The 56,745-nt window shown below is 70.4% G+C and carries 52 protein-coding genes, 3 tRNA genes and 1 pseudogene (1 of these 56 cut by a window edge); 29 read left to right on the forward strand and 27 right to left on the reverse strand.

The window, feature by feature from the left end; translation table 11 throughout:
* The coding region (locus QR77_RS48490; protein WP_040021172.1) for an SHOCT domain-containing protein at nt 1–183 on the forward strand (183 nt) is incomplete at its 5' end.
* A 68-nt stretch (nt 184–251) separates the two neighbouring features.
* Here QR77_RS48490 and QR77_RS10480 read toward each other — a convergent pair.
* Both QR77_RS10480 and QR77_RS10485 read right to left on the reverse strand, forming a co-directional pair.
* Nucleotides 252–455: a ferredoxin gene (locus QR77_RS10480; RefSeq protein WP_040021173.1), complete on the reverse strand. Its 204-nt coding sequence runs from the start codon at nt 453–455 to the stop codon at nt 252–254.
* A gap of 8 nt (nt 456–463) precedes the next feature.
* Nucleotides 464–1,666: a cytochrome P450 gene (locus QR77_RS10485; protein WP_040021174.1), complete on the reverse strand. Its 1,203-nt coding sequence runs from the start codon at nt 1,664–1,666 to the stop codon at nt 464–466.
* Nucleotides 1,667–1,806: 140 nt separating this feature from the next.
* On the opposite strand from QR77_RS10485, the gene QR77_RS10490 reads away from it, so the two are divergent.
* On the forward strand, nt 1,807–2,475 hold the full coding sequence (locus QR77_RS10490; RefSeq protein WP_040021175.1) for a TetR/AcrR family transcriptional regulator: 669 nt from the start codon (nt 1,807–1,809) through the stop codon (nt 2,473–2,475).
* A 114-nt stretch (nt 2,476–2,589) separates the two neighbouring features.
* Here QR77_RS10490 and QR77_RS10495 read toward each other — a convergent pair whose 3' ends face one another.
* On the reverse strand, nt 2,590–3,609 hold the full coding sequence (locus QR77_RS10495) for an aldo/keto reductase (RefSeq protein WP_040021176.1): 1,020 nt from the start codon (nt 3,607–3,609) through the stop codon (nt 2,590–2,592).
* Nucleotides 3,610–3,614: 5 nt separating this feature from the next.
* Complete coding sequence (locus QR77_RS10500) at nt 3,615–4,079, reverse strand: MerR family transcriptional regulator (RefSeq protein WP_040027661.1); 465 nt, start codon at nt 4,077–4,079, stop codon at nt 3,615–3,617.
* An 87-nt stretch (nt 4,080–4,166) separates the two neighbouring features.
* On the opposite strand from QR77_RS10500, the gene QR77_RS10505 reads away from it, so the two are divergent.
* Nucleotides 4,167–4,679 (forward strand): GNAT family N-acetyltransferase, encoded by a 513-nt coding sequence (locus QR77_RS10505; RefSeq protein WP_040021177.1) that lies wholly within the window; start codon nt 4,167–4,169, stop codon nt 4,677–4,679.
* Nucleotides 4,680–4,688: 9 nt separating this feature from the next.
* Nucleotides 4,689–5,507, forward strand: coding sequence for a serine hydrolase domain-containing protein (locus QR77_RS10510; RefSeq protein ID WP_040021178.1), 819 nt, complete (start codon nt 4,689–4,691; stop codon nt 5,505–5,507).
* On the opposite strand, the gene QR77_RS10515 is transcribed toward QR77_RS10510, so the two are convergent.
* Complete coding sequence (locus QR77_RS10515) at nt 5,499–6,215, reverse strand: pirin family protein (RefSeq protein ID WP_236710598.1); 717 nt, start codon at nt 6,213–6,215, stop codon at nt 5,499–5,501. The genes QR77_RS10510 and QR77_RS10515 overlap by 9 nt on opposite strands.
* A 58-nt stretch (nt 6,216–6,273) precedes the next feature.
* Here QR77_RS10515 and QR77_RS10520 point away from each other — a divergent pair, with 58 nt between their 5' ends.
* The 6 genes from QR77_RS10520 to QR77_RS10545 all read left to right on the forward strand — a co-directional run bounded on the left by QR77_RS10520 (nt 6,274) and on the right by QR77_RS10545 (nt 13,021).
* Nucleotides 6,274–7,455 carry a helix-turn-helix domain-containing protein gene (locus QR77_RS10520; protein ID WP_040021179.1) on the forward strand — a complete coding sequence of 394 codons (1,182 nt, stop codon included), beginning with the start codon at nt 6,274–6,276 and terminating at the stop codon, nt 7,453–7,455.
* An 89-nt stretch (nt 7,456–7,544) separates the two neighbouring features.
* Entirely contained in the window at nt 7,545–8,486 is a 942-nt protein-coding gene (locus tag QR77_RS10525; protein ID WP_040021180.1) for an ACP S-malonyltransferase, read from the forward strand.
* Between the two features lie 13 nt (nt 8,487–8,499).
* Nucleotides 8,500–9,501 carry a ketoacyl-ACP synthase III gene (locus QR77_RS10530; RefSeq protein WP_040021181.1) on the forward strand — a complete coding sequence of 334 codons (1,002 nt, stop codon included), beginning with the start codon at nt 8,500–8,502 and terminating at the stop codon, nt 9,499–9,501.
* A 102-nt stretch (nt 9,502–9,603) separates the two neighbouring features.
* On the forward strand, nt 9,604–9,852 hold the full coding sequence (locus QR77_RS10535; RefSeq protein WP_040021182.1) for an acyl carrier protein: 249 nt from the start codon (nt 9,604–9,606) through the stop codon (nt 9,850–9,852).
* 95 nt (nt 9,853–9,947) lie between these two features.
* On the forward strand, nt 9,948–11,210 hold the full coding sequence (locus tag QR77_RS10540) for a beta-ketoacyl-[acyl-carrier-protein] synthase family protein (RefSeq protein ID WP_040021183.1): 1,263 nt from the start codon (nt 9,948–9,950) through the stop codon (nt 11,208–11,210).
* Nucleotides 11,211–11,338: 128 nt separating this feature from the next.
* Nucleotides 11,339–13,021, forward strand: coding sequence for an alpha/beta fold hydrolase (locus QR77_RS10545; RefSeq protein WP_078876595.1), 1,683 nt, complete (start codon nt 11,339–11,341; stop codon nt 13,019–13,021).
* A gap of 41 nt (nt 13,022–13,062) precedes the next feature.
* On the opposite strand, the gene QR77_RS10550 is transcribed toward QR77_RS10545, so the two are convergent.
* Together QR77_RS10550 and QR77_RS10555 are read right to left on the reverse strand one after the other, a co-directional pair.
* Nucleotides 13,063–13,941, reverse strand: a complete 879-nt coding sequence (locus QR77_RS10550) for an NAD(P)-dependent oxidoreductase (RefSeq protein WP_040021185.1) — start codon at nt 13,939–13,941, stop codon at nt 13,063–13,065.
* A gap of 74 nt (nt 13,942–14,015) precedes the next feature.
* Nucleotides 14,016–14,510 carry a DUF3145 domain-containing protein gene (locus QR77_RS10555; RefSeq protein WP_040021187.1) on the reverse strand — a complete coding sequence of 165 codons (495 nt, stop codon included), beginning with the start codon at nt 14,508–14,510 and terminating at the stop codon, nt 14,016–14,018.
* A gap of 278 nt (nt 14,511–14,788) precedes the next feature.
* Here QR77_RS10555 and QR77_RS10560 point away from each other — a divergent pair, with 278 nt between their 5' ends.
* Nucleotides 14,789–15,691 carry an SGNH/GDSL hydrolase family protein gene (locus tag QR77_RS10560; RefSeq protein WP_040021189.1) on the forward strand — a complete coding sequence of 301 codons (903 nt, stop codon included), beginning with the start codon at nt 14,789–14,791 and terminating at the stop codon, nt 15,689–15,691.
* Nucleotides 15,692–15,711: 20 nt separating this feature from the next.
* Nucleotides 15,712–16,704, forward strand: a complete 993-nt coding sequence (locus QR77_RS10565; RefSeq protein WP_040021191.1) for an aldose epimerase family protein — start codon at nt 15,712–15,714, stop codon at nt 16,702–16,704.
* 55 nt (nt 16,705–16,759) lie between these two features.
* Here QR77_RS10565 and QR77_RS10570 read toward each other — a convergent pair whose 3' ends face one another.
* Nucleotides 16,760–17,575, reverse strand: coding sequence for a glucose 1-dehydrogenase (locus QR77_RS10570; RefSeq protein ID WP_040021193.1), 816 nt, complete (start codon nt 17,573–17,575; stop codon nt 16,760–16,762).
* An 86-nt stretch (nt 17,576–17,661) separates the two neighbouring features.
* On the opposite strand from QR77_RS10570, the gene QR77_RS10575 reads away from it, so the two are divergent.
* Nucleotides 17,662–18,507, forward strand: a complete 846-nt coding sequence (locus QR77_RS10575) for a helix-turn-helix transcriptional regulator (RefSeq protein ID WP_040021195.1) — start codon at nt 17,662–17,664, stop codon at nt 18,505–18,507.
* A 99-nt stretch (nt 18,508–18,606) separates the two neighbouring features.
* Here QR77_RS10575 and QR77_RS10580 read toward each other — a convergent pair whose 3' ends face one another.
* Nucleotides 18,607–21,102: a glycoside hydrolase family 3 C-terminal domain-containing protein gene (locus tag QR77_RS10580; protein ID WP_040021197.1), complete on the reverse strand. Its 2,496-nt coding sequence runs from the start codon at nt 21,100–21,102 to the stop codon at nt 18,607–18,609.
* A 182-nt stretch (nt 21,103–21,284) separates the two neighbouring features.
* On the opposite strand from QR77_RS10580, the gene QR77_RS10585 reads away from it, so the two are divergent.
* Nucleotides 21,285–21,872, forward strand: a complete 588-nt coding sequence (locus QR77_RS10585) for a TetR/AcrR family transcriptional regulator (protein ID WP_040021199.1) — start codon at nt 21,285–21,287, stop codon at nt 21,870–21,872.
* Between the two features lie 16 nt (nt 21,873–21,888).
* On the opposite strand, the gene QR77_RS10590 is transcribed toward QR77_RS10585, so the two are convergent.
* Entirely contained in the window at nt 21,889–22,677 is a 789-nt protein-coding gene (locus tag QR77_RS10590; protein ID WP_052488660.1) for an EI24 domain-containing protein, read from the reverse strand.
* A 201-nt stretch (nt 22,678–22,878) separates the two neighbouring features.
* Here QR77_RS10590 and thrS point away from each other — a divergent pair, with 201 nt between their 5' ends.
* Complete coding sequence (thrS, locus tag QR77_RS10595; protein ID WP_269084328.1) at nt 22,879–24,144, forward strand: threonine--tRNA ligase; 1,266 nt, start codon at nt 22,879–22,881, stop codon at nt 24,142–24,144.
* A gap of 117 nt (nt 24,145–24,261) precedes the next feature.
* On the opposite strand, the gene QR77_RS10600 is transcribed toward thrS, so the two are convergent.
* Nucleotides 24,262–24,690 (reverse strand): organic hydroperoxide resistance protein, encoded by a 429-nt coding sequence (locus tag QR77_RS10600; RefSeq protein ID WP_040021204.1) that lies wholly within the window; start codon nt 24,688–24,690, stop codon nt 24,262–24,264.
* 68 nt (nt 24,691–24,758) lie between these two features.
* On the reverse strand, nt 24,759–25,778 hold the full coding sequence (locus QR77_RS10605) for an NADP-dependent oxidoreductase (RefSeq protein WP_040021205.1): 1,020 nt from the start codon (nt 25,776–25,778) through the stop codon (nt 24,759–24,761).
* A gap of 127 nt (nt 25,779–25,905) precedes the next feature.
* Here QR77_RS10605 and QR77_RS10610 point away from each other — a divergent pair, with 127 nt between their 5' ends.
* On the forward strand, nt 25,906–26,358 hold the full coding sequence (locus QR77_RS10610) for a MarR family transcriptional regulator (protein WP_040027667.1): 453 nt from the start codon (nt 25,906–25,908) through the stop codon (nt 26,356–26,358).
* 33 nt (nt 26,359–26,391) lie between these two features.
* On the opposite strand, the gene QR77_RS10615 is transcribed toward QR77_RS10610, so the two are convergent.
* Entirely contained in the window at nt 26,392–27,126 is a 735-nt protein-coding gene (locus QR77_RS10615; RefSeq protein WP_040021206.1) for a hypothetical protein, read from the reverse strand.
* Nucleotides 27,127–27,430: 304 nt separating this feature from the next.
* On the opposite strand from QR77_RS10615, the gene QR77_RS10620 reads away from it, so the two are divergent.
* The 3 genes from QR77_RS10620 to QR77_RS10630 all read left to right on the forward strand — a co-directional run bounded on the left by QR77_RS10620 (nt 27,431) and on the right by QR77_RS10630 (nt 30,992).
* Nucleotides 27,431–28,021, forward strand: a complete 591-nt coding sequence (locus QR77_RS10620) for a hypothetical protein (RefSeq protein ID WP_040021208.1) — start codon at nt 27,431–27,433, stop codon at nt 28,019–28,021.
* A gap of 182 nt (nt 28,022–28,203) precedes the next feature.
* Nucleotides 28,204–29,247, forward strand: coding sequence for a rod shape-determining protein (locus QR77_RS10625; RefSeq protein ID WP_040021210.1), 1,044 nt, complete (start codon nt 28,204–28,206; stop codon nt 29,245–29,247).
* A gap of 206 nt (nt 29,248–29,453) precedes the next feature.
* On the forward strand, nt 29,454–30,992 hold the full coding sequence (locus QR77_RS10630; RefSeq protein ID WP_063798165.1) for a GAF domain-containing protein: 1,539 nt from the start codon (nt 29,454–29,456) through the stop codon (nt 30,990–30,992).
* A 135-nt stretch (nt 30,993–31,127) separates the two neighbouring features.
* Here QR77_RS10630 and QR77_RS10635 read toward each other — a convergent pair.
* Nucleotides 31,128–32,282, reverse strand: a pseudogene (locus QR77_RS10635) (ThuA domain-containing protein); the annotation flags it as partial.
* A gap of 68 nt (nt 32,283–32,350) precedes the next feature.
* Entirely contained in the window at nt 32,351–34,837 is a 2,487-nt protein-coding gene (locus QR77_RS10640) for a PQQ-dependent sugar dehydrogenase (protein WP_040021211.1), read from the reverse strand.
* 412 nt (nt 34,838–35,249) lie between these two features.
* Between QR77_RS10640 and QR77_RS10645 the strand changes: the two genes are divergently transcribed.
* Nucleotides 35,250–35,750 (forward strand): hypothetical protein, encoded by a 501-nt coding sequence (locus QR77_RS10645; protein WP_040021212.1) that lies wholly within the window; start codon nt 35,250–35,252, stop codon nt 35,748–35,750.
* Nucleotides 35,751–35,793: 43 nt separating this feature from the next.
* On the opposite strand, the gene QR77_RS10650 is transcribed toward QR77_RS10645, so the two are convergent.
* The gene (locus QR77_RS10650) at nt 35,794–36,642 is read right to left on the reverse strand and encodes a hypothetical protein (protein ID WP_052488662.1); all 849 of its coding nucleotides are present in this window, start codon (nt 36,640–36,642) and stop codon (nt 35,794–35,796) included.
* 239 nt (nt 36,643–36,881) lie between these two features.
* Here QR77_RS10650 and QR77_RS10655 point away from each other — a divergent pair, with 239 nt between their 5' ends.
* From QR77_RS10655 to QR77_RS10675, 5 genes are all read left to right on the forward strand, one after another.
* Nucleotides 36,882–37,868: a hypothetical protein gene (locus QR77_RS10655; protein WP_063798020.1), complete on the forward strand. Its 987-nt coding sequence runs from the start codon at nt 36,882–36,884 to the stop codon at nt 37,866–37,868.
* Nucleotides 37,869–38,109: 241 nt separating this feature from the next.
* Nucleotides 38,110–39,597, forward strand: coding sequence for an alkaline phosphatase family protein (locus QR77_RS10660; protein WP_052488663.1), 1,488 nt, complete (start codon nt 38,110–38,112; stop codon nt 39,595–39,597).
* A gap of 212 nt (nt 39,598–39,809) precedes the next feature.
* Nucleotides 39,810–40,406: a sulfite oxidase-like oxidoreductase gene (locus QR77_RS10665; protein ID WP_040021215.1), complete on the forward strand. Its 597-nt coding sequence runs from the start codon at nt 39,810–39,812 to the stop codon at nt 40,404–40,406.
* A gap of 37 nt (nt 40,407–40,443) precedes the next feature.
* Nucleotides 40,444–41,145: a ferredoxin reductase gene (locus QR77_RS10670; RefSeq protein WP_107068916.1), complete on the forward strand. Its 702-nt coding sequence runs from the start codon at nt 40,444–40,446 to the stop codon at nt 41,143–41,145.
* A gap of 1 nt (nt 41,146) precedes the next feature.
* Complete coding sequence (locus tag QR77_RS10675; RefSeq protein ID WP_236710600.1) at nt 41,147–41,488, forward strand: DUF6510 family protein; 342 nt, start codon at nt 41,147–41,149, stop codon at nt 41,486–41,488.
* Between the two features lie 18 nt (nt 41,489–41,506).
* On the opposite strand, the gene QR77_RS10680 is transcribed toward QR77_RS10675, so the two are convergent.
* The 8 genes from QR77_RS10680 to QR77_RS10715 all read right to left on the reverse strand — a co-directional run bounded on the left by QR77_RS10680 (nt 41,507) and on the right by QR77_RS10715 (nt 46,537).
* A complete protein-coding gene (locus tag QR77_RS10680) occupies nt 41,507–42,079 on the reverse strand; it encodes a YbhB/YbcL family Raf kinase inhibitor-like protein (protein WP_040021217.1) in 573 nt (190 codons plus the stop codon).
* Complete coding sequence (locus QR77_RS10685) at nt 42,076–42,642, reverse strand: isochorismatase family protein (protein ID WP_040021219.1); 567 nt, start codon at nt 42,640–42,642, stop codon at nt 42,076–42,078. The genes QR77_RS10680 and QR77_RS10685 overlap by 4 nt, the downstream gene beginning before the upstream one ends.
* Nucleotides 42,643–42,738: 96 nt before the next feature.
* Nucleotides 42,739–44,466, reverse strand: coding sequence for an MFS transporter (locus tag QR77_RS10690; RefSeq protein WP_040021221.1), 1,728 nt, complete (start codon nt 44,464–44,466; stop codon nt 42,739–42,741).
* Between the two features lie 43 nt (nt 44,467–44,509).
* Nucleotides 44,510–44,950, reverse strand: coding sequence for a MarR family transcriptional regulator (locus tag QR77_RS10695; RefSeq protein WP_040021223.1), 441 nt, complete (start codon nt 44,948–44,950; stop codon nt 44,510–44,512).
* Between the two features lie 167 nt (nt 44,951–45,117).
* On the reverse strand, nt 45,118–45,495 hold the full coding sequence (locus QR77_RS10700; RefSeq protein WP_150130367.1) for a hypothetical protein: 378 nt from the start codon (nt 45,493–45,495) through the stop codon (nt 45,118–45,120).
* Nucleotides 45,496–46,146: 651 nt separating this feature from the next.
* Nucleotides 46,147–46,220 (reverse strand) — tRNA-Ile (locus QR77_RS10705).
* Between the two features lie 166 nt (nt 46,221–46,386).
* Nucleotides 46,387–46,459 (reverse strand) — tRNA-Asn (locus QR77_RS10710).
* Between the two features lie 5 nt (nt 46,460–46,464).
* Nucleotides 46,465–46,537, reverse strand: a tRNA-Asn gene (locus QR77_RS10715).
* A 196-nt stretch (nt 46,538–46,733) separates the two neighbouring features.
* Here QR77_RS10715 and QR77_RS10720 point away from each other — a divergent pair.
* The 4 genes from QR77_RS10720 (at nt 46,734) to QR77_RS10735 (ending at nt 52,430) form a co-directional block, all read left to right on the forward strand.
* Entirely contained in the window at nt 46,734–47,045 is a 312-nt protein-coding gene (locus QR77_RS10720; protein ID WP_040021227.1) for a hypothetical protein, read from the forward strand.
* A gap of 93 nt (nt 47,046–47,138) precedes the next feature.
* Nucleotides 47,139–48,647 (forward strand): FGGY family carbohydrate kinase, encoded by a 1,509-nt coding sequence (locus tag QR77_RS10725; protein WP_078876597.1) that lies wholly within the window; start codon nt 47,139–47,141, stop codon nt 48,645–48,647.
* 121 nt (nt 48,648–48,768) lie between these two features.
* A complete protein-coding gene (locus QR77_RS10730) occupies nt 48,769–50,502 on the forward strand; it encodes an ABC transporter ATP-binding protein (RefSeq protein ID WP_040027676.1) in 1,734 nt (577 codons plus the stop codon).
* Nucleotides 50,502–52,430 (forward strand): ABC transporter ATP-binding protein, encoded by a 1,929-nt coding sequence (locus tag QR77_RS10735; RefSeq protein WP_040021229.1) that lies wholly within the window; start codon nt 50,502–50,504, stop codon nt 52,428–52,430. Before QR77_RS10730 ends, QR77_RS10735 begins: the two co-directional genes overlap by 1 nt.
* A gap of 76 nt (nt 52,431–52,506) precedes the next feature.
* Here the strand turns inward: QR77_RS10735 and QR77_RS10740 are convergent, their stop codons facing one another.
* The 3 genes from QR77_RS10740 to QR77_RS10750 form a co-directional block, all read right to left on the reverse strand.
* The gene (locus QR77_RS10740) at nt 52,507–53,601 is read right to left on the reverse strand and encodes an RNA polymerase sigma factor (protein ID WP_040027677.1); all 1,095 of its coding nucleotides are present in this window, start codon (nt 53,599–53,601) and stop codon (nt 52,507–52,509) included.
* Nucleotides 53,602–53,823: 222 nt separating this feature from the next.
* Nucleotides 53,824–55,737 carry a DNA primase gene (gene dnaG / locus QR77_RS10745; protein ID WP_040021231.1) on the reverse strand — a complete coding sequence of 638 codons (1,914 nt, stop codon included), beginning with the start codon at nt 55,735–55,737 and terminating at the stop codon, nt 53,824–53,826.
* A gap of 68 nt (nt 55,738–55,805) precedes the next feature.
* Nucleotides 55,806–56,745, reverse strand: the 3' portion of a protein-coding gene (locus QR77_RS10750; protein ID WP_040021233.1) for an FAD-dependent oxidoreductase. The gene runs 335 nt beyond the window's last position; only the last 940 of its 1,275 coding nucleotides appear in the window; its start codon lies beyond the right edge, outside the window — the gene reads right to left on this strand; it ends in the stop codon at nt 55,806–55,808.

Consider the following 56,745-nt stretch of genomic DNA (forward strand, 5'->3'; position numbering starts at 1 on the left):
GCGGGGCCCGCCGCGCCCAGGAACGTCACACCGGAGCCGGTGCACGCGATGGCGGCACCGGCGCGGCACGACCCGGCCGATGTCGCCGAGCGCATCCGGCACCTCGGGGAGCTGTATCAGGCGGGCCTGGTGACGGACGACGAGTTCAGCGCGAAGAAGGCCGAGCTGCTGGCCGAGCTGTGACCACGGCCGGAGTCCGGCCGTGGTCACAGCTCGGCCGGCGGAAACCGCCGGACCGCTCCAGGGCTGCTCTAGCCGGCGCTTTCGACGAGGGACAGAGCCTGGCTCGGACAGATGTGGACCGCCTGCTGAGCCTTTTCGAGTTGGCCGTCCGCCGGCTGCTCGTCGAGGACGACGACGGTGCCGTCCTCGTCACTCTGATCGAACAGATCGGGTTCGGTGAGCACGCACTGACCGGCGCCGACGCACCGCGTGAGATCCGCGACGATGCGCATGATGCCTCCTACCAGGTGACGGGGAATTCGTACATACCGTAGATGCCGCTGTCGTCCTTGAAGGGCAGGTCGTCGACGGGCGCACCGCGCTTCAGCCCGGGAATCCGGCGGAACAGCGTGTCGAAGACGATCTGGAGCTCCATCCTGGCCAGGTTCTGGCCGAGGCACTGGTGCGCGCCGAACCCGAAGGCGACGTGGTGCCGGGCCCCGCGGTCGATGTTCAGCTCGTCGGGGTCGTCGAAGACGTCGGGGTCGTGGTTGGCCGCGTTGCCGAGGACGAGGACTCCCTCTCCGGCCTTGATGAGGACCCCGCCCATCTCGACGTCGGCCTTGGCGACGCGCGAGGTCGCCGAGTCGACGATGGTGAAGTACCTGAGCAGTTCCTCGATCGCGTCCGGTGTCTTCTCCGGGTCGGCGCGCAGGGCGGCCAGGTCCTCGGGGTGCTCCAGCAGGGCAAGGGTGCCGAGCGAGATCATGTTCGCCGTGGTCTCGTGGCCGGCGATGAGCAGCAGGAAGGCCAGGCCCACCAGGTCGGCGCGGTCGTACGTACCGTCCTCACGGCGCTTGACTATCTGCCTGCCGAGGAGGTCGTCGCTGGGCTCCTGCTCCTTCCGGGTGACCAGGTCGCCCAGGTAGGCCTGGAGCTCGTCCCGTGCCTTGATCCGTACGTCGACGGCGCTGGCGCGGCTGATCAGGCGGGAGGTGCGGGCCTGGAAGAACTCGTGGTCGGCGTACGGCACTCCGAGCTGCTCGCAGATGACCAGTGACGGCACCGGCAGGGACAGCGCCTGCACCAGGTCGACGGGCCGGGGTCCGGCCAGCATGGTGTCGATGCAGTCGTCCACGATCTGCTGGATACGCGGCTGGAGCGCCCGCATCCGCTTGACGGTGAACTCCCCCAGTACCGCGCGGCGGGCCGGGCCGTGTTCCGGCGCGTCCATCCCGATCATCGTGGGTTTGAAACCGGCGGCTATCTCCTGCTGCCCGGCGACCAGGGCCGGAAAGCCGGGAGCTGTGCGATCCGAGCTGAACCGCGGGTCGGTCAGCATCGTACGGATGTCCTCGTGGCGGGTGAGCGCCCAGGCGGTGTTGCCGGTCGGCAGGGTCACCTTCGATATGGGCGTTTCCTCGCGCAACCGCTTGTACTCCGCAGGGGGTGCGAAGGGGCAGGTGCGCGGAGCCGGAAGTGCGACTGCTGATTGGGGGTTCATCAGATCACTCCAGTTCAGGGGCAGGTAGCAGGTACATGGATGCGCATCCCCTGCATACATCGGCAACCGTAATCAAGTGGAGGAATTTCGTCCACATGGGGGTGGCAGAATCAGCCACCCGTCACGGAGAGGGCGAAGACATGACAGCCGACCCGGAACGATCTCTGCGGGCCGACGCGCGCCGCAACCGCGACCAGATCCTCGCCGCCGCCAAGACCGTCTTCGGCGACCAGGGCCCCGACGTCCCGATGGAGGAGATCGCCCGGCAGGCGGGCGTCGGCATCGGCACGCTCTACCGGCGTTTCCCCGACCGGGAGGCGCTGATCCGCGCCGTCTCGCACGACAGCTTCACCAAGGTCCTGGCCGAGGCCCACGCCGCGGCGGCCGAGGAGGCGAGCGCCTGGGACGCGCTCGTACGGCTGCTCCGCACCTCGCGCGAGCTCCAGTTGAGCGTGCAGTTGGCGCTGCTCTCGCCGCAGGCCTGGCGGGTCGTCAGCGAGGACACGAAAGCCACCCAGTTCCGGCGCGAACTGCTCGCCACGCTGGACCAGGTGGTGGCGGCGGCGCAGGCCGAGGGGACGCTGCGGAAGGACATCGGGACCGGGGATGTCGCCGCCCTGCTCTCGCTGCTGCTGCGCCCGATGCCCGACACCCCCGGCGCCTCGGCCTGGCTGGTCTCGGAACGCGCGCTGGCCCTGATGCTGGACGGCCTGCGGGCGGACGGTCCCGGCTCCCGCCCCAAGACCCCGCTGCCGGGCCATCCCCTCACGGTCGAGAGCTTCAAGAAGCTCCCGGCGGAGAGCACCTGAGATTCCCGCGGGCCGACGCGCGAAACCCCTGGCGGCCACGGAGGCCACCAGGGGTTTCGCGTACGGGTACGGGTACGGCCGGGGCGACCGCCCCAGCGACCGCCCCAGCGACCGCTACTCGCGGCCCGCCGAGCTGAACGCCGGGTCGGCGTACCTGCCGCCCACCACCTGTGCGGCGATCGGGTCGAGCAGTTCCAGTTCGCTGTCGGTGAGGATCAGGCGCGTCGCGCCGACGTTCTCCTCTATCCGGCTCCGGCGGCGCGTACCCGGGATCGGGATCACGCTCAGGGAGTGCACATCCGCCTGCTGCTGGACCCAGGCCAGCGCGACCTGGCCGAGCGTGGCTCCGCGCCCTTCGGCGACCTTGCGGATCGGCTCCAGCAGCGCCCCGTTCGTCACGGCGTTCTCGCCGTTGAAGCGCGGCTGCCTGCGGCGGAAGTCGTCGGCGCCGAGGTCCTTCTCGGCGTCGGCGAACGAACCGGTCAGGAAGCCGCGTCCGAGCGGGGAGTACGGCACGAACGCGATGCCGAGTTCGGCGGCGGCCGGCACGATCCGCGCCTCGACGTCGCGGCTGAACAGCGACCACTCGGACTGGAGGGCCGCGATCGGGTGCACGGCGTGCGCCGTACGCAGTTCGGTGGCGGTGACCTCGCTGAGCCCCAGGTGCTTCACCTTGCCCTCGGCCACCAGCTCGGCCATGGCGCCCACCGTCTCCTCGATGGGGATGTTCACATCGCGCCGGTGCATGTAGTAGAGGTCGATCGCCTCCACATCGAGCCGCTTCAGGCTGTTCTCGATGCACGCGCGCAGGTAGGGACGGTCGTTGCGGATGGTCCGCTTGGTGGGGTCGGTGGGGTCCGTCCCCAGGGAGAACTTGGTCGCGAGGACGATCTCCTCGCGGTGCGCCTTGACGAAGGGCGCGATGAACTTCTCGTTCCTCCCCTCGCCGTAGGCGTCCGCCGTGTCGTACAGCGTCACGCCCAGCTCCAGGGCGCGCTCCAGGGTTGCCCTGGCCTCATCGGTGTCCGTCGTCGGACCGTACGACTGGCTCATTCCCATGCAGCCGAGGCCCTGCACTCCGACCTCGGGTCCACCGGTCCCGAGACGTGTTACCGCGATCTTGCTGTCGCTCATAAGGGTCAGACCCTTCCCGACGCCGCCCGGGCGTCCGCGTAAAAACTGATCTTGTGATCGAGTACGGCAACGGTGTCCTGCAGCTCCTCGATCCTGTGACGGACATCACGCCGTGTCTGCTCCAGCAGCTCCTGCCGCTCCTCGAAGGTGTGCTCGCCCTCCCGGATCAGCTCGGCGTAACGGACCATGCCGGCCACCGGCATGCCGGTCAGCCGCAGCTTCCCGACGAAGGCGAGCCAGTCCAGGTCACGGTTGCTGAAGCGGCGCTGACCGGTGTGCGACCTGTCCACGTGCGGCATCAGCCCGATGCGCTCGTACCAGCGCAGGGTGTGCGCCGAGAGCCCCGTGAACGCGACGACCTCACTGATCGTGTAGTGGTCCTCGCCGTTGGGGCTCGGATGCGCTCGGGGCGCCGACACACAGATGTCTGTGCGGTCCGTCCGGACGGGGGTGCTCTCGGTCAGCGTCATGTCCACCAACGTAGAACGTTGGAGTGCACTCGAAGCAAGGAGAATTGGGTACGGATTTCGGCCGCTCCCGGTCTAGCCTGCTGTTCCATGAGCTCCGCACGCCGCGCGACACCCGAAGACGCCGAGGAACTGATCCGTCTCCGCAAGGTGATGTTCGACTCGTTGGCCACCTCTCCCACCCGCCCCCGCGCCGACTTCTCGGACGAAGGGGACACGGGCTGGAAGTCGGCCACCCTCGTGATCCTGCGCGACCGACTGGCGGACGTCGACGGCGACTTCGCCGCTTTTGTTGTGGATTGTTCCGAAATAGAAGCAAAGGGTACGGGCGGTCTCGCGGCCTGCGCCATCGGCACGGTCGAGCACCGGCTCGGGAGTCCCCGCAACCCCACGGGCGTCAGCGGCCACGTCTTCAATGTCGCCACCGACCCCGGACAGCGCCGCCAGGGCCACTCGCGGGCCTGTATGGAGGCGCTGCTCGACTGGTACCGGACGCGCGGGGTGCGCAAGATAGACCTCCACGCGTCGTCCGCCGGGGAGCCGTTGTACACGTCGCTCGGCTTCGCCCGTACACCTGATCCTTCGATGCGGCTGAGCATCTAGGCTTCTCGTATGGAAAGCCTGCGACAGATCGAGAACTGGCCGGTCGGGAACGCGGCGGCGGCCGTCGTACGGGCCGACGGCACCGTCGCCGGGTCGTACGGCCCCACGGCGCGGCCCTTCCCGCTCGCCTCCGTGACCAAGCCGCTGGCCGCCTACGCCGTGCTCGTGGCCTACGAGGAAGGCGCGATCGAACTGGACGAACCGGCCGGGCCCGAGGGTTCGACGGTGCGGCATCTCCTCTCGCACTCCAGCGGCCTCGCGGCCGACGAGAACCGCGCGACGAGCGCGCCCGGCACCCGCCGCGTCTACTCCAACGCGGGCTTCCAGGCCCTCGGCGACCACATCGCCAAGGCCACCGAGATCCCCTTCCCCGACTATCTGCGTCAGGCGGTGCTCGAACCGCTGGGCATGAACTCCACGACGATGGACGGTTCCCCGGCCAGGGACGGCGTCTCCACCGTCGACGACATGGTGCGCTTCGCCGCCGAGTTGCAGGCGCCACGGCTGCTCGATCCCCGTACGGTGCTCGAAGCGATGACCGTCGTCCACCCGGGTCTGGCCGGCATCCTGCCCGGCTACGGCCGTCAGAAGAACAACGACTGGGGTCTGGGCTTCGAGATCCGGGACTCCAAGTCCCCGCACTGGACGGGCAGTTCGTCCTCGCCCAGGACCTTCGGGCACTTCGGCCAGTCGGGTACGTTCCTGTGGGTCGACCCGGACGCCGGGGCGGCGTGTGTGGCGCTGTCCGACCGTGACTTCGGGCCCTGGGCGATCGAGGCCTGGCCGCCGCTCACCGACGCGGTGCTGGCGGAACTCCGGTCAGCCTGACGCTCGTTCGGAACCGGGGCCGAAGCCGGAGCCAGAGCCGGAAGGCGAGCCCGCTCCCGACAGCTCCCAGACCAGCACCTCGGCGGCCGACTCCGCCGCCACTTCGAGCCCTTCGGCCCCGGTGATACGCGCGGAGTCGCCCGGCCTCAACTCCTCGCCGCCGACCACCACTTCGCCGCGCACCACATGCACGTACACGAAGCGCGCGTCCGGCACGGCCGAGCGCTCGCCCGCCCGCAACCGCCGTACGTGCAGCATCGCCCCGGCCTCCGGCAGCGCGTACGGCGTGGAGTCGGCGATGCCGCGCACGACCTCGTACCCCGGCGTCCCGCCGGGCTCCAGCGGTGCCAGCCACATCTGTACGAAGACCAACTGGCCCGCGCCGTCGTTCCGTTCGACGTGCCGCACGCCGCCGCCCGCGCTGAGCCGCTGGAGATCACCCGCACGGACGACCCGCGCGTTCCCCGCCGAGTCCCGGTGGGTCAGTTCGCCCTCGACGACCCAGGTGACGATCTCGGTGTGGCTGTGCGGATGTTCGTCGAATCCGGCGCCCGGCGCGAGCCACTCCTCGTTGCAGGCGAGGACCGGACCGAAGCGGAGGTTGTCCGGATCGTAGAAATGCCCGAAGGAGAACGCGTGCAACGACTCGATACCGGCCTCGGCGTCGCCGCCGAGATAGCGGTCCTCTGCGTACCGTACGGAGATCACAGGTCCAAGGTAGCCCCGAGCGGGCAGCCACTCGCCCGGATAAGGCACTCTTGTCCCCGTGCCTGAACCCGCGAAACGAGCCCATCCGCACTCCGCGACACTGCGCCGGCTTGAGCAGTCCTCCGGCCGGCTGGCGGCGAACGCCATCGCCCGCATGGACGCGACGCTGCCGTGGTACCGCGCGATGCCCCCGGAGAACCGCTCGTGGATCGGCCTGGTCGCGCAGGCCGGTATCGCCGCCTTCACCGAGTGGTTCCGCCACCCCGAGACGCCCCAGGCCATCTCCACCGACGTCTTCGGCACGGCGCCGCGCGAACTGACCCGGGCGATCACACTGCGCCAGACCGTCGAGATGGTGCGCACCACCATCGAGGTGATGGAGACGGCGATCGACGAGGTCGCCGCGCCCGGAGACTCGTCCGTCCTGCGCGAGGCGCTGCTCGTCTACGCGCGGGAGATCGCGTTCGCGACCGCCCAGGTGTACGCACAGGCCGCCGAGGCCAGGGGCGCCTGGGACGCGCGCCTCGAATCGCTCGTGGTGAACGCCGTACTGTCCGGCGAGGCCGACGAGGGCGCGGTGTCCCGGGCGGCGGCGCTCGGCTGGAACTCCCCCGAACACGTCTGTGTGCTGCTCGGCACGGCGCCCGACGGGGACAGCGAGCTGACCGTGGAGGCGATCCGCAGGGCCGCCAGGCACGCCAAACTCCAGGTGCTCACCGGGGTGCTCGGCGACCGGCTCGTGGTGATCGCCGGCGGCAGCGACAATCCGCTCCAGGTCGCCAAGGCGCTGATCGGACCGTACGCGGCGGGCCCCGTCGTCGCTGGACCCGTCGTACCGGATCTGCTGGCGGCGACCAAGTCCGCGCAGGCGGCGGCCGCCGGGCTCAAGGCCTGCTCCGCGTGGCAGGACGCGCCGCGCCCGGTCCTCGCCGACGACCTCCTGCCGGAGCGCGCGATCGCCTCCGACCCTGCCGCACGCGAGCAGTTGGTGGAGGAGATCTACAGACCGCTGCAAGAGGCGGGCTCGGCGCTGCTGGAGACCCTGAGTGTTTATCTGGAGCAGGCGAGCAGTCTGGAGGGCGCGGCCCGGATGCTGTTTGTGCACCCCAACACCGTGCGGTACCGGCTGCGACGTGTGACTGACGTCACCGGATGGTCTCCTTCCGATGTCCGGTCCGCCTTCACTCTGCGAATCGCGCTGATCCTCGGGAGGTTGGCCCAGGGGGAGCTGCACCTCTAGTCTTTTGTTGTACTCCAACAATTCCCCTGTCGGTTCTTCGTCCCTGTCCCCACGGGCGGTGAGGGCCTTCCGCAAGAGAGAGTGTGAGGGTGCTCGTACTCGTCGCTCCCGGCCAAGGCGCCCAGACGCCCGGCTTCCTGACTCCCTGGCTCGACCTTCCCGGCGCCGAAGAACGGCTGCGGGCGTGGTCGGCCGCCATCGACCTGGACCTGGTCCACTTCGGAACGAAGGCCGACGCGGACGAGATCCGTGACACAGCGGTCGCCCAGCCGCTGCTGGTGGCCTCGGCGCTGCTGTCGGCGCGCCTGCTCTTCGCCACCACCGGGGACGCCGTGGGTGTCGTCGGTGCGGTCGCCGGTCACAGCGTCGGCGAACTGGCGGCGACGGCGCTCGCCGGCGTGGTCTCGGATGACGTGGCCATGACGCTCGTACGCACCCGTGGCCTGGCCATGGCCGAGGCGGCCACCGTCACGGAGACGGGGATGGCCGCCCTGCTCGGCGGTGACTACGAGGTCAGCGTCGCGCATCTGGAGAAGCTCGGCCTGACGCCGGCGAATGTGAACGGCGCCGGCCAGATCGTCGCCGCCGGCACGCTCGAACAGCTCGCCGCGCTCGCCGAGAACAAGCCGGAGGGTGTGCGCCGCGTGGTGCCGCTCAAGGTCGCCGGCGCGTTCCACACGCGCCACATGGCTCCTGCCGTCGCCACGCTCGAAGCGGCGGCCCGGTCCGTGGAAACGGCCGATCCGGCCGTGCCGTACATCTCGAACAGGGACGGGCAGGCCGTCAGCGACGGCCCCGACGTCCTGCGGCGCCTGATCGGTCAGGTCGCCAACCCGGTCCGCTGGGACCTGTGCATGGAGACATTCCAGGCACGGGGCGTCACGGACTTGATCGAGCTCTGCCCCGGTGGCACGCTGACCGGCCTCGCGAAGCGCGCGCTGCCCGGCGTGCGGACACTCGCCATAAAGACCCCCGACGACCTCGACGCGGCCCGCGCCCTGATCGCCGAGCACTCCTCCACGGCTGAATAAGGAGCCAGAGAGCATGTCGAAGATCAAGCCCAGCAAGGGCGCCCCGTACGCGCGCATCATGGGCGTCGGCGGCTACCGGCCGACCCGAGTGGTGCCCAACGAGGTGATCCTCGAAACGATCGACTCGTCCGACGAGTGGATCCGCTCCCGCTCCGGAATCGCGACCCGCCACTGGGCCTCCCCCGAGGAGACCGTGGCCGTCATGTCGATGGAGGCGTCCGGCAAGGCGATCGCCGACGCCGGGATCACGCCCGAGCAGATCGGCGGTGTGATCGTCGCCACCGTCTCGCACTTCAAGCAGACCCCGGCCATCGCCACCGAGATCGCCGACCGGATCGGCGCCGGCAACCCGGCCGCCTTCGACATCTCGGCGGCCTGCGCCGGCTTCTGTTACGGCCTGACGCTCGCCAAGGGCATGGTCGTCGACGGCTCGGCCGAGTACGTCCTCGTCATCGGCGTCGAGCGGCTCTCCGACCTGACCGACCTGGAGGACCGCGCGACGGCCTTCCTCTTCGGCGACGGCGCGGGCGCTGTCGTCGTGGGCCCGGCGAAGGAGCCCATGATGGGCCCCACCATCTGGGGCTCCGAGGGCGACAAGGCCGAGACGATCAAGCAGACCATCTCGTGGGAGGAGTACCGCGAGGGCACGGTGGAGAAGTTCCCCGCCATCACCCAGGAGGGCCAGGCGGTCTTCCGCTGGGCCGTCTTCGAGATGGCGAAGGTCGCCCAGCAGGCGCTGGACGCCGCCGGGATCACCGCCGCCGACCTGGATGTGTTCATCCCGCACCAGGCCAACATGCGGATCATCGACTCGATGGTGAAAACGCTTAAACTGCCGGAGAGCGTCACGGTCGCCCGCGACGTGGAAACCACCGGCAACACCTCGGCCGCCTCGATCCCGCTCGCGATGGAGCGACTCCTGGCGACCGGACAGGCGAGGAGCGGCGACACCGCCCTCGTCATCGGCTTCGGGGCGGGTCTGGTCTACGCGGCGACGGTCGTTACCCTCCCCTAAGCACTCCGGTTCGTTCCGGACCGTGTTCCGACATATTTCCCGTATGTCTCTGTATCCCGCTGTAACCCGTTCATCTCTGCTGACTATCGAAGGAGCGCCCACATGGCCGCCACCCAGGAAGAAATCGTCGCCGGTCTCGGCGAGATCGTGAACGAGATCGCCGGTATCCCGGTCGAGGACGTCCAGTTGGACAAGTCCTTCACCGACGACCTGGATGTCGACTCGCTGTCCATGGTCGAGGTCGTCGTCGCCGCCGAAGAGCGTTTCGACGTCAAGATCCCCGATGACGACGTCAAGAACCTGAAGACTGTCGGTGACGCCGCGAAGTACATCGCGGACCACCAGGTCTGACCTCCCCGAGGCCGGACCTGTTCGCGCGGCTGACGCCACCCGGTCGTGGCGCCGTAAAAAATTCCGCACCCTCTACACGTGGAGAAAGAATTCCAGTGAGCTCGACCAATCGCACCGTGGTCGTCACCGGTATCGGCGCAACCACACCGCTGGGTGGCGACAGCGCATCAACCTGGGAAGGCCTGATCGCCGGCCGCTCCGGAGCCCGCGTCCTCGAGGACGAGCGCTTCGCCGACCTGCCGGTCCGTATCGCGGCGGTCGCCGCGGTCGACCCGGGCACCGTGCTGCCCCGCCCGCTCGCCCGCAAGCTGGACCGCTCGGCGCAGTTCGCGCTGATCGCGGCCAGGGAGGCGTGGGCGGACGCCGGTTACACCGGCAAGGCCGGCGTGGATTCGGCGGTGGACCCCGACCGGCTCGGTACGGTCATCGCCTCCGGTATCGGCGGTGTGATCACCCTGCTCGACCAGTTCGACGTGCTGAGGGTGAAGGGTCCGCGCTCCGTATCCCCGCACACCGTGCCGATGCTGATGCCGAACGGCCCCTCCGCCAACGTCAGCATCGAGGTGGGTGCCCGCGCCGGCGCCCACACCCCCGTCTCCGCCTGCGCCTCGGGCGCCGAGGCGGTCGGCTACGCCGTGGAGATGATCCGTACCGGCCGCGCCGACGTCGTGGTCGCCGGTGGCACCGAGGCGGCCATCCACCCGCTGCCGGTCGTGGCGTTCGCCAACATGATGGCGATGTCGAAGGACAACGACAATCCCACCACGGCCTCCCGCCCGTACGACAAGGCGCGCACCGGCTTCGTCCTCGGCGAGGGCGCCGGCGTGGTCATCCTGGAGTCGGCCGAGCACGCCGCCGCGCGCGGCGCGAAGGTCTACTGCGAGGTGCTGGGCCAGGGCGTGTCGTCCGACGCCCACCACATCGCGCAGCCCGAGCCGACCGGGCGCGGTATCGCGAAGGCGCTGGAGAACCTGCTCGCGGCGACGGACCTCAAGCCGGCCGAGATCGCGCACCTCAACGCGCACGCGACCTCGACCCCGCAGGGTGACGTCGCCGAGATCAAGGCCCTGCGCCAGGTCCTGGGCGACGATCTGGACCATGTGGCGGTCTCCGCCACGAAGTCGATGACCGGTCACCTGCTCGGTGGTGCGGGCGGCATAGAGACCGTCGCGACGGTTCTCGCGCTGCACCACAGGATGGCCCCGCCGACCATCAACATCGACGAACTCGACGACGAGGTGGACGCGGACGTCGTACGCGACAAGCCGCGCGCCCTGCCGCAGGGGACGATCGCCGCGATCAACAACTCGTTCGGCTTCGGCGGCCACAACGTCGTTCTGGCGCTCCGCACCGTCTGACGTCCGACCGTCACGGCCGCAGTGGCTGTCGCAGCCGCAGGACCGTCCGCCCGCCCGGGTTTTCCGGCGCGGCGGGCGGTCCTTCGTGCGATACGGGCCGTGGTCACCCCAGTGGTACGGAGGTACCGATGCTCGACGCCATACCCGCGCGCCCTCTGTTGTCCGTCTCCGTCGAGGAGCAGGTCTTCGAGTGCGACGGGGAGAAGCTCACCTGCTCGGTGGCCTCGGCGGACTCCGTCGACGGGCCGCCGCCCGCGCCGACCGCCGTCCTGCTGCACGGCGCCGGCAAGGGCAGCAAGGAGCGCCTCCTCGGTCTGCTGGCCGACTTCGCCGCGCGCGGCTGCCGGGCGATCGCCTTCGACTTCTCCGGCCACGGCGGCAGTACGGGAACCCTCGCCGCCCTCAGCCTGGAGCGCCGCTTCACCCAGGCGCGCGCGGTGATCGACGCGTACGTCCCGTCCGGTGACCCCCTGCTGCTCGTCGGGTTCAGCATGAGCGGCCAGACCGTCGCCGACCTGACGGCGCATTACGGCCCCCGTGTCGTCGCCCTCGGGCTGTGCGCACCCGCCGTGTACGCCGAACGGGCCTGGCCCGTGCGGTTCGACGGTGGCTTCACCGAGATCATCCGTACGCCGGAGGCCTGGCGCGACTCGCCGGCGCTGCGGGTGTACGGCGCGTTCCCCGGCCGCGCGGTGCTCGCCGTACCCGCCCTCGACGCGGTGATACCTCCGGCGGTGACCGAGGCGGTGGCGGCGGCGCTCGGCACCCGGTCGGACTTCACCCATCTGGTGCTCGACGAGGCGAACCACCAACTCGGCCTGTGGCTCGGCGAGCACCCCGAGGAGCGTGCCCGTCTCGCCGACGCGCTGCTCGGCGAGGGCCTGCCCGCCACCCGCGCCTGGGTGGAGGACGGCCTCCCGGACGGCGAGCGCGTCACCGGCGCCGAGCGGCTGCGGGGCGGCTGGACCTCGGAGATGCGCCGCCTGGACGTCGAAGGCCCCGGCGGCGGGCGGCAGGTGGTCCTGCGGTCCTTCGTGAAGCCGTTCTTCCTCCGGCACGCCGAGGCACTCCTCACCCGCGAGGCGGCCGTCCTGACCCTGCTGGACGGTACGGATGTCCCGGCGGCGCGGCTGCTCGCCCTGGACGCCACGGGGGCACACTGCGAGCACCCCTCGCTGCTGATGTCGCTGCTGCCCGGCGGCGTACGGCTGGAGGACGCGGGCGCGGAGGCGCGCGCCGTTCTCCTGGCGCGCCAACTCGTCGGTATCCACGCGGTCGAGGTGACGGACGCCACGCGCCCCCGTACGTACGAGGCGTGGACCTCGCCGGAGCGCGTGCGCGTCCCTGAGGCGACCGGCAGGCCCGGCCTGTGGCGGCGCGCCCTGGACGTCATCTGGGGCGAGCCGCCAGCCCACGAGGCGCGGTTCCTGCACCGCGACTTCCACCCGGGCAATGTCCTGTTCGCCGGGGAGGGCGCGGAGCAGCGCGTCAGCGGGGTCGTCGACTGGGTCGAGACGTCGTGGGGCCCTGCCGACCTGGATGTGGCGCACTGCTCGACCGCGCTGGCGCTGCTGCACGGGCCGGAGGTCGCGGAGGTCTTCGGAGACAGCTATACGGCGGCGGGCGGCCGGCTGTCGGGAAACCCGGCCGGCCACCTGTACTGGCGGCTCCTCGACGCGCTGGCCTTCGCCCCTGACGCCGAGAAGGTCGCCGTACCGTGGCGTCAGCTCGGCCGTACCGATCTGACGCCCGAGGTGCTGACGGGCCGCCTGGAGGATTACCTCGCCGGGCTGTTCGCCCGTTTCGGCTGATCGCGGCAGGCGGCCCGGCAGGCCGCTGTCAGTTGCCGCTGTCAGTTGTCGAAGCTCGCGAAGTACGAGGCCGCCATGTCCTTGTCGCCGTGCCCCTGTTCCTCCGCCCGGCGGAACCGTTCGGCGCCCCCCGCCGCGGCGTCCATCCGTACGCCGTTCTCGGCGGCCGCCTCCAGGATCAGCCGGGCGTCCTTCGCGGCCGTCGAGAGACCGAAGCTCGCCGGCGTGTAGTCGTCGTCCATGATCACCCCGGCCTTGGTGTGCAGATAGCCGCAGTCCAACGCGCCACCGGCCATCACGTCGAGGAACTTCCGCGGGTCGACGCCGAGCCCCTTGGACAGCGCGAGAGCCTCGGCCGTGCCGTGGGTGATCGCGAGGCTCCAACTGTTGCAGACGAGCTTGAGCCGGCTGGCCGCGCCCGAGGCGCCGTCCTCGTCCAGCCACAGCGTGCGGCCCCCGATGGCGTCGAACACGGAGGCGACCGGCTCCCGTACGTCCTGCGGGCCCGCCGCCAGCACGGTGAGCTGGCCGCTCTCGGCGGGGGCGCGCGTCCCCATCACCGGGGCGTCCACGAAACGCAGGCCGTGGTGGAGCGCGAAGTCCACCAGGCCGGCGAGGGCTTCGGAGCCGGCCGTCGTCGACTGGAGCCAGATCGTTCCGGCTTCGAGTCCCGGCGCGGCCGCCGTCATGGCCTCCAGCGTGGCGGGCCCGTCGAGCAGCATGGTGAGGACGATGTCGGCGCCGCTGACCGCCTCCGCCGGGGTGGCGGCGACGTGCGCGCCGTCGGCGGCCAGCGGTTCGGCCTTCTCCTGGGTGCGGTTCCAGACGCGGACGGTGTGTCCGGTGCGGCAGAGGTTGCGGGCCATCGCGGCGCCCATGATGCCGGTGCCGAGGACGGATACGGTGATGTTGTCAGCCATGCGTCTACCGTACGACCGCGCGGCGGCGGCTCGCCGGACGCTCCCCCCGGCGCCGCCCCGGGGCCCGCCGACGCTCAGACGACCTGGTGCAGCCAGCGGACCGGGGCGCCCTCACCCGCGTATCGGAAGGGTTCCAACTCGTCGTCCCACGGCTTGCCGAGCAGCTTGGCGATCTCCGCCTCCAGGACGCTCTCGCCGCCCCGCGCCCGCACGACGGCGGCCCGCAGCCGGTCCTCGGGGACCAGGATGTCACCGTGTATTCCGGTGACCGCGGAGAAGATTCCCAGGTCGGGCGTGGCGCTGTAGCGCTCGCCCTCGGCCGTCGCGCACGGTTCGGCCGTCACCTCGAAGCGCAGCATCTGCCAGCCGCGCAGGGCCGACGCCAGTTTGGCGGCGGTGCCGGCCCGGCCCTGCCAGGAGAATTCGGCCCGCCAGGTGCCCGGCGAGGCGGGCTGTCTGACCCAGTCGAGCTGGACCCGCAGGCCGAGCACACCCGCCACCGCCCATTCGACGTGCGGGCACATCGCGCGCGGTGCGGAATGCACGTACAGAACTCCACGTGTCGTCACCGGGACCTCCAGTGTGGGACGAGGATCGCCTTTCCCAGCGGCCTCAGTAAACATCATCGGGAGTGAAACTCCGCAAAAGGGACAGCATGTGACGTGAGGTAATTTACCGGAGCCGGTGGTTCGAACGCCTCTGGTTCGACCTGCAAAAGCTACCGTGCGGCAGGGTGCCGGGGGTGACGTACCGTCGGTCTCGGGGCCGATATGCGCGAAGCTTTCACTCGCGAGGACGTTATCGGCCGTACGGGGGTTCCAACGACGCCGAATTCGGGAAGGCAGCGGTGCACACGAGACGGCGGAAGCGACAGCGGATCGGTACGGGCGTGGTCGCCCTGGCCGTCGCGGCGGCGGCGCTCGCCGGGTGCGGTGCGCCGGGCTCCGGCTCGCCCGATTCGGCCGAACGCGGTAGTCCGGCCCCGCGCCCCGCGCCCGTCTGGGACCGCAGCCCCGGATCGGTGGCCGCGGTGGGCGATTCGATCACCCGCGGGTTCGACGCGTGCGGTGTGCTCGTCGACTGCCCGGCCGTCTCCTGGGCGACCGGTACGGACACGTCGGTGCGCAGTCTCGCCGCGCGGCTCATCGGGGATCCCTCGGTGGCGGACCGGAGCTGGAACGACGCGCGGTCGGGCGCCCGGATGGCCGATCTTCCGGATCAGATGACACGCGCGGTGGCCCACCACCCGGATCTGGTCACGGTGATGGTGGGTGCCAACGACGCCTGCCGGAAGTCCACGAAGGTGATGACGACGGTCAAGAAGTTCAGGTCGTCGTTCGTGAAGGCGATGGGCCTGCTCCGTTCGAAGTCCCCGAAGACGCAGGTGTACGTGTCGAGCGTGCCGGACCTCAAGCGGCTCTGGTCGACGGGGCGCGGCAATCCGCTCGGCCGGGAGATCTGGAAGCTCGGGCTCTGCGCCTCGATGCTCGGGAACGCGCAGGACAACAGCGCGGGGGCGCGCAAACGGCGGCAGAAGGTGTACGACCGGGTCGTGGCGTACAACGGCGTGCTGAAGGACGTGTGCGCGCGGGACCGGCTCTGCCGGTACGACGGCGGCGCCGTCTTCGACTTCCGCTTCACCGGCGCCCAGCTCAGCCAGTGGGACTGGTTCCACCCCAGTACGAGCGGGCAGGGCCGGCTCGCCGAGATCGCGTACCGCAATGTCGTGGCGGCGAACCCACCGGCGTAGGGTGACCCACCGTGACTGCGATGACCCCCGAACGTGTCGGAGCGACGGCCGACGGAACACTCATCCACCGCTGGACCCTCGAACGGGCCGGGACCCGGGTGCGGCTGCTGACGTACGGCGGGATCGTGCAGTCGGTCGAGGTGCCGGGGCGCGACGGGTCCCGCGCCGACGTGGTGCTGGGTTTCCGTGAGCCGAGGGACTATCTCAGCTCGCACGGCCCCTACTTCGGCGCGCTGATCGGCCGTTACGCGAACCGCGTCGGGGGCGCGGCCTTCACCCTGGACGGCCATACGTACCAACTCCCCCGCAACGACGGGCCGAACTGTCTGCACGGCGGCGAGCGCGGCTTCGACCGGCGGGTCTGGGACGCGGAGCCGGCCGGGGACAGCGCGGTGCGGCTCTCGCGCGTCAGCCCGGACGGCGAGGAGGGCTTCCCCGGCCGCCTCGCGGTGTCCGTGACGTACGCGCTGGAGGCGGACGGCGCGCTGCGCCTCGACTACCGCGCCGAGACGGGGGCGCCGACACCCGTCAGCCTGACCAACCACACGTACTGGAATCTGGGCGGCGCGAGCGGCACCGCCGGAAGCGGCACCGCCGCCGGGCATCTGCTGCGTCTCGCCGCCGGGCGGATCACACTGCTGGACGGCGACTCCGTGCCGACCGGCGAGCTGGCCGCGGTCGACGGCACGCGCTTCGACTTCCGCGAGGCGCGCCGGGTGGGAATCGGCTACGACCACAACTACGTGCTGGACGAGCGGGCCGACGGGCAGCCGGCCGCCGAGCTGTACGACCCGGTGTCGGGGCGGGTCCTGACCGTCACGACGACGGAGCCCGGGATGCAGCTCTACACGGGCGACCACTTCGACGGGAAGCCGTACGGGCCGGGTGACGGGATCGCGCTGGAGACGCAGGCGTTCCCCGACTCGCCGAACCAGCCGGGGTTTCCCGACACGGTGCTGCGGCCCGGCGAGGTGTACGCGTCGACGACGACGTTCGGGTTCGGCGTGCGGTAGGCCGCGGGCGGTCGCGTGCGATCCGCCCTTGTGCAGGCGGCGGCGCGGGTCCGGCTCACGCCGCCTGCATGCCGCCGTCGACCGGGAGCACCGCACCGGTCACGTAGGAGGCGCGGTCGCTGAGCAGCCAGGCGGCTGCCTGGGCGATCTCGTCGGGTTCGGCCGCGCGGCGCAGCGGCGTGTGCGCGTTGAGCTGGTCGACGACGCCGGGTGACCTCTCGTCCCAGGCGCGCACCATCTCGGTCAGGGTGGTGCCGGGAGCGACGGCGTTGACGCGGATGCCTTCCGGGCCGTAGGTGGCCGCCGCCGACTCGGTGAGGCTGTTCACCCCGCGCTTCATCGCGCCGTAGGCGGGCAGTGCGGGGTTGCCCCGCAGGCTGCCGACGGACGAGTTGTTGACGATGGCCCCCGTGCCGGCCGTGGCCCTGATGGCGGCGACCTCGGCGGCCATGGCCAGCCAGGGGCCCTTGAGGTTCACGGCGTAGACGTGGTCGAAGTCACTCTCGGTCACCTGGTCCATCGGGCCGGGCGGCACGCTGGTCGCGGCGTTGTTGAAGGCGACGTCGAGCCTGCCGTACAGCTCCACGGCGCGGTCGACGGCGGCCCGGACACTGGCCCCGTCTGCCAGGTCACAGACCGCGTACTCCGCGGTGCCGCCGGCCGCTCGGATCTCCTCGGTCACCGCTTTCAGTTGTGCCTCGGTCCGGGCCGCGAGCAGTACCCGGGCGCCCTCCCGGGCGAACAGCCGCGCCGCGGCGGCGCCGATACCGCGGCCGGCTCCCGTGATGAGGGCGACCTTGCCGGCCAGCAGGCCGGGGGCGGCGGGAGTGGAGGGGGCGTCCGTCATCGGTGTCATTCGTGTGTTGTCCATGGCAGCGAGCCTGCGCCGGGCCGGGGAGCCGATCCAGGCACCAGCGGTACCTGGATCGGCTCCCCGGACCCGCGCACACTGGAGGTATGGACAGACGAGAGCTGGCCGGTTTCCTGCGGGGCAGGCGTGAGCGGATCACCCCCGCCGATGTGGGGCTGCCCGCCGGGCCGCGCCGCCGCACCCCGGGGCTGCGCCGCGAGGAGGTGGCGCTGATGGCGTTCATCTCGACCGAGTACTACACACGGCTGGAGCAGGCCCGCGGCCCGCACCCGTCGCGCGAGGTGCTCGACGGCCTGGCCAGGGCCCTGCGCCTGTCGGACGCCGAGCGCGATCATCTGCACCACCTCGCCGGCTCTTCGCCCGGGCCGTCGGGCGGGCCTTCCCGTGAGGTGCGGCAGAGCATCCTCGACCTGCTGCGACGGCTGCCGCAGGCCGCCGCGATCGTCCTGTCGGCGACCTACGAGGTGATCGCCTGGAACGACCTGGCGGCCGCCCTCCTGGAGGACTTCTCCGCGCTGCCCCGGCGCGAGCGCAACCTCGTGCGCCGTGCCTTCCTCTCGCCCGGGGACCGGCCGCTGTACAGCAGGGCCGGTACGGAGGAGTTCGCCCGCGTCGCTGCCCGGCAACTGCGTGCCACCGCCGCCCGCTACCCCGACGATCCCGAGGTGGCCGCGCTGGTGGGGGACCTTCTCTCCGGGAGCGCGGAGTTCGCCCGACTGTGGGCCGCCCACGACGTACGCGCCGAGCCCACCCTGCGCAAGACCGTCGACCACCCGCTGATCGGCCCGGTCACCGTCAACTGCGATGTCCTGGACATCACCGACCGGGACCAGCGCGTGGTGATCTACACGGCCGAGCCCGGCTCTCCGGCGGAGGAGGCGCTGCGGCTGCTGTCGGTGATCGGCACGCAGCGCATGGACGTGCCCGGCTGATCCGAGCCGGGCACGGGGGCGTTCTCCGCCGGTGCATACGGCTCCGGGGCGGCGTCAGGTTCCGCCCCGGAGCCGTACGTTCTTCTCCCCCCGCTCCCGCTACCCCCGGGCGTCGACCGTGGCGCTCAGCCTCCGGTCGGCCACCGAGTGCGCGGCCTGGACCTCGTACGTCCCGTCCTGGTACGCCCAGGAGCCCGCTTCCTCGTCCCAGATCTCGAACGCCCTGCGGCGCAGCGGGATACGTACCTCGGTGCTCTCGCCGGGGCCCGCCTCGACGGAGGCGAAGCCGGCCAGCCAGCGCGCGGGACGCTCGGGGGCGCCGGGCTCGCCGGCACCGGGGGCCAGGTAGATCTGGACGACCTCGCGGCCCGTCCGCGCGCCGGTGTTGCGGAGCCGTACCGTGGCCTCGGTGGGGGTGGCCGACAGGGTCTCGTACTCCCAGTCGGTGTAGCCGAGTCCGTGGCCGAAGGGGTAGGCGGGGGTGGCCCCCGACTTCTCCCAGGCCCGGTAGCCGATGAACACGCCTTCGTCGTAGTGCAGTTGGCCGTCGGTCGGGGTGGTGTCCGAGACCGGTACGTCGTCCAGGGTGACCGGCCAGGTGGTCGGCAGCCGGCCGCCCGGCTCCTCGGCGCCGAGGAGGACGTCGGCGAGCGCCGCGCCGCCCTCCTGGCCCGGGAACCAGCTCAGCAGTACGGCGGCCACCTCCTCGCGCCACGGGAGCTCCACCGGGGAGCCGGTGTTGACGACCACGACGGTGTTCGGGTTGACGGCGGCGACGGCCCGTACCAGCTCGTCCTGACGGCCGGGCAGCTTCAGGTTCTTGCGGTCGAAGCCCTCGGACTCGACCTGCGAGGTGGTGGCGACCACGACCACAGCGGTGTCGGCGGCGCGCACCGCCTCGACGGCCTCGGCGATCAGTTCGTCGGGGTCGTGCTGCGGGCCGAGGTGGAGGAGCGAGAAGGCGACGGCCTTCATCGGCACGTCCGACTCCTTGTAGACGGTGTCGACCAGCGAGATCTCGACGGGCTGCCCCGCCACCAGTTCGGCCCGGCCGCGCTCGGTGGGCGCGCCGAAGAACGCCTCGAACGGGTCGGTCGACGTACCGGACCCCTGGTCGCCCTCGAAGAGGACCTGGCCGCCCACGGTGAGGGTGAAGCCGCCGACGCCCCGGGTGCCGAAGGCGTGCTCGCCGCTCTCGCGTGGGGTGAAGCTTCCGGTGATCTCGACGGTGTGCAGCGCCTCGAAGTCGACGCCGTCGGGCAGGTCGCTGCCGACCCACTGCACCCGGCCGTTGGGCAGCTTGGTGGTGGCGAGGACCCGTCCGTCGGCGTCGCGACTGATCGCCTCCAGCTCGAACCCCTTGTCGCCGAGGCCGAGTTGACCGCTGGGTTCGGCTCCGACTGCGTACGTCAGGGTCTGTTCGGGGAGCGCGGCCGTGAGGCCGTCGAGCGGGGAGACGATGTGGTCGGGGAAGACGGTGGCCGAGCCGCCGCCGAGGACGCGCGCGTCTCGGGCGGCGGCGCCGATGAGGGCGACCGTACCGGCCTGGGCGGGGTCGAGCGGGAGCACGGGAGGCTCGCCGACCTCGGCGCCGGCCGGTGCCTCGTTGCGTACGAGGACGAAGGAGCGGCGGGCGACCTCGCGGGCCAGCGCCTCGCCGTCGACGGGCGCGGGGAAGTCGGTGACGGCGGCGGGGGCGCCTTCGAGGATGCCGACGCGGGCGGCGAGGCGCAGGACGTTCCGTACGGCCTCGTCGACGGCGGACTCCTCGGCCTCACCGGCCCGTACGGCGGCGGCGAGCTTCGGCCCGTACACCGTCTCGGGTCCTGGCATGGCGACGTCGAGGCCGCCGAGCAGGGCGCCGACGGTGGAGCGGGCCGCGAGCCAGTCGGAGACGATGTAGCCGTCGAAGCCCCATTCGCCGCGCAGGACTTCGTTCTGGAGGTAGCGGTGTTCGGTCATCGACGAGCCGTTGACCGTGTTGTAGGCGGCCATGATGCCCCACGGGTGGGCGTTGGCGACGATCGCCTCGAAGGGCGCGAGGTACAACTCCCGGAGCGGGCGCGGCGCGACGATGTTGTCGACGGTGAAACGGTCGGTCTCCGCGTCGTTGGCCACGAAGTGCTTGACGGTGGTGCCGACTCCGCCGTCCTGCACCCCGAGGACATAGCCGGTGCCGATCTCGCCCGTGAGGTACGGGTCCTCGCTGTACGCCTCGAAGTGGCGCCCGCCGAGCGGCGACCGGTGCAGGTTCACGGTCGGCGCGAGCAGTACGTGCACACCTTTGCGGCGGGCCTCCTGGGCGAGCAACCGGCCTGCCCTGCGGGCCAGTTCGGGATCCCAGCTCGCCGCGAGCGCGGTGGGTGAGGGCAGTGCGACCGACGGGTCGTCGGAGGTCCAGCGGACCCCGCGTACGCCCACGGGGCCGTCGGACATCACGAGCGAGGCGAGCCCGATCTCGGGCAGTCCGGGCAGGGACCACTGGTCCTGTCCCGCCAGCAGCCTGGTCTTGGCGTCGAGATCGAGCTTGCCGAGCGCCGCCTCGACGGCGGCGTTGCGTGCCTGATCGGCCCGGCTGGTGGATGCGCCTGCCACGTGCGTACCTCCATGTCGACGTTCTCGCGGACGGACGTCCCCGCTCTCGCGAATGGTTACATGGTGGACCGGATACCTGTAGACGGGTAGGTATCGTCATCATTTCGTAATGTGATGGTCGAGCGTTCCCGATACGGTCCTGACAGGCGGCCGGCAAGGCGGACGGGGAGAGGGGCGGGCGGATGGCGGCGCAAGCCAGAGGCGAGGAGCGGCGCGCGGAGATCCTGCACGCGGCGCTGGAGGTGATCGCCGAGCGCGGTTACCGGGGCACGACCCTGGGCGCCGTGGCCGACCGGGTCGGCCTCACCCAGCAGGGGCTGCTGCACCACTTCCCGACCAAGGAAGCGCTGCTGGTCGCCGTCCTGGAGGACCGCGACCAGTGGGACACGGGCGGCGGCAGCCGGGGCAGAAGGGGCTGGCGTCTCGAACTGCTGACGTCGCTGGTGGAGTACAACGCGATGCGTCCCGGTGTGGTGCAGACCTTCTCGGCGCTGCTGGGCGAGAGCGTCACCGAGGACCATCCGGCGAGGGAGTTCTTCGCGCACCGCTACGACCAGGTGCGCGGCAACATGATCGCGTCGCTGCGCGACGAGTTCGGCGACCGGCTGCCGGGCGGGCTCACCCCGGAGCAGGCGGCGCCGCTGCTGACTGCGGTGATGGACGGACTTCAGTACCAGTGGCTGCTGGACCCGGAATCGGTGGACATGCCGGCGGCGTTCCGCGACTTCCTGACCCTGCTGAGGGCGGGCGGCACCGGACCCGCCGCCTGAACAACCGCCGGGCAGTTTAAGGGAGTACGGCGCCGCGCTGCTCCGGGCCCGTCACCGCTTCGCCCTCCGGCGGCGCTGTCAGTTCGCGCACCATCAGCGTCGCCCCCGCGACAGCGCCCGGCATCAGGAAGACCGCGACCAGCGGGACCAGGAACGCGAGGGTGAGCGGCACGCCGAAGCCCAGGCTCATCATGCGGCGGCTGTGCAACAGCGCCCGCCGCTCCTTCAGTTGGACGCCACGCCGCTGGAGCGCCACAGCCGTCAGCTCCTCGGCGAGGAAGAACCCCGAGACGCAGAAGCCGATCACGGGGACGACCGTCTGTCCGACGACCGGGAGGAAGCCGAGAGCGAAGAGCAGTACGCCGTAGATCGCCACCCGGACCAGGACCCGCAGACTGTCCCGCGCCGAGATCAACAGCTCGCGCCAGAACGGGAGTCCGGACTCGGGAACCTCGCCGCCCTCCGCGCGGTCGACCGCCTCGGACAGCGACTCGTAGAAGGGCTGTCCGATCAGCAGGGTGACCGCAGTGAAGGTGACCACGGCGAGAAACAGGCCGAGGGCGAAGACGAGCACCGTGAGGAAGCCCCGGAAGAGACCGAGCCAGGGGGACGACCAGTCGTCGGCGAACGGCGTCGACCAGGAGGCCAGGTTGTCGGCGCCGTAGGCGAGGCCGATGAGCGCTCCCGCGTACAGCACCAGCGTTATCAGGCCGGGCAGCAGCCCGAAGCCGAACGAGCGCCCGTGGCCGACGACCCAGCGCTGGCCTTTCCACAAGTAGCCGAAGCCCACCCCGAGATCATGCATGGGGCGCAGCCTACCGGCGGCGCGGGCCCCTGACGCCAGAGCCGGCCCGGCGCCGCACCTCTCCGCACGGCACTCGCCGTCCTGCTACCTTGTCCGGCATGAAGCGCGCTGCGATGACGACGACGCCGGAGAGTGTCCCGGCGCGCTGACTGCTGAACGTGAGTCCGAAGCCCCGGGGCGAGTGCCCCGGGGCTTCGCCGTGTGGTCACTCGCCTCCCCACCCGTGAGGAGACCACCATGAACGACCACCGCAAGCTCGGCCGCGAGCTGGACCTGTTCGACACCGATCCGCTGATGGGGGCGGGTCTGCCGTACTGGCTGCCGGACGGCGCCGCCGTACGGCACGCGCTGGAGGAGTACGTCAGGGAGGCCGAGCGGCTGGCCGGCTACCGCCATGTGTACTCGCCGGTCCTCGGCAAGCGGGAGCTGTACGAGATCTCCGGGCACTGGTCCCACTACAGCGAGGACATGTTCCCCCCGATGGAGCTCGGCTCCGAGCAGCTCCTACTGCGGCCGAGCCTGTGCCCGCACCACGCGCTGATCTACCGGTCCCGGTCCCACAGTTACCGCGAACTCCCCCTCCGGATGGCCGAGTTGGGCGGTATGTACCGCTCCGAACTCTCCGGTGTGCTCGGCGGCCTGACCCGCGTCAGGGCGATCCAGCTCAACGACGCGCACATCTTCTGCACCCTGGAGCAGGCGGCCGAAGAGGCGGGCGCCGCACTGGAGTTGATCCGGCGGGCGTACCAGGCGCTCGGCATCGGCGGGGCCCGTTACCGTCTCTCGCTGCCAGGGCCCGGCGGAAAGTACGTGGCGAACCCCGAGATGTGGCGGCGGGCCTCCGCCCTGCTGACCGGCGTCCTGGAGGAGTCGGGGCTGCCCTACGAGGCCGCCGAGGGCGAGGCCGCGTTCTACGGCCCGAAGATCGACGTCCAGGTCAGCGACGGCGCGGGCCGCGAGGCCACCCTGTCGACCGTCCAGGTCGACTTCCACCAGCCCGAGCGGTTCGGGCTGCACTACATCGGCGCGGACGGCGGTAAACACCGGCCGGTCATGATCCATCGCAGCATCGTCGGCAGCGTCGAGCGGGCCGTCGCGCACCTCCTCGACGTGCACGGCGGCGCGTTCCCCGGCTGGCTCGCCCCCACCCAGCTCGTCGCGCTCCCGATCTCCGACGCCGAGGTGCCCAGGGCCGCCGAGCTGGTACGGCGGTGCCTGGCCCGGGGGCTGCGCGCCGAGGTCATCGGCCCCGAGCACGGCACCCTGGGCGCCCGCGTCCGGGCCGCCAGGCTCGTGCCGTACCAGGCGGTGATCGGCGCCAGGGAGGCCGCCGGTGACCTGGCCGCCCTGCGCCTGCGGGACGGTCGCCGCCTCGACGCGCTGCCCGCCGACGAGATCCTGGCCCGGGTCGGCGCGCTGGTCGGCGCCCACAGCACCGACCTGTGGGACAGCGCCGTCGCCGCCTGACCGCGGCACACCCCGTACAGCACTCCGCCCCGCCGGTCACGTACCGGCGGGGCGGAGTCGAGCAGGTGGCGCGGTCAAGCAAGGTGGCGCGGTCAAGCCGTGCCGTCAGCGCCGCGATCAGGCGACGGAGAGGTCGACCTTAATGTTGCCGCGGGTCGCGTTGGAGTACGGGCACACCTGGTGCGCCTGCTCCAGCAGGTCCTTGGCGGTCGCCTCGTCCACGTTCGGGATCGACGCCTGGAGCTCGACCTCGAGGCCGAAGCCACCGTTCTCCAGTTTGCCGATGCCGACCTTGGCGGTGACGGTGGAGCCCTTGATGTCGACCTTGGCCTTGCGGGCGACGACGGACAGCGCGCTCTGGAAGCAGGCGCTGTACCCGGCGGCGAAGAGCTGCTCGGGGTTGGTGCCGGCGCCGCTGCCACCCATCGACTTCGGCGGGTTGACGACTACGTCGAGCTGACCGTCGTCGCTGGAGACCCGGCCGTCACGGCCGTTCTCGGCGGTGGCGACAGCGGTGTAAAGGACGTCTACGTTCTGAATGGTCATGTCGTGTGCGTTCCTTCTGCTTGTACGCCGCGGCTCGCGCCCACGGGCCTCGGCGGCCTGAGGTGAGCCTAGCGGGTAAGGCTGACGATCATCTTTCCGGTGTTCTCACCGCGCAGCATGCCGAGGAACGCGTCGAAGCCGTTTTCCATTCCCTCGACGACGGTTTCGTCGTACTTGAGCGCTCCCGAAGCGAGCCAGCCGGAGACGTCCTCGGTGAACTGGGACCGCAGGTCGGCGTGGTCGAGGACGAGCATGCCCTGAAGGCGCAGCCGCTTGCCGATGGCCAGCGCGAGGTTGCGCGGGGCCGGGGTCGGCTCGGTGCTGTTGTACTGCGCGATCATGCCGCACAGGGTGGCGCGGCCGTGCAGGTTGAAGGAGGAGAGCGCAGCTTCGAGGTGGTCGCCGCCGACGTTGTCGAAGTAGACGTCGATGCCGTCGGGCGCCGCGTCCTTGAGCTGGTCCCTGACCGGGCCGTTCTTGTAGTTGAAGGCCGCGTCGAAGCCGTACCGCTCGGTGAGGAGCTTGACCTTCTCGTCGGAGCCCGCCGAACCGATCACCCGGGAAGCGCCCTTGATCTTCGCCATCTGGCCGACCTGGCTGCCGACGGCTCCGGCCGCGCCCGATACGAAGACCACGTCGCCCTCCTTGAAGGAGGCGACGTCGAAGAGACCGGCGTACGCGGTCAGGCCCGTCATACCGAGGACCCCGAGGTACGCGGAGAGCGGCGCCTTCGAGGCGTCGACCTTGGTGCCGTGCTCGGCCGGGAACTGGGCGTACTCGCGCCAGCCCCCGTAGTGCAGGACATGGTCGCCCACGGCGAAGCCCTCGGCACCGGAGGCTATGACCTCGCCCACGGCGCCGCCTTCCATCGGCTTGTCGAGCTTGAACGGCGGGGAGTACGACTTCACGTCGTTCATCCGGCCGCGCATGGCCGGGTCGACCGAGAAGTACAGGTTACGGACCAGGATCCGGCCCTCGCCCGGCTCGGTCACGGGGACCTCGCGCAGTGCGACGTCCCCCGGCTCGGGCCAGCCGCTGGGGCGGGCGACGAGGTGCCATTCGCGGCCGGAGGCGGGAAGTGCGGTCATGGTGCGGACCCTCCTGAAGTAGATCGGCGGTGGTGGACCTAAAGGAAAAGCATTAAAGCTTCACCACCTGAAAGAACCATGCTCCTGGATATTTCATGTTGTCAAGTAAGTGGGTACTCTGGTGACCATGGCCACTTCTCGCACAGACCCACTGACCCTCGAGGTCGTCGAACTCATCGGCACCGTCGTGGCCCGCTACTACGAGGAGTACGAGCAGGCCGCGGCGAAACACTCACTGACCGGCGCCCAGGCGCGCGTGCTGGGACTGCTGTCCCTGGAACCCATGCCCATGCGCCGGATCGCGCGGAAGCTGAAGTGCGAGCCGTCGAACGTCACCGGCATCGTCGACCGGCTGGAAGCGCGCGACCTGGTGGAGCGACGTCCTGATCCGGGCGACCGCAGGGTCAAGCTCGCGGCCCCGACCGAGAAGGGCCGGGCGACGGCGATGCTGCTGCGGGACTCGCTGGGCTTCGCGCGGGAGCCGCTCGCCGAGCTGTCGGTGGCGGAGCGTACGGTGCTGCGCGACCTGCTCAGGCGGATGCTCGGCGACGAGGTGGTGGACGCCGGGATCGGCGCCTGAGGCGGCACCGCGTGCCGCGCCCGTACATACCCGTCAGGTGCAGAACCAGAGGATGTGCGTGCAGTCGTCGCCGGTCTCGGACGGCTCGGGATCGGGCGTGGGATCGGCCGGCGGGGGCGGAGGCGGCGGTGTGGTGCCGTCCGTCGGTGACGAAGAGCCGCTCTGGCCTGTCGTGGGAGTGCCGGGGCCCGTCGAACCGGGTTGCGTGGGGTCCGTACTCTCCTGGCCCGGCGTCACGGACGACGATCCCGAGGCACCCGGCGAGGCGGACCCGCTCGGATCGCCGCTGCCGCTCGGGCCGGGCGAGCCGCTCGTACCGCCGGGACCCGGCTCCGAGACGGGGTCCACGGCGCCCGGGGACGCGGGGCGGCCCGAGACCTGGGGTGCTCCGTCGAAGTCGATGCCCGAGTCCTTCTCCTTCACGGAGGTGGAGGGGTCGTTGCTCACGCCTTCGATGGCGAGCTGCGCCAGGCTCAGCGCACCGGCGGCGAGGACCACGCCGAGCGTGCCTATGAGAATCCGGCGGCCGGTCTTGCTGCGTCCCCTGCGGCCGGTACGCCGAGCCGGCTCGCGGGTGCGGCGGTGGCCGGCGAGTTCGTACGGGGGGTCGTCGTCGTACGCGGGCTCGTCGTCGTACGCGGTGTCGCCGTGCCCGGGGTCCGCGTGGCCGGAGCCCTCATGCGGACCGGCTCCGTACGTACCGCCCTCGTACGCGCCACTCCCGTACGCACTCACCTCATACGCGGCGCCGGAGTCACCCTCCGGCACGCCGCTGAACTCCCCGTAACCACCAGCAGCCTCTTGAGCACCTCGACCGCGCCCGTGGCGGCGGCCGTGGTGCGACGCCGTCGGGGCGGCGGCTCTGTGCGGCAGCTCCTCGGCGGGGGTGCCGCATCCGGCGCAGGTCAATGCGCCGTTGAGGTGCCGAAGGCACTGGTTGCAGTAGTCCATGGCGCCCGAAGATTATGCGGAGAGAGGACAACCCGGATAGCTGACGTTGTAAAGATCTGGTGTGGAAATCCGTCTTCCGCCCGTGTCGGCCCGCCGGAGCCCGAGCGGGCAGGATGGCGGTATGACGTCAGCGGGGCCGTTCGGGCCACTCCAGTTCCAACTCGTGCTGTTGCGCCGGATGGCCGACCATCAGCCGGAGCTCGTCGACGACGCCCGCCGTGAACTGGGCGTATCCCTCGCGGAGATGCGCGAGGCGAACCGCCGCTGGCAGGCGATGGCGCGCTCGCGGCACGCCCGCTCCCCGCTGTCGCGCTACCGCTCCGTGCTCGGCGAACCGGCCCTCACCTTCCGCCGGACGATCGGCGATCTCGAATGTGACGCCTTGCTGTGGAGCGTGCCGCTCTGGCCCGATCTGCGCTTCGAGGTGATGGTCGCGCCCGGCGGCGCCGTATGGAACGAGTGGCTGGTACGCGCACCCGGGGCGCCGGGCCCCGAGTTGCGTACGCCGGAGGATCTGCTGCCGTGGTCGTGCACGGTGGACGAGGTGGCGCGGGCCTTCCCGCCGGCCAGGCCGATGCAGGGCAGCGCTCCGACGCGGATGCGGCTGGGATTCACGCCCCCGCAGGGGCCGGACGGTCCGGACGGGGGCAGTCCGGCTGTCGCCGACTTCACCTGGGGGCTGCTCCAGGGCTGGTCCGGACAGCCCGCTTGAGCGGGTGAATCACACCCCCGTATCCCTCGCGTATCTCCTCCGTATCCCCCGTCCCACCGACCGCCCCCACCGATCGGCCCATCCCAGCGCGCGCGATCGCACGCGAGCCCGCACGATGCGAAACAGGGCAGGCGGCCGCCTGCCCTGTTTCAGAAACAACAGTGCTCTCGGGAGATCCAGCGGTGACCGTCAGTCTTGAGCAGTTGCGCCGTTGCCACATCGCCGTCGATCTGGGTGCCGCCAGGACCCGGGTCTTTGTGAAGGGGGTCGGGCTCGTCGTCGACGAGCCGAGCTGCGCCGCCGTGAACACCCGTACGGGCGCGCTCATCGCCGTCGGCACCCTGGCCGAGCAGATGACGGGCCGTACGCCCGAGTACATCCGTGTCGCGCGGCCCGTCACCGGCGGCACCGTCGTCGACATCGAGATGGCGCAGCGGATGCTCCGTCACCTCATCGGCGACAAGCTCCGCCGCCAGTTGCGCCGCAAGGCCCGGCTGCGCGCCGCCGCGGCCACCCCGCACGAGAGCGACCCGCTGGCGCGGCGCGCCACCATCGAGACGCTGGTGGGTCTCGGTGCGCGCAAGGTCGAGCTGGTCGACACACTGATCGCCGCCGCTGTGGGCTGCGGACTGCCCGTGGAGCAGCCGAGCGCCACCATGATCATGGTGTGCGGTGCGGCGACCACACAGGTCGCCGTGCTCTCGATGGGCGCGATCGTCACCGCCCTGCGCATCCCCGTCGGCGGCAACGCCATCGACCACGCGGTGATCCAACACCTGCGTCACCAGCACGAGTTGATGCTTCCCAGCCAGTCGGTCCGGCCACTCCAGTTGGCGCTGCGCGGCAACGGCATCACCGAGCGGGGGCCCAGCTCCACCGAGATCCACGGCCGGGATGTGGCCACCGGTGCGGCCCGTTCCGTGATGGTGGAGACCGCCGCCGTGCGCCAGGCGATCTACACGCCGCTGACGAATGTGCTCGACGGCATCGGCAAGGTGCTCCGCGACTGCCCGCCGGATCTGGTGGCCGACCTCGCCGAGAGCGGGATCATGATGGTCGGCGGCAGCGCGCTGCTGCCGGGTCTCGACCAGATGCTGCACGAAGCGACGGGCATGCCGGTGGTCATCGCCGACCGTCCCGACATCTGCACGGTCCTCGGCCTCGGGGCGATGCTGGAGGGCAGGATCCAGCCGATGGTGCTGAACACCGCGCCGCTGGTCTCCTGACGGCGGCGGGCAGGACGGGCAGGGCGGTCGGCGCGATGGGCGGCGGTACGGGCGGGGAGAGCGGCGGTACGGACCGGCCGGACGACGGCGGTACGGACGACTGCGGTACGGACCGGCAGAGCGCCGGTACGGACCAGCCGGACGACGGCGGACCCGGCTGCGTGGGGTGCGGCGAGGGCCGTGCCGCGACCGCCCCCCGGCTGCCCATGCTGCTGGAGGCGGTCCTCGGCATCGGCACCGATCTCGAATTCGGCGCCACCCTCCAGCACATCGTCGACACGGCGAGCGATCTGATCGGCGCGCGGTACGGCATGCTCGCCGTGGCGACCCCCGGCAGCGAGCTGCTCAGCGAACTCTTCACCTCCGGCATCCCTGACGAGGAACGGGAGAACCTGAAGCGGATCCCCGACGGGCGCGCGGGGCTGCTGGGGGTGCTGTTCACGGACCCGCGGCCGCTGCGGCTCGACGACCTGCTGACCGATCCCCGATCCGTCTGGCACGAAAGACTGCGCGATCACGAGATGCGCAGATTCCTCGGCGTCCCGATCCGGGTGGACACCGAGATCTTCGGCAGCCTCGTCCTGATGGCGAAACGCAGCGGCCCCTTCACCGAGGAGGACCAGGCGCTGCTTCAGGTGCTGGCCTCGCAGGCGGGTATCGCGATCGGCAACGCCAGACTGTACGAGACGGCGCGGCAGCGCGAGCGCTGGATCGAGGGCGCCGCCGCCGTCACAACGGCGCTGCTGACCGGTGAGGGGGCAGCCGACGCGCTGATGACCGTCGCCGAGTCGGCCAGGCTGCTCGCCGACGCCTACGCGGGTGTGGTGCTGCTGCCGACGGAGGAGGGCGGCATGGAGATCGTCGCCGCTTCCACGGTCGACGACCCCGGTGACATCATCGGCGCCACGATCCTGCCCGGATCGCCGGTGCTGGTCCAACTGCTGGGCGGGGAGCCGGTGTTCATCGACGACTCGGCGACCGATCCCCGGATGACCACCCATGTGCGGACCCGCTTCGGGCCGAGCATGATGCTGCCGTTGCAGAGCGGCGGCCAACTGATCGGCACGCTCGCCCTGCCGCGCGAACGGGGCGGACGCGCGTACAGCTCGGTGGAGCGGCTGCTCGCCGTGCAGTTCGCCTCGCAGGCGGCGCTCGCGCTGGTGCTGGCCGACACCCAGCACAACAGGGAGCAGCTCGCGGTGTACGAGGACCGCGACCGGATCGCCCGCGACCTGCACGATCTGGTGGTCCAGCGCCTCTTCGCCACCGAGATGATGCTGGAGTCGACGCGGCGGCGCGCGGCGGAGACCGATCTCGACGAGCTGCTCGGCCGGGCCGTCGACGAACTCGACTCCACCATCCAGGAGGTCCGTACGACGATCTTCACCCTCCAACAGCCGCCGGCCCAGGTCCCGACGAGCCTGCGCGGGCAGGTGCTGCGCGAGACGGGCGCGGCCGGTGTGCTCCTGGGGCTGCGGCCGTCGGTGCACTTCACGGGGGCCGTGGACACACTGGTCGAAGGGCCTGTCGGCCAGGAGCTGCTGGGCGAGCTGCGGGCGGCGCTGGCCGACACGCAGCGGCGCGAGGGCGTGACGCGTGTCGATGTGAACATCGACACGACCGTGCGGCTGCCGGACGGGCGCGAGGGAGTACGGCTGCTGGTGACCGACGACCGGACGCCCGCCGGGGACGGCGGCGAGGGCCCACCGGGCCTGACCACCGCCCGGTGGCAGGCGCCGCGCTGAGACGACGGGCGGCGGTGGCCCCCGGCCGGGGACACCGCCGCTGTCGCTGTGCGCGAACTAGCTGTGGAACATGGTGCTTTGGGACACGGCGCCGTCGAACATGGTGCCGTCGAGCTTCTTACCGCTGGTCCTTCAGCTCAGGCTGAAGCTGTCGATGTCGAACAGCGACCCCGACCCTCCGGTGAAGCTCAGGAACAGCGGACCGGTACCCGCCGTCAGCGGTGTGGAGACCGTGGTGAAGGTCTCCCAGTCGCCGGTGTTGGCGACATTCACCGACCCGAGCAGTGTGCCGGTCGCCGATCCTGACCGGACCTGGATGGTGCCGCCCGCTCCCGCCGATGACACCTTGGCCGAGAAGGAGGTGGCTCCCGCCGTGTCCACCGACGCGTACCCGGCCCAGTCGCCGTTGTCGATGAAGCCGAGCGTCTGCCCGCCGCTCGCCGCGCCGTGGCCGGCCGGCTCGACGCCGGAGGACGAGGTGTACGACTCCGCCTCCACCGAGGCCGGTTGGTCGCCGCCGCCCGGTACCGAGCAGTCGGCCTCGACGACTCCCGCCGCGTACTCGATCCCGCCCAGCAGCAGCTTCTGGAAGTCGGGGTCGGCGTACGACTCGGCGGTGTGCCCGAGCCCGGTGTAGAACGACCGTCCGGTGCCCTGTGCGTGGCACCAGGTGATCGGGTGGTCGCCGCTCATCTCCCCGCCGGTGTAGCTGCTCTCGTCCAGGCTCTGGAGCACATGGACGTCGGCGCGCGGGTTGCTGCGGTAGTTGTACAGCTCGTCGGTGTGGGTCCAGGTGGGGCCGAAGTGCGAGGTCGCCGGGTTGGTGACGTCCTCGTTGACGACGGTCGCCTGCTGGATCGCGGGGTGGCTCTTGAACCAGGCCCCGACGAGCTGCTCGTACGCCGGTGACTCGTACTCGGCGTCGGCGGCCGCGTGGATACCCATGAAACCCCCTCCCCCGTCGACGTACCCCTCAAGGGCCGCCTCCTGGGTGTTGTCGAGGAAGTCACCGGTGGTCGACACGAACACAACGGCCTTGTACTGGGCGAGGTTCGCCGGAGTCAGGACAGTCGCGTCCTCGGTGGCCGTGACGGCGAACCCGTTCGCCGCGCCGAGGGCCTGGACCTCGGCGATCCCGGCGGGGATCGAATCGTGCCGGAATCCCGCCGTCTTGGAGAAGACGAGGACCTGGTACGGGTCGGCCGCCGGAGCGCCCGCCCCCGGCTGGGCCGTCGCCACTGTCGGCGCCAGGAAGGCTGCGCCGAGTACGACGGCGAGGGCGTACGACATGTGCCGTACCCGACGCGGCTTCCGGGTCGCCCCGGTCACCTCCTGCTGCTGCCGCCGGAGCCGCTTCATCACTTCGCCTCCTGGGCCGCTGTGGTGAAGGTGAAGTTGTCGACGTCGAACAGGTTGCCCTGACCCGTCGGGCCCTTGAAGACCAGGAACAGGTCGGTGGTGCCGGCCGGTGCGTTGCTGAGGTTCGCCGTCACATCGGCGAACTTCTCCCAGTCACCGGTCGGTGTGACGGTCGCCGTACCCAGCAGGGTTCCGGTGGCCGAGCCCGCCCGTACCTCAAGTGTGCCGCCGGGTCCCGCCGATGAGACGTGTGCGGTGAACTGGGTGGCGTTGCTCAGGGCGTACGGCGTGAACGAGATCCAGTCGCCGTTGTCGGTGAAGCCGACGGTGCGACCGCCCTCCGCCGTGCCGTGCGAAGCGGCCTCGATGCCGGACATCGCCGTGTAGTGCTCGGCCTGGCGGTGCTTGGGCTGGAGCTTGCTGACGCTGTGCGAGGTCAGGCCGCCCGCGTCGGTGTACTCGGCGTCGAAGACCCCGTAGAGGTTCGCGGCGCTGTCGTGCTCACCGTCGGTCGGCACGGCGAGAGAGCCGGAGCAGCCGTTCTTCGAGGTGATCTGGTGCTCGTGGCTGTCGTGGCCGAGGAAATAGGTGACCTTGACCTTGGTGCAGTCGATCGGACCGTCCTCGGGGTCGGAGCCCTCGACGGTGAACGGCACGGTGTCACCGAAGCTGAACAACTGGCCGTTGGCGGGCGTGGTGAGCTTCAGGGTGGGGGCGGTGTTGCCGACCGTCACCACGAGGCTGGCCGTACCTGTCAGGCCTTCGGGGTCCTTCACCGTGAGGGTGGGGTTGAAGGTGCCCGTCTTGGTGTACGTGTGACTCGGGTTGGCGTCCGCCGAGGTGGAGCCGTCGCCGAAGTCCCACGAGTAGGTCAGCGCCCCGTTCTCGGGGTCGGAGCTGCCCTTGGAGGAGAAGGCGACGGCGAGCGGCGCCTGTCCCGACGTCTTGTCGGAGGCGGCGACGGCGACCGGGTTGCGGTTGCTGCCACCGACGTACTCGATGCGGTAGAGGGCCTGGTCGTCGGCGCCGGTGCCGTAGTCGAGGACGTAGAGCGCGCCGTCGGGGCCGAAGGCCTCGTCCATGACCTGAGTACCGGTCCAGGGGAAGGAGTCGATGGTGCCGGGCGAGCCGTCGGCGTTGACCGTGATGGGCTTGATCCACTTGCGGCCGTACTCGGCGGCGAAGAACTTGCCGTCGAGCGACTGCGGGAACTTCACGCTGGAGTCGAGGTTGGCGTCGAAGTGGTAGACCGGGCCGCCCATGGGCGACTCGGAGCCACCGCCGAACTCGGGCGGGGAGCCCTCGTCACCGCCGTACTTGATCCAGGCCGACTGCGGGGCGGGCAGCTTCTGAAGTCCCGTGTTGTGGGGCGAGTTGTTCGTCGGGCCGCCGGCGCAGTCGGCCTTGGCGCCCGAGGGGCCGTTCGGGAAGGTGTACTCGTTGTACGACTCGGTGGTCGTGTTCGTACCGGTGCAGTACGGCCAGCCGAAGTTGGCGGCCTTGGTGATCCGGTCGAACTCGACCTGTCCACCGGGACCGCGGTTCGGGTCGGTGACACCGGCGTCGGGGCCGTAGTCGCCGACGTAGACCACGCCGGTGGGCTTGTCCACAGCGAGCCTGAACGGGTTGCGGAAGCCCATGCCGTAGATCTCGGGGCGGGTGTTGGCGGTGCCGGGGGCGAAGAGGTTGCCGTCCGGGATCGTGTAGCCGCCCTCTGCGGTCGGGTGGATCCGCAGGACCTTGCCACGCAGGTCGTTGGTGTTGCCCGCGGAGCGCTGGGCGTCGAACTGCGGGTTGCGGTTGGCCTGTTCGTCCTGGGGCGCGTAGCCCTGCGACTCGAACGGGTTGGTGTCGTCACCGGTCGACAGGTAGAGGTTGCCCTGCGCGTCGAAGTCGATGTCGCCGCCGACGTGGCAGCACTGGCCACGGTCGTTCGCCACTTCGAGGACGACCTTCTCGCTGGCCAGGTCCAGGGTGCCGTCGGTCTTGAGGGTGAAGCGCGAGAGGTTCAAGTGGCCCTTGAACGGCTCGAAGTCGGCCGCGCTGCCGGTCACCGGGGCGTCGCCGTCCGGGGTGCTCAGCTTGGGCGAGTAGTACAGGTACAGATAGTGGTTCGACGCGAAGTTCGGGTCCGCCGCGACTCCTTGCAGACCCTCCTCGTCATGGGTGTACACGTTCAGCTTGGCCGCGGTCTTGGTGTTGCCCGCCGCGTCCGTGTAACGGAGTGTGCCGTCACGCGCCGTGTGCACCACTGCCCGGTCGGGCAGTACGGCGAGGGACATGGCCTCGCCCAGTTCGGCCGCACCGGAGGCGAGTTGGACCTGCTGGTAGTCGCCGGCCGGTATGTCGGCGGGGGCGGCTTTCGCCGCCGGAGACACGGGTGCCGCCGGAGCCGCCGAGGCGGCCGTACCGATCCCGATGCCGCCGGTGAGGGCGAGCACGAGGGCGGTGACGAGTCTGGACCATGTTGGGGGGCGTACTGGCATGAAGCTTCCTTCCTGACCCTGCGGTGGGGGTACGTCAGGCAAGGCGCGCGCCGTCGCGCATTGCTTGTGTGTCACAGAGACGTTTCGGTGGGGGACGAGGTCTCTGCCAACGCATCGAGCGATTGCATGCTGGCAACACGGAATTAATTTGTCAAGGTCGTGTCAAAATCCCGAACGGCCTTGCCCACAAGGGCAGTCGGGCACCCGGCCTCCAGGTGTGAACCGCGTAGACAGCCGTTGAGCAGCCCGATTCACCGCCCTGACGGGCGCCCGGGCGGGCCGTCGAGGACCCCCGCGAGGGGCTTGGTTGAGTCAGTGAACAAATAGCCGCCCGACGGATGTCCGGGGTTCCTGGCCGGTGACCTGGGACCCTGAGGTCCGGACCGACCCGAAGAGAGCGAGCAGGCCGCCGATGACACCGGACACCGACTCCGTACGCCGCTGGGCCGAGGACATCCTCCATCAACTCGGCGCATTCCCGGCCCATACGCTGGGGATCACGGAGGTGGCGGATACGGAGGCCACCGGGTACACCGCCAACGCGAACGGTCCCGGACCCGAACTCCCCGCGGGTGACGCCGCGTTCGCCTCTTCTCTGGAGCCGCGCCCGGACGGCGGAGGCGTCCCGGCCTGGACCATGGACGGGCAGCCCGGGGTTTTCGTCACGCTCAGCCATGAGGACGGGAGCTCGGTCGGCGTACATCTCCACCGGACCATGTCCGCGTCCGAAGCCGTGACCCTGCTGGCCGACGTTCTTCAGGAAGCGGTCCTGGAGAACACCGAGGGAACCCCGGTACCCGCGTGTCCGGGCCACCCCCACCCGCCCACGGCCGAGGAGGTGTCAGGCGTCCCCTCGTGGACCTGCCCCAGGGGCGGCCGGACATGGCCGATCCTCTCCCCCACCGCGAGGTGACGGGCCGGGCCCCGGCGGGCAGGATCCGCCGGCGTGGCGGCTGTCAGCTACTCAGCAACGCACGCAGCGAGTCCGCGGTCCGCGCGATGAACGCCTCGCGGGTCGCCTCGTCCACCAACTCCAGTGACAGGAAAGGATTGAGGTCCTCCAGCTCCACCAACAGCAGTTCCCCGTCCGGCGCGCGGCAGGCGTCGACCCGCTGGATGCCGTGGTCGAGGGTGTTCCAGTCGATGAACTTCCGCGCGAAGTCCAGGTCGGCGGCGCTCACTTCGTACGGTACGAGCCGCCAGCGCCGGTCCGGGTCGGGCGCGTGGAGCGCGTACTGGAAGTCGTGGTCGACGAAGTAGAAGGAGACCTCGTACACGAAGGGGATGCGCGGCTGTACGAGGACGTCCCCGGGGCCCCCGGACCGCAGCGCCTCGCTGTCCGCGAGGTCGGCCAGCCCGTCGCGTGGCACGAACCGCATACCTATGGAGTCGGCCCCGTCCTTCAGCTTGACGACATACTCGTCGGCGTCCGGCAGCCGGCCCAGATCCTCGGCCCTGTCGACGGTCGGTATGACGGGCAGCCCGGCGGCACTCAGCTCGACCAGATACTGCTTGCCCGCCATGTCACCGCGCCCGTTCAGCGGGTTGTAGACGCGTACCCCGTCGGCCGCGGCCCGCTCGCGGAACGCGTCGTACTGCTTCCGGTAATGGATCACGGGCCCGCTGTTGCGCACGACAACACCGTCGAAGTCACCCATCAGCCCCGCGGCGTCGGCCGGATGGCACAGGGCGACGGTGAAGTCCGCACGCAGCCGCGAGGAGAACAGGATGTCCTCGTCGCAGTAGCGGCGGCCCTTGGCCTCGTAGCCGAGGTCGGTGACGTAGAGGATGCGCGGCCCCGGCATGGTCAGAGCCCCTTGCCGGCGGAGGACTCGGAACGGATGTCGCGGTGGTACACGGGGCGCCTCCTGCTGGCACGGGCTTGATCCATCGGGCCCACCCTATGGGCTGGTCCCGCTGTGGCGACGACGAACTGATCCGCCGCGGCCCGGCCGCACGACGCCGTGGAGGGCGGGGTGCTCAGCGAGAGTGCGCGGTCATGCGGGAGTACCGTGGTCCACGGGCCGGAGACTGAGGGAACACTGTGATCGCCAGCACCCCTGTCGCCCGCTGGACCTGGGGGCGGGACGACGACAGCGCGGACGCCCTGTCTGCGGGCCTCCGCGATCTGCTGACCGCGTACGCCGTCCTGGCCGCGCACCGGCTCGCGATCGGTGAGCAGCGGGTCGTCCTCACCGTCGGGGAGATGGGCAGGCCGAAGAACAGCCTGTTCCAGGGTGAGTTCACCGTGCCCGGCACGGGCGGCGTGGCTGAAGCCACCGAGGAACTGGCCCGGAAGGTCAGGGCCGCGCTGCTCCCCGGGGAGATCGGTTCCGCAGAGGCGTACACCGTATGCACCGGCCTGCTCGCCGGCGAGGCGGAAGAGATCCGCCAGGAGGGCCTGTTCCGGCTGGCGACCTCCGCGTTCGCCGACTTCGTCAGTACCGACCTGGTGACCTCCTCGGACGCCTGGCTGCCGTACGACCTCAAGGGACGCCCCCAGCCGACCGTGCACGCGGCGAACGCCCCGCGGTTGGCCGGGGCCCTGCACGACCTCGCCGAGGCACTCGACTCGGAGACCGACCCCGACGACCCGACCTACTTCGGGAAGCCGACAGCGACCGGGGTGGACAACTGGCTCGACGAGGACGGCACGCCGTCCGATGTCTGGGGCAGCTTCGAGATCCCGCAGCGGAGCCGGGTGTTCCGGCACGCCCCCGGGTTCGCCTCCGCCGGATACGCGCGATCCGCCGAAGGGCCGGTGCGGTACGTGCCGGTGGCCGGCGAACACGGCGTACTCGGATACCTCTGGGCCTCCGACCCGGCGGGCGCCGCCAGCTTCGAGCCGCGCGACGACGCCGGCGAGGACGGGTACCGGGCCGGGCTGCGGTGGCTGGAGCGCTTGCGCTCCGCGTACGACCGTGGCCTGTCCCCCTCCCAGGCGCTCACCGAACTGTCCGGCCTCGGACCCGGCGAGAGCCCGGAAACCCTTGACCTGACCACGCTCCGGGAGCGCGCCGGCACCACCTGAGCCCGCACCCCACCGCCGCACGAGTAGCCGCGGCGCGCTCCTGAACAGGGTGAAACACCCGGAGAGCGAACAACCGGCGACCGCACGGTGATTGTCCCGTGCGGTTGCTGTGTCCTGGATTGCGAGCTTCAGCCGGACTTCAGGACGTGGTCACTCAAGGACCTACCTGATCAACATCTGACATGGCGAGTGTGTCGAAGCCCCCCTATATCGGCCATTGGCCGGTGTTGAAAGGACTTTGATGAACGCCACTCCGGAAACCCAGCAGGACTCGACGGGTCTCACTCGACGCAGACTGCTCGGTTCCGCCGCCACGGTCGGCGCCCTCTCGGCCGCCGCCATGGCTCTCCCCACCAACGTGCGCAAAGCCATCGCGGCGGAACCCTCGAAGCGCGGCCGGCTCCAGGACGTCGAGCATGTCGTGATGCTCATGCAGGAGAACCGCAGCTTCGACCACTACTTCGGAACCCTCTCCGGTGTACGGGGCTTCAGCGACCCGCACGCCATGCGACTGCCCAACGGCCGCTCCGTGTTCCAGCAGCCGGACGCGTCGAGCCCGGAGGGGTACCTCGGGCCGTACCGGCTCGACACACGGACCACCGCCGCCCAGGCCATCCCCTCCATGAGCCACGAGTGGGCCGTGCAGCACCAGGCCTGGAACAACGGCAAGATGGACAGTTGGCTGCCCGCGCACCGCGCGTCCGACGGGGCGGCAGGCCCGTACACGATGGGCTACCACACCCGCGAGGACATCCCCTTCCAGTACGCCCTCGCCGACGCGTTCACCATCCTCGACTCGTACCACTGCTCGGTGCTCGGCCCCACGGGCCCGAACCGCCACATGTGGATGGCCGGCACCATCGACCCCAACGGCGAGTTCGGCGGCCCGTCCCTCACCACCGGCGCCCCGAACGCCGCGTACTCCTTCAAGACCTACCCCGAGCGGCTGACCGAGCAGGGGGTGAGCTGGAAGGTCTACCACCAGGACGGAGCGACCGGCCTGCCCAGCCTCCAGCACATCGCGCAGTACTTCAACGCACAGCCCGGCAGCCCACTGCACGACCAGGCGATGGCCTCTTCGCCGACCGGCCAGTTCGAGTACGACGCCATCAACGACAAGCTGCCGACGGTCAGTTGGATCCTCCCGCCGTCCGGCTTCGACGAGCACCCGTCCGGTTCACCGGCTGCGGGAGCCACCTTCGTATCGAGCATCATCGACGCGATCGCGGCCAACCCGGAGGTCTGGGCGAAGACCGTCTTCATCCTCTCGTACGACGAGAACGACGGCATGTTCGACCATGTGCTGCCGCCCACCCCGAAGCCCGGTACCCCGGACGAGTTCGTCACCAAGACGTCGGTGACCGGCGTGGACGGTGCCGGCCTGCCCGTCGGCCTCGGCTTCCGCGTGCCGGCGATCATCGTCTCGCCGTGGACGACCGGCGGTTACGTGTCCTCCGAACTCTTCGACCACACCTCGCAGTTGCGCTTCCTGGAGAAGATCACCGGCGTCCGGGAGCCCAACATCAGCGACTGGCGCCGCAGGACGGTCGGCGACCTGACGTCAGCCTTCCGCTTCAACGACGCGAGCCACCACGCTCCTTCACTGCCGGACACCAACGGGCAGTACAACCTGTCCAAGTACGAGATCAGCCAGTTCCCGCCCCCGGTGGCCCCCACGAAGAACGAACGCCTGCCCCGCCAGGAGCCGGGCCACCGCCCCAGGATCTGACACCCGCCCCGGGCCCGGTACCGGCCCGAACCTCGCTCCGGACGTACGGTGGCCGCCACGCGAACGCGGCGGCCACCGTACCCGCGTCCCGGCCGAGAAGCGCGCACACCGTCGGACAGGACGGCCCATGAGACTCTTCCGACAGGTGATCAAGAACAAAACCCCCCATACTGGCAGAGAGTGACCATCGGGCACGCTGGGACGGAGGTTCCATGGCCGTCATCTCCCGTGGTTTCCACGGGCGCCGCTCGGAGCGACGCGATCTGCCGCCGGGCCAGTACGAGGTCCATGACTTCCCGGTGCTGTCGGCGGGGCCGACACCCCGCGTGACCAGGGAGGACTGGGAGTTCACCATCACGACCGCGGCGGGTGCCAGGCATCGCTGGTCGTGGGACGAACTTCTCGCGCTGCCCAGCGAGACACCGACCGTCGACCTCCACTGCGTGACCAAGTGGTCCAAGTTCGGAACGCGGTGGCAGGGGGTCTCGCTCGACACGCTGTTCGAGGACGTCGAGGACGACAGCGAGTACGCCATGGCCCAGAGCTACGGCGGGTACACCACCGATCTCCCGCTGGAGGACCTGCTCGACGGCAAGGCGTGGATCGCGTACAGCTACGACAACGGCGATCTCCCCGCCGAGCACGGCGGCCCCGCCCGGCTGCTGGTCCCGCACCTGTACTTGTGGAAGTCGGCGAAGTGGGTGAACGGGATCCGGCTCATGGACCACGACGAGCCGGGCTTCTGGGAAGGACTCGGCTATCACGAGTACGGGGACCCGTGGCGGGAGCAGCGGTATCAAGGCGACTAGGGCCGGCCGCAGGCTGCGCTGGCAGACGACGACAGTGGTGGGTGTCCGGGACGAGACGGCGACCGCGCGGACGCTCGTACTCGACGCGCCCGAGTGGCCGGGGCACGCCGCGGGGCAGCATGTGGACGTACGGCTGACCGCCGAGGACGGCTACAGCACCCAGCGGAGCTACTCGCTGGCGTCGTCGGGCGACGGCACCCTCATCGAACTCACGGTGCAGCGGATCGCCGACGGGGAGGTGTCCCCGTACCTGGTGGACGTCATGGAGGCCGGCGACCGGATGGAGCTGCGCGGGCCGGTGGGGGGCTGGTTCGTCTGGGACCCGCGGGATCCGTCGCCGGTCCTGCTCGTCGGCGGCGGCTCGGGCATCGTCCCCCTGATGTCCATGATCCGCACCCGGGCCGGTCTGGGCAGCCGGGTGCCTTTCCGGCTGCTCTACTCGGTCCGTACGCCCGACGACCGCTACTACGTCCCGGAGCTGGGCCCGCGCGGCACCGGCCGGGCGGGCCTGGACATCACGTACCTGTACACCCGCTCGGCGCCCGAGGGGTCGCCACGGCCACCGGGACGGCTGACCGCGGCGGAGGTGACCGCCTTCGGCTGGCCCGCGGAGTTCGCGCCGATGTGTTTCCTGTGCGGTCCGACCGGCTTCGTCGAGCAGGCGGCCGCGTTCCTCGTGGCGCAGGGCCACGATCCGAGCCGGATCAGGACCGAGCGTTTCGGTCCAGTCGGAGGTTGACATGCACCCCAGCGACAGCGGCGGGACAGACCCGGCCGGTACGACGGGTACGACCGGTTCGACGGCGGCGACCGGGAGTGAGCCGTATCAGGACGGCAATGTGCTGGCGGGCTCCCTCGGTGAGATCTTCGCGACGGACCTGACGTCGGCGAGCGGCACCTGCGCGGGCTGCGGGCTGACCGGTCCGGTCGCGGAGCTGCGCGTCTACTCGCACGCCCCGGGCCTGGTCGCCCGCTGCCCGCGCTGCGACGCGGTGATCATGCGGCTCGTACGGACGCCGGCGGCCGCCTGGCTCGATCTGAGCGGCGCGACCTCGCTACGGATCCCGCTGCCGGCGGTCTGAGCCGGTGGCGGGCGGGCGTCAGCGTTCGTACACGCCGGTCAGCCGTCCTCGGCCGAGGACGGGTCCGGTGATGGCGGGCAGGAGGGCGCGGGGCCGTGCCCTCTCCACCGGCGCAGTGCCGGGTCCGCTGTCCACGGGGGTGGAGAGGGCGAACAACTGGAAGGTGTAGTGGTGCGGCCCGTGGCCCTTGATGGGCGCGGGACCGTGGTAGCCACGTCCGATGGTGGAGCGGAGCACCCGCACTCCGGGGGCTGGTTGCCGCGCGTCGAGGGCGCCGGGGTCGAGGTGTCCGGCTGCCGGGTCGATCAGGGCGAGGCAGTGCACGGCGGGCTTGGTCAGGGGGACGTCGATGTCCTCGACGACCAGGAGGAGTTGGGCGGTGCCGGGTGGCGGCGGGGTCCAGGCCAGGTGGGGGGACCGGTCGTCGCCGCCGATGGTCTTCGCGCAGTGCTCCAGCGGTATGACATCGCCGGGGCCGAAGTTCGGGCTCGTGAGGTCCAGCAGCTCGGGGCCTCGCAGGTTGGGCAGGTTCCAGGCCGTGTGGGTCTCGCCTGCCTTGCGGTTCTTCAGGAGTCGGCCGAGGAGGGTCATCGTGTCGCCTCGACCATGTCGATGACCTCGGCGCCGGTGGCGGTCTCGCCGAGCTTGGGGAAGACGCGCTCGACGCTGTGCCGGTGGGCGTCGGTATCGGGGTCGGTCATGGCGTCGGTGGCGAGGACGACGTGGTAGCCGTAGTCGGAGGCCGAGCGGGCGGTCGACTCGACGCCCGCGCTGGTCGAGATGCCGGCGAGCACGATCTGGGTGACGCCCAGATCCCGTAGGAGGGTGTCGAGGCCGGTGTCGTGGAACGCGCTGCGCCGCCGCTTGGTGATCAGGTGGTCGGTCGGCCGGACGTCGAGTTCGTCGATGAGGTCGGCCCAGCCGGCCGGCGGTACGGCGTTGCTGCCGGACCGTCCGGCCTCGGTACGCCCCGGCGCGCGTCCGGTGACGTTCACCAGGACCACGGGCAGGCCGTGCCGGCGGAATTCGGCGGTCAGGTGGGTCGCCTGTTTGACGGCGGCGACGACCGGATCGTCGGTGTGGGCCGAGACGATGCCCTTCTGCAGGTCGATCACGACGAGCGCGGCCGTGGGGTCGATCGTTGTCAGTGTCACGGTGGTTGTTTCTCCTGTGGGTGTCCGCTGGTTGCCGGGGTCGGGCGGTGGGGTGGTCTCAGCCGCCTGGTCCACCTGTCCGGTCGCGCGAGGGGGTCACCGCCGGCCGGTCTCCCGGGGTTCTGGGGCCTTGGCGGCGCCGATGCCGGCGCCGCGCAGGGCGGAGGCGATCGCGGCGAGGAAGGCGAGGGCGGCGCCGAAGGCGAAGACCAGGAGCAGGCCGGAGTGGAAGGGGCCGGAGATCAGGGACGGGAAGAACTCGCGTCCCGTCAGGGTCTGTTGCTGCGCCGCTGTCAGGTGAGTCAGGGTGCCGCTGGGCTGGAGGAGGTGCTCGACCGGGTTGACACCCAGTTGGGCGGCGAAGAGGGACGAAACCGGGGGCAGGTCGCCGACCTGGGTGGCGATGTGGGCCGGTACGCCCTGCTCTTCCAGTCCGCTGGTGAGGGTGTGCGGGAGGCTGCTGGCCAGTCCGGCGATCATGAGGGAGAAGAACACACCGATGGAGATGGCGGTGCCGGAGTTCTGGAAGGTGGCGCGCATGCCGGAGGCGACGCCACGCGACTGCGCCGGCACGCTGCCCATGATCGAGGAGGAGTTGGGGGAAGCGAACATGCCGCTGGCGATCCCGTTGAGCGCGATCAGCAGAGCGAAGATCCAGTAACTGAAGTTGATCGGCAGGAGCATCAGGCCCAGGAAGCTGGCGCCGAACAGCACCGCACCGCCGGTGGCCAGGCCCCGGGAGCCCAGCCGGTCGGACAGGTAGCCGGAGACGGGGCCCGCGGCGAGGAATCCGGCGGTCAGCGGCAGCATGAAGATGCCGGCCCAGAGCGGGGTGTCGCTGAAGTTGTAGCCGTGCAGCGGAAGCCAGATGCCCTGAAGCCAGATGATCAGCACGAACTGCATGCCGCCGCGGCCGATCGAGATGGCCAGGCCGGCCAGGTTGCCGAAGGTGAAGGCCCGGCGGCGGAAGAGAGACAGTTGGATCATTGGCGCTGAGACGCGGTTCTCGATCGCGACGAACGCCGCCAGCAGGACCAGTCCGCCGACGATCAGCGCGCCGACCAGCGGATTGGTCCAGCCCATGGTGTGCCCGCCGTACGGCTGGAGGCCGAAGGTGACCGCGACCAGGACCGCGCTGAGGCCCACGGCGAAGGTGATGTTGCCCCACCAGTCGATCCGGCCGCCGCCGCGCTTTCCGGTCTCGCGCAGGGTGCGGTAGGCCCACAGCGTGAAGAACACGCCGACGGGCACGTTCACCCAGAACACCGCCCGCCAGTCCAGAGCCGACAGCAGGCCCCCGGCGACCAGACCGATGAACATCCCGGCCAGGGCCGCGACCTGATTGATGCCCAGGGCGAAGCCGCGCTGCTCATCGGGAAAGGCGTCGGTCAGGATCGCGGCCGAGTTCGCGGTCAGCATCGAGCCGCCGACGGCCTGCACCACTCGCCACGCGATCAGCCACATCGCGCCGTGGGCGCCGTCGAAGGGGTCGAAGGACAGCAGGATCGAAGCGAAGGTGAAGACCGCGAACCCGGAGTTGTAGATCCGAACCCGGCCGTACATGTCTCCCAGCCGGCCCACCGTGACCACCAGAACGGCCTGGACCAGCCGGTAGCCCATGATCATCCACAGCAGGTAGGCGATGTTGCCCGGAGCCAGCGGATCCAGGTGGATGCCCCGGAAGATCGCCGGCAGGGCGATCAGCACGATGGAGCCGTCCAGGCCGGACATGAAGACGGCGGCGGTCGTATTCGTCAGCGCCGTCCACTTGTACCGCTCACCGGGCGAGCGGCGCGGGGGCCGCGTCCTGGAAGGTTCCGTCATCAGCTTGCTTCTCTCGGCTTGCTTCCTCGTGGTTCCGCCGGCGTCAGATGTTCTGTGCCAGTCGCTCCAGCAGCCGCGCGGCCGAAGCGAGTTGCTCCAGCTCCGCCGGGGTGAACGTGCCGCTGGTCAGGGCCTGGGCGATGAGTTCGGTCCGCGCGTTGCGCTTGTCCTTCAACGCCTGTAGACCGGCGTCGGTCACCGTCAGCACCACACGCCTGCCGTCGTCCGGATCCGCCCGGCGCTCGACCAGCCCACGCCCCCGCAGCGCACCGAGCGTCGCTCCCATGGCCTGCGCGGTGATCTGCACCTCACGGGCGAGCGCCGAGGACGTGGTGGGGCCCGAGCGGTCCAGCCGCGACAGGGCGGTCCGCTCGGGCATCGTGAGCCCGCCGTCGATGGGCACTTGATGCACCCGCCGCACCAGCACGCTGAGACTCGCCAGCAGGGCTGAGGCGACTCCGTCAGGGTCCAGGTCATCGCTCATATACTAAGCCTACTTTATCAACCTGCCTTAGCAAATTCGCTTCAGCGCGCCGCCGAGCGTCGCGCAGGGCTTGTTGAGACGGGGCGGGCACGAGAACCACGAGGGGCGTTGATGTTGAGCCGAAGGCTGACCAGGGATCAGCGGGACCTGCTGAAGCAGCTACGGCGTCACCCGTGGCCGGCCACCCGCTCGTCGTCCTCGCCCTCGCCGTCCTCGTCGGCGAACTCGAACTCCTCCAATTCGTCGGGGGTAAACCAGGCCCGGGACGACTCTGGTACCGCAAGGAGAAGGACCATGACGATCGAGACCGCAACGGATGGGATCCCCCACACAATCGCTCCAACCCGGGCACCGCGGTTGCCTTGCCACAGCCCGAGAGCCACGGAGCCGGGCAGGAGCGCGACGAGGCCGAACAGTGCGAGCGCCCGCGCGCCCAGGATCGCAAGTACCACAGCAGAGATCAGAATGAGGCCGGCGTACAGGGCATAGACCACAACCGCTGCAACGACCGGCGCCGGGGGCCTGTTCAGCTCATTCGAAGGCATCTGGCGGATGCTACCGACGCTGTCCGGGACCGGTCCCGGACAGCGGGTTCACCTCCGCTCGCGCGGAGAGCACCTTCGCAACCTGCAGCCTTTCCAGCCCATTGCCGATTCTTCGCTGCACGGCTGATCGGTGATCGCACCGCACGAAGCAGGGGGTCGGCAGGTTTGTGTGCACGGGAGTTGAGTCCAGGTCGGAAGCGGTGCGGGGGCAGTTCGCAGGCGCCGCTGACGGGCCGACAGAAGGGAGACCCCCGACCGCAGGACATCACCTGAGAGCCTCGACGTCAGTGACGTCCTACCGGCCCTGGGCCCATGGTGCGAGATGCGGCGGCAGCGGCCAACTGGTCCGTGGACGGGCGGTTCCAACGACCGCTACCTGGAGCATCCGCGTCGAGCTTCTCGCTCGCCCGCTCTGCGGTCGCCCGCTCCGAGCCCCCGGGCATGGGCAGTTGGAACTTGCCACAGGGTTACCACCCGGCTCGAACGGAGGCGGTCGCGTGAATCTGTCCTGGGCCCGGATTCGTTCGCGTGTCCCCTGCGCGTCCACTCGGACTTGGTCCGGGCGGGTGAACGGTGGCCTCCGCGTCGGCGCGGCGGCCACCGTGTTCAGGTCCTCGCAGGTAGAAACGATCCTGCCGAGCGCCGTCGGAGTGGGGCGGCTGGGACTCGAACCCAGGACCGACGGATTATGAGTCCGCTGCTCTAACCGGCTGAGCTACCGCCCCTAACGGCGCGTCGCGCACATTTGTGCGCGCCGTCTGCCGCAGCATAGCCGCTCATACGATCTGCTGCCTCGAATGGTCGGCATCACCTGACCATGAGGACTTCGTCGCGCGCCGCGCGGTTCCGGTCCATACGAAAAAGGACCCCGAAGGGTCCTCTTCCCGCTTGCTCCCCCGACTGGACTCGAACCAGTAACCCTCCGGTTAACAGCCGAATGCTCTGCCAATTGAGCTACAGGGGATCGCGCTCCCCCGACTGGACTCGAACCAGTAACCTGCCGGTTAACAGCCGGCTGCTCTGCCAATTGAGCTACAGGGGATTGCTGCGTCTGCACCGAACGTACCTACCCCCGGACGTCCCGGGCGGCGCGCGTTCGCTGCGACACATACATTAGCGCAAGCAGGGGGGTGCTCCGCCAATCGGTATCGTCCGGGTCACGTCGGGTGATGCCGTGCCCCGACGGGGTAGGCGGGGGACTACAGCCCAACGGCCCGACACAGGGAAGGGTGGCAGCCATGCGGTACCGCCTCACGTTCATCGCCGGACTCGCCTTCGGATACGTGCTCGGCACGCGTGCGGGACGCGAGCGCTACGAGAAGATGAAGAAGTCAGCGCAGCAGGTGTCGCAGAATCCGGCGGTGCGCAACGCCGCCGAGTCGGCCGCCCAGACCGGGCGCGAGTTCGCCGGCAAGGCGTACCACTCGGTGAGCGTCAAGGTCGGTGAGCGGGTCGGGGACAAGGTCCCCGCCTCCGTCGCCGAGCGGATGCGTTCGCTTCGGGAGCGTGGTCAGAACGGCCACGACGACTGGGGTACGAGCAACACCTGAGGCGCTTCCCGGCACTCCTGCCGCACCCGCCCGGCACACCTGATGCGTACCGGCAGCGTCCCCGGCCCCGCGCGTGCGGCAGAATCGGGTGTCATGGGAATAGTCGCCGGGTTGGACAGTTCGTCCGGGTTCACACGCATCGTCGTCTGTGACGCGGACACGGGTGCCGTGCTGCGGCAGGGGTACGCGCCACATCCGGTCGAGGCCAAAGCCACCGAGGTCGATCCGCAGGCCTGGCTGCTGTCGCTCGGCGAGGCCGCGTCCGGCGGGCTGCTGGAGGGCGTCCAGGCCATCGGCGTATCGGCGCAGCAGCACGGCATGGTGGCGCTGGACCGGGGGGGCAACCTCGTACGTCCGGCGCTGCTCGGCAACGACAAGCGGGCCCAGGTCGCCGCCGCCGATCTCGTCGACGCGCTCGGCGGCCGGCAGGCGTGGGCCGAGGCCATCGGGTCGGTGCCGCAGTCGGGGCAGGTCGTCGCCAAGCTGCGCTGGATGGCGCGCAACGAGCCGGAGGCCGCCCAGCACACCGCGCTGGTGATGCAGCCGCACGACTGGCTCGTCTGGCAGCTTCTGGGCAGGCCGGCGCGCAGGACGACCGACCGGGGCGCCGCTTCCGGTACGGGGTACTGGTCGGCGCGGACGGGTTCGTACCGTCCCGACCTTGTGGAGCTGGCCCTCGGCCACCAGGCGGCGCTGCCCGAGGTGCTCGGTCCCGCCGAGTCCGCGGGGACCACGCCCGAGGGGTTGCTGATCTCGGCCGGGACCGGCGAGACCATGGCCGCGGCCTTCGGGCTCGGGGTCGGGCCCGGGGACGCCGTGGTGTCGCTCGGGGCCTCGGGTTCCGTGATGGCCGTGCACCAGGAGGCGCTGGCCGATCCGGCGGGGCTGATCACGTCGTTCGCCGACGCCACCGGGATGCACCTGCCGGTGGTCCACACGCTGAACGCCGTACGGGCGCTGCGCGGCACCGCCGAGCTGCTCGGTACGCAGGACCTCGGCGAGCTGTCGGAGCTGGCGCTCAAGTCGACGCCGGGCTCCTCGGGCCTGGTGTTCCTGCCGTATCTGGAGGGCGAGCGGACCCCGCAGCTTCCGCACACCGCCGGCACCCTGACCGGGCTGCGCCGGGAGTCGATGAAGCCGGAGCACCTGGCGCGGGCCGCGTTCGAGGGCATGCTCTGCTCGCTGGCCGACGCGATGGACGTACTGCGCGACCGGGGGGTCGAGGTGCGGCGGGTGTTCCTGCTGGGCGCCGCCGCCGAACTGCCGGCCGTGCAGGCCCTGGCCCCGGCGATCTTCGGCGCGCAGATCGTCGTCCCGCAGCCCGCCGAGTACGCGGCGCTCGGCGCGGCCCGGCAGGCCGCCTGGGCGCTCGGGGTCTCGCAGGGGTCTCTTCCCTCGCACACCCCGCCGTCCTGGGGAGCCGCGGCGGCACAGGTGTTCGAGGCCGGGGAGGACGGGCCGGTGGGGGCGGCGGTGCGGCAGCAGTACGTGGCCACCCGGGAACAGATTCACCCCGGGGCGTTCGCCACGGCTCCGGCGGGAGCAGAAACAGGGGGAGCACCAGAAGTAACGGGCACGCCGGGGGCAGCAGGGGCTTCTTGACCGGTCCTTGGGGTTAATCCCTTGGGAGTCCAGGGGTCGGGTGTCGCAAGATGGGGTCGGACCCCCGAGCTTGCCGACCCGTACCTTCCTGGTGCCTTCCGCCGATTCCGAGAGACTGCGCGTGCTGCTGAAACTTCTGCGAACCCATCTTGCCCCCTATAAAAGACCGATAGTCCTACTGGTGGCGCTGCAACTGCTTCAGACAGTCGCCACTCTGTACCTGCCCACCCTCAACGCGGACATCATCGACAACGGTGTCGTGAAGGGGGACACGGGTTACATCCTGGAATTCGGCGGCATCATGCTGGTCATCAGCGTCGTCCAGGTGGTCTGCAACATGGGGGCCGTGTTCTACGGAGCCCGGACCGCTTCGGCCGTCGGCCGTGATGTCCGGGCCGCGATATTCGGGCGGGTGCAGAGTTTCTCCGCCCGCGAGGTGGGGCAGTTCGGCGCCCCGTCGCTGATCACCCGTACCACCAACGACGTCCAGCAGGTGCAGATGCTGACGCTGATGTCGTTCACGCTGATGGTGTCCGCTCCCATCATGTGCGTCGGCGGCATCATCCTGGCGCTCAGCCAGGACGTCCCGCTCTCCTCGGTGCTGCTGGCCGTGGTGCCGGTGCTCGCGATCTGTGTCGGTCTCATCGTCAGGAAGATGCGCCCGCTGTTCCGGCAGATGCAGAAGAAGCTGGACAGCGTGAACCGCGTGCTGCGCGAGCAGATCACCGGCAACCGCGTGATCAGGGCCTTCGTCAGGGACGACTACGAGAAGGCGCGGTTCGGACAGGCCAACAACGAACTGGCCGCCCTCCAGCTCTCCACGGGCCGGCTGATGTCGCTGATGTTCCCGACCGTGATGACGGTCGTGAACCTGTCGTCCATCGCCGTGGTCTGGTTCGGCGCGCACCGCATCGCGAGCGGCGGTATGGAGATCGGGGCGCTGACCGCGTTCCTCTCGTACCTGATGCAGATCGTGATGGCTGTGATGATGGCCACCTTCATGTTCATGATGGTGCCGCGCGCCGAGGTGTGCGCCGAGCGCATCGAGGAGGTGCTCGGGACCAGGTCCAGCGTCGTACCGCCGAAGGAGCCGGTATTGGAGCTGGGACGGCACGGGCATCTTGAGGTGCGGGGCGCGGAGTTCCGCTTCCCCGGCGCCGAGGAGCCGGTGCTGCGCGAGATCACGCTGACCGCGCGTCCCGGCGAGACGACCGCCGTGATCGGGTCGACGGGCAGCGGGAAGTCGACGCTGCTGAGCCTGATACCCCGGCTGATGGACGCGACCGACGGGCAGGTGCTCGTCGACGGGCAGGACGTACGGGTGCTCGACCCGGCGCTGCTGGCGAAGACCGTGAGCCTGGTGCCGCAGAAGCCGTACCTGTTCTCGGGGACCGTCGCGACGAACCTGCGGTACGGCAACCCCGAAGCGACCGACGACGAGCTGTGGCAGGCGCTGGAGGTGGCCCAGGCCAAGGACTTCGTCTCCGGCCTGGAGGCCGGCCTCAACGCCCCCATCTCCCAGGGCGGCACGAATGTCTCCGGCGGCCAGCGGCAGCGGCTCGCGATCGCGCGGACCCTGGTGCAGCGCCCGGAGATCTACCTGTTCGACGACTCGTTCTCGGCGCTGGACTACGCGACGGACGCGGCGCTGCGGCGCGCGCTGGCGCAGGAGACCGCCGAGGCGACCGTGGTGATCGTCGCCCAGCGGGTCTCGACCATCCGGGACGCCGACCGGATCATCGTCCTCGACGAGGGCCGGGTCGTCGGCAGTGGCCGCCATCACGAGCTGATGGCGGACAACGTGACGTACCGGGAGATAGTGCTCTCCCAGTTGACCGAGGCGGAGGCTGCCTGATGAGCGGTCCGGGCGGACGCATGATGATGGCTGGCGCTCCCAACCAGCGGTCCACGGATTTCAAGGGCTCGGGCAAGCGGCTGCTGCGGCGGCTGGCCGTCGAGAAGACGCTGCTCTCCTGGATGCTGGTGGCCGGCGTACTGAGCGTGGCGCTGGCCGTGGTCGGGCCGAAGGTCCTCGGCAAGGCCACCGACCTGATCTTCGCCGGTGTCATCGGCGACCAGATGCCGCACGGCGCCACCAAGGCGCAGACGATCGAGGCGCTGCGCGCCAAGGGCCAGGGCACCCTGGCCGACCTGCTCTCCGGGGTGAACTTCACCCCCGGCGACGGCATCGACTTCGGCCAGGTGGGCAACGTCCTGCTGGTGGCCCTGGTGATCTACGTGGGCGCCGGGCTGATGCTGCTGCTGTCGACGCGGATGTCCATCCGGATCATCAACCGTACGGTGATCCGGCTGCGCGCCGAGGTGCAGGGGAAGCTGTCCCGGCTGCCGCTGTCGTACTTCGACAAGCAGCCGCGCGGCGAGGTGCTCAGCCGAGCGACGAACGACGTCGACAACATCGCGCAGACCATGCAGCAGACCATGGGCCAGCTCGTGAACTCGGTCCTGACGATCGTCGGCGTGCTGGTGATGATGTTCTGGATCTCGTGGCTGCTCGCGCTGGTCGCGCTGGTGACCGTGCCGCTGTCGGTCTTCGTCGCCGCCAAGGTCGGCAAGCGGTCGCAGCCGCAGTTCGTGCAGCAGTGGAAGGTCACCGGCAAGCTCAACGCCCATATCGAGGAGATGTACACCGGGCACGCGCTGGTGAAGGTCTTCGGGCGGCAGGACGAGTCGGCGGAGGCGTTCAGGGAGCAGAACGACCAGCTCTACGAGGCCGTGTTCAAGGCGCAGTTCAACAGCGGGATCATGCAGCCGCTGATGGCCTTCGTCTCCAACATCAACTACGTGCTGATCGCGGTCGTCGGCGGGCTGCGGGTCGCTTCGGGCGCGCTGTCCATCGGTGACGTGCAGGCCTTCGTGCAGTACTCGCGGCAGTTCTCGACTCCGCTGACGCAGGTCGCCTCGATGGCGAACCTGATCCAGTCGGGTGTCGCCTCGGCCGAGCGGATCTTCGAGCTGCTCGACTCCGAGGAGCAGGAGGAGGACGGGCCCTCCGTGGAGCGGCTGCACGAGGCCCAGGGGCGCGTGGAGCTGGAGAAGGTGGCGTTCCGCTACGCCCCGGAGAAGCCGCTGATCGAGAATCTGTCGATCTCGGTGGACCCGGGGCAGACGGTCGCGATCGTCGGCCCGACCGGGGCGGGCAAGACCACCCTGGTCAATCTGCTGATGCGGTTCTACGAGGTGACGAGCGGCCGGATAGTCCTGGACGGCATGGACATCGCGAAGATGTCGCGTGAGGAGCTGCGGTCCGGGATAGGCATGGTCCTCCAGGACACCTGGCTGTTCGGCGGCAGCATCGCCGACAACATCGCGTACGGCGCCGCGCGCGATGTCAGCCGGGAGGAGATCGAGGAGGCGGCGCGGGCCGCGCACGCCGACCGGTTCATCCGTACGCTGCCCGACGGTTACGACACGGTGATCGACGACGACGGGGCCGGCGTCAGCGCCGGCGAGAAGCAACTCATAACCATCGCACGGGCGTTCCTGTCCGACCCGGTGATCCTGGTGCTCGACGAGGCGACCAGCTCCGTGGACACCCGTACGGAGGTGCTCATCCAGAAGGCAATGGCGCGCCTCGCCCACGGCCGTACGAGCTTTGTGATCGCTCACCGGCTCTCCACCATCCGGGACGCCGATGTGATCCTCGTGATGGAGGACGGGTCGATCGTCGAACAGGGCACGCACGACGAGCTGTTGGCGGCGCAGGGCGCGTACGCGCGGCTGTACGCGGCGCAGTTCGCGCAGGCGGTCGCCGAGGTCGACTGAGCAGGGGGCGGGGTCGGTTCGTCCCGGCGCCGCGCTCCTGCCGTCACGTCGGCGGGGGCGCGGCGCCGTTGTCCGTTCAGTCGAGGTAGCCGCGTAGTTGGTCCGCGAAGGTGTGGTCGCGCAGCTTGCTGAGCGTCTTGGACTCGATCTGGCGGATACGTTCGCGGGTCACCCCGAAGATCCCGCCGATCTCCTCCAGCGTGCGCGGCCGGCCGTCGGCGAGCCCGTACCGGAGCTGGACGACCTTGCGTTCACGCTCGCCGAGGGTGGAGAGCACCGCGTCCAGGTGCTCGCGCAGCAGCAGGAACGCCGCCGACTCGACGGGGGAAGCGGCGTCGCCGTCCTCGATCAGGTCGCCGAGCGCGACATCGTCCTCCTCGCCCACCGGGAGGTGCAGCGAGATCGGTTCCTGGGCGAGCCGCAGGACTTCGCCGACCCGTGCGGGGGTCAGGTCCACCAGGGCGGCGACCTCCTCGTGGGTCGGCTCGAAGCCGCGTTCCTGGAGCAGCCCGCGCTGCACCCGGATGACTCGGTTGATCAACTCGACGACATGGACGGGGACCCGGATCGTACGGGCCTGGTCCGCCAGCGCCCTGGACATCGCCTGCCGGATCCACCAGGTGGCGTACGTCGAGAACTTGTAGCCGCGCGCGTAGTCGAACTTCTCAACTGCCCTGATCAGGCCGAGGTTTCCCTCCTGGACCAGATCCAGCATGGTCAGTCCGCGCCCGATGTAGCGCTTGGCGACGGAGACGACGAGCCGCAGATTCGCCTCGATCAGACGGCGCTTGGCCACCCGGCCGAGAACCACCAGCCGGTCGAGATCGTGGGCGAGCCGGGAGTCGAGATCGGGGGTGGTGCCGAGCTTCTCCTCGGCGAAGAGTCCGGCCTCGACCCGGCGGGCCAGGTCGACCTCCTCGACGGCGGTGAGCAGTGGGATACGGCCGATCTCCCGGAGGTACTGGCGGAAGAGGTCGGACGAGGGGCCGCCGGTGTCCGCGCGGGCGGAGCGGCGCTCGGAGGGGCTGGGCGCCACTGGCATCTCGGTCTCGGTCAGAGGCGGGAGCTGTGTCAGGGGTTCGTTCAGCGGTGCGTTCAGGGATTCGTTCAGGGGCTCGGTCAGGGTCAGAGTCTGGGTCTGCGTCTGCACGGGGGCGACCTCCTGGGTGATCGCTGCACGACGAGCGGATCCGCGGGGGTGAGAAGGCCCACCTCGGGTGAACCGGCCATGCTCCGAGGACTCAGGCACCACAATCAGTGTGGGGTACGACACATCTCCCCCACGAGGGGTGTGCGTCCACTTTCTGAGACCTGTATGTGAGCGGGCCGTGACTCGCTGCCTGGCGCCGGATCCGGCGGGCCGGGCGGGTTGGTCTGGTTGGGCCGTGTCCGGCTAGAGCGCGGCGGCGCCGTGGTTGCGCAGCGACTGGCTGTACTGCTGGAGCACCCACAACTCGTTCTGCACGGCGGTGAACTGCCCGGGGTCGGTGCCGCCGCTGAGCCGGGTCAGTGTGCCCGTCACATCGTGGATACGGCGCTCCACGGCGCGCAGCCGCACCTGGACGAGCTGCTGGCCCGCGTACATCTCGTCGATGGCCTTGCCCCGGAAGACCTCGACGGCCAGTTCGGTGACCAGATTGCGCACCGTGTCGTTCGGTACGGTCTCCAGCACCAGCGTCAGGTATCCGCGCCCGTCGCTCACGCCCTGCTCGGCGCCGCCCGCGTCCTCGATGCACTGGCGCACCGTGGCGTACGGCGGTGCCGTGAACTCGTCGGCGCCGTAGGCGTCGAAGGCCGGGGAGACCAGTTCGGGCCGCTGGAGGGCGAGTTTGAGCAGCTCGCGCTCGGTGCGGTGGGCGGGGCTGCGGAGGTGCAGCGCGGGGCCCGAGGGCCCCGCGGGCGCCTGGTTCTCGTACGGTCGGCCCTCGCCGCGCTGGTCGCGGCGCTCGGGCGCGGCAGGGCCCTTGCCGCCCCTGTCACGCGCCCAGCGCGCCACCTGGGAGACCCGCTTGACCACGAACTGGGTGTCGAGGATGCCGAGGATGCCTGCGAGCTGGACGGCGACCTCGTGCTGCGAGGCGCCGTTCTTGATACGGGCGACGATCGGCGCCGCCTCGTCGAGCGCGGCCGCCCGCCCGGCCGGCGTCTCCAGGTCGTACCGCGAGACGATCTGCCGGATCGCGAACTCGAAGAGCGGCGTGCGTGGTTCGACCAGGTCGAGGACCGCGTCGTCGCCCTTGGCGAGGCGCAGTTCGCACGGGTCCATGTTGTCGGGGGCGATGGCGATGTAGGTCTCGGCCGCGAACTTCTGGTCGTCCTCGAAGGCGCGCAGCGCGGCCTTCTGGCCCGCCGCGTCTCCGTCGAAGGTGAAGATCACCCGCGCGCTGCCGTTGTCCATCAGCAGCCTGCGCAGGATCTTGATGTGGTCGGTGCCGAAGGCGGTGCCGCAGGTGGCGATGGCGGTGGTGACGCCGGCCAGGTGGCAGGCCATCACATCGGTGTAGCCCTCGACGACCACGGCTCTGCTGGACTTGGCGATGTCCTTCTTGGCCAGGTCGACGCCGTACAGCACCTGCGACTTCTTGTAGATCGGGGTCTCGGGCGTGTTCAGGTACTTGGGGCCGTTGTCGTCGTCGCGCAGTTTGCGCGCGCCGAAGCCGACGACCTCGCCCGAGATGTCGCGGATCGGCCACATCAGCCGCCCCCGGAAGCGGTCGATCGGACCGCGCCGGCCGTCCTGGGAGAGGCCGGAGAGCACCAGTTCCTTGTCGGAGAAGCCCTTGCCGCGCAGATAGCTGGTCAGGTGGTCCCAGCCGACCGGGCTGTAGCCGACGCTGAAGTGCTCGGCCGCCGCCTGGTCGAAGCCGCGCTCGGCGAGGAACTTCCGGCCGATCTCGGCCTCGGCGCCGCCGAGCTGTTCGATGTAGAACTCCGCGGCGATCTTGTGCGCCTCGACCAGCCGGGTGCGCTCGCCGCGCTGGCCCGCCGGGTTGTACCCGCCTTCTTCGTACCGGAGGGTGATGCCCGCCTGGGCGGCGAGGCGCTCGACCGTCTCGGAGAACGAGAGATGGTCGATCTTCATCACGAAGGCGATGGTGTCCCCGCCCTCCTGGCAGCCGAAGCAGTGGAAGAGACCCTTGCTCGGACTGACCTGGAAGGAGGGGGACTTCTCGTCGTGGAAGGGGCAGAGCCCCTTCAGATTGCCGCCGCCCGCGCTGCGTAGCTGGAGGTACTCGGACACAACGGCGTCGATCGGGACCGCGTCCCGTACCGCCTTCACGTCGTCATCGTTGATCCTGCCGGCCACGCGGTGAATTCTACGGGGACGGACCCGCGCTCATTCCCGGCCAGGGGTCCCCGATCTTCGCGGGGCCCTCAGGGGGCGAGTGAGCCGAGTGGGGCAGAGGGGTCGGCGAGGGCGTCCAGGTCCTGCTGGGCACCGGAGCGGATGAGGCGCTGGATGTCCTCCGTGACATCCCACACGTTGACGTTCATCCCGGCGAGCACCCTGCGGTCCTTCAGCCAGAAGGCGACAAATTCCCTTTTCCCGGCGTCGCCGCGTACGACCACCTGGTCGTAGGAGCCGGGCGGCGCCCAGCCGGAGTACTCCAGGCCCAGGTCGTACTGGTCGGAGAAGAAGTACGGGATCCGCTCGTAGGCGAGGTCCTGGCCGAGCATCGCGCGGGCCGCGGCGGGGCCGCCGTTGAGGGCGTTGGCCCAGTGCTCGACCCGTACCCGGGCGCCGGGCGCGGCGCCGTGCCGGGCGAACGGGAAGGACGCGACGTCGCCGGCCGCGAAGACGTCCGGGTCGGACGTACGCAGGCTCGCGTCGACGGCGATGCCGCCGCCGTGGGCGCGGTCGGCGATCACCAGGCCCGCGGACTCGGCGAGCGCCGTGCGTGGTGCGGCGCCGATCGCGGCGAGCACGTCGTGGGCGGGGTGTTCCTCGCCGTCGTCCGTACGGGCGGCGAGGACGACGCCGTCCTGGCCGGTGATCTCGGTGAGCCGGGCGCCGAAGTGGAAGCGGACGCCGTGCTCGCGGTGCAGCTCGGTGAAGAGCTGGCCCAGCTCGGGGCCGATGACCTGGTGGAGCGGGGTCTGCTCGGCCTCGACGACGGTGACCTCGGCGCCGTAACTGCGGGCCGCCGCCGCCACTTCCAGGCCGATCCAGCCGGCGCCGGCGATGACGAGGTGGCCGTTGTCGCGGCCCAGCGAGGTCAGTACGCGGCGCAGCCGGTCGGCGTGCGCGAGCCTGCGCAGGTGGTGGACGCCGGCCAGATCCGTACCGGGGATGTCGAGGCGGCGCGGCTCGGCG

The sequence above is a fragment of the Streptomyces sp. 150FB genome (assembly GCF_000818195.1).
Classification (GTDB): Bacteria; Actinomycetota; Actinomycetes; order Streptomycetales; family Streptomycetaceae; genus Streptomyces.

Bases quoted from the DNA above. Each gene is read 5' to 3' on its own strand.
- QR77_RS10610 (WP_040027667.1), top strand. From the start codon at position 25,906: ATGGCCACTTCTCGCACAGACCCACTGACCCTCGAGGTCGTCGAACTC.
- QR77_RS10700 (WP_150130367.1), bottom strand. From the start codon at position 45,495: ATGCCTTCGAATGAGCTGAACAGGCCCCCGGCGCCGGTCGTTGCAGCG.
- QR77_RS10665 (WP_040021215.1), top strand. From the start codon at position 39,810: ATGGCCGTCATCTCCCGTGGTTTCCACGGGCGCCGCTCGGAGCGACGC.
- QR77_RS10505 (WP_040021177.1), top strand. From the start codon at position 4,167: ATGAGCTCCGCACGCCGCGCGACACCCGAAGACGCCGAGGAACTGATC.
- QR77_RS10535 (WP_040021182.1), top strand. From the start codon at position 9,604: ATGGCCGCCACCCAGGAAGAAATCGTCGCCGGTCTCGGCGAGATCGTG.
- QR77_RS10485 (WP_040021174.1), bottom strand. From the start codon at position 1,666: ATGAACCCCCAATCAGCAGTCGCACTTCCGGCTCCGCGCACCTGCCCC.
- QR77_RS10735 (WP_040021229.1), top strand. From the start codon at position 50,502: ATGAGCGGTCCGGGCGGACGCATGATGATGGCTGGCGCTCCCAACCAG.
- QR77_RS10590 (WP_052488660.1), bottom strand. From the start codon at position 22,677: ATGCATGATCTCGGGGTGGGCTTCGGCTACTTGTGGAAAGGCCAGCGC.
- QR77_RS10650 (WP_052488662.1), bottom strand. From the start codon at position 36,642: ATGCCGGGGCCGCGCATCCTCTACGTCACCGACCTCGGCTACGAGGCC.
- QR77_RS10605 (WP_040021205.1), bottom strand. From the start codon at position 25,778: ATGACCGCACTTCCCGCCTCCGGCCGCGAATGGCACCTCGTCGCCCGC.
- QR77_RS10645 (WP_040021212.1), top strand. From the start codon at position 35,250: ATGACACCGGACACCGACTCCGTACGCCGCTGGGCCGAGGACATCCTC.
- QR77_RS10600 (WP_040021204.1), bottom strand. From the start codon at position 24,690: ATGACCATTCAGAACGTAGACGTCCTTTACACCGCTGTCGCCACCGCC.
- QR77_RS10575 (WP_040021195.1), top strand. From the start codon at position 17,662: ATGGACAGACGAGAGCTGGCCGGTTTCCTGCGGGGCAGGCGTGAGCGG.
- QR77_RS10490 (WP_040021175.1), top strand. From the start codon at position 1,807: ATGACAGCCGACCCGGAACGATCTCTGCGGGCCGACGCGCGCCGCAAC.
- QR77_RS10480 (WP_040021173.1), bottom strand. From the start codon at position 455: ATGCGCATCGTCGCGGATCTCACGCGGTGCGTCGGCGCCGGTCAGTGC.
- QR77_RS10620 (WP_040021208.1), top strand. From the start codon at position 27,431: ATGACGTCAGCGGGGCCGTTCGGGCCACTCCAGTTCCAACTCGTGCTG.
- QR77_RS10640 (WP_040021211.1), bottom strand. From the start codon at position 34,837: ATGCCAGTACGCCCCCCAACATGGTCCAGACTCGTCACCGCCCTCGTG.
- QR77_RS10530 (WP_040021181.1), top strand. From the start codon at position 8,500: ATGTCGAAGATCAAGCCCAGCAAGGGCGCCCCGTACGCGCGCATCATG.
- QR77_RS10630 (WP_063798165.1), top strand. From the start codon at position 29,454: ATGCTGCTGGAGGCGGTCCTCGGCATCGGCACCGATCTCGAATTCGGC.
- QR77_RS10720 (WP_040021227.1), top strand. From the start codon at position 46,734: ATGCGGTACCGCCTCACGTTCATCGCCGGACTCGCCTTCGGATACGTG.
- QR77_RS10680 (WP_040021217.1), bottom strand. From the start codon at position 42,079: ATGACCCTCCTCGGCCGACTCCTGAAGAACCGCAAGGCAGGCGAGACC.
- QR77_RS10695 (WP_040021223.1), bottom strand. From the start codon at position 44,950: ATGAGCGATGACCTGGACCCTGACGGAGTCGCCTCAGCCCTGCTGGCG.
- QR77_RS10545 (WP_078876595.1), top strand. From the start codon at position 11,339: ATGCTCGACGCCATACCCGCGCGCCCTCTGTTGTCCGTCTCCGTCGAG.
- QR77_RS10660 (WP_052488663.1), top strand. From the start codon at position 38,110: ATGAACGCCACTCCGGAAACCCAGCAGGACTCGACGGGTCTCACTCGA.
- QR77_RS10565 (WP_040021191.1), top strand. From the start codon at position 15,712: ATGACCCCCGAACGTGTCGGAGCGACGGCCGACGGAACACTCATCCAC.
- QR77_RS10510 (WP_040021178.1), top strand. From the start codon at position 4,689: ATGGAAAGCCTGCGACAGATCGAGAACTGGCCGGTCGGGAACGCGGCG.
- QR77_RS10550 (WP_040021185.1), bottom strand. From the start codon at position 13,941: ATGGCTGACAACATCACCGTATCCGTCCTCGGCACCGGCATCATGGGC.
- QR77_RS10675 (WP_236710600.1), top strand. From the start codon at position 41,147: ATGCACCCCAGCGACAGCGGCGGGACAGACCCGGCCGGTACGACGGGT.
- QR77_RS10690 (WP_040021221.1), bottom strand. From the start codon at position 44,466: ATGACGGAACCTTCCAGGACGCGGCCCCCGCGCCGCTCGCCCGGTGAG.
- QR77_RS10585 (WP_040021199.1), top strand. From the start codon at position 21,285: ATGGCGGCGCAAGCCAGAGGCGAGGAGCGGCGCGCGGAGATCCTGCAC.
- QR77_RS10495 (WP_040021176.1), bottom strand. From the start codon at position 3,609: ATGAGCGACAGCAAGATCGCGGTAACACGTCTCGGGACCGGTGGACCC.
- QR77_RS10725 (WP_078876597.1), top strand. From the start codon at position 47,139: ATGGGAATAGTCGCCGGGTTGGACAGTTCGTCCGGGTTCACACGCATC.
- QR77_RS10570 (WP_040021193.1), bottom strand. From the start codon at position 17,575: ATGGACAACACACGAATGACACCGATGACGGACGCCCCCTCCACTCCC.
- QR77_RS10500 (WP_040027661.1), bottom strand. From the start codon at position 4,079: ATGACGCTGACCGAGAGCACCCCCGTCCGGACGGACCGCACAGACATC.